The sequence below is a fragment of the Bifidobacterium boum genome, from assembly GCF_000741535.1.
In the GTDB taxonomy this organism is placed as follows: Bacteria; Actinomycetota; Actinomycetes; order Actinomycetales; family Bifidobacteriaceae; genus Bifidobacterium; species Bifidobacterium boum.
The window spans coordinates 57,672-115,342 of the sequence record NZ_JGYQ01000013.1 but is presented as its reverse complement, the minus strand read 5'-3'; the positions used below and the strand labels follow the sequence as shown (position 1 = coordinate 115,342).

General features: G+C 60.7%; 44 protein-coding genes, 2 tRNA genes and 2 pseudogenes (2 of these 48 cut by a window edge). 28 read left to right on the top strand and 20 right to left on the bottom strand.

Translation table 11 applies throughout. From position 1 onward, the window contains the following. The 3 genes in view from topA to BBOU_RS04485 are tightly spaced (each overlapping or abutting the next) and all read left to right on the top strand, a layout consistent with a single transcriptional unit that may run on beyond the window. A protein-coding gene (gene topA / locus BBOU_RS04495; protein ID WP_033490460.1) for a type I DNA topoisomerase crosses the window boundary here: on the top strand, positions 1-1,497 show its 3' portion. The gene continues 1,425 nt to the left of window position 1, outside the view; the window shows 1,497 of its 2,922 coding nt (coding positions 1,426-2,922); its start codon lies beyond the left edge, outside the window; its stop codon occupies positions 1,495-1,497. Next, entirely contained in the window at positions 1,497-2,168 is a 672-nt protein-coding gene (gene tmk, locus BBOU_RS04490) for a dTMP kinase (protein ID WP_051616907.1), read from the top strand. The genes topA and tmk overlap by 1 nt, the downstream gene beginning before the upstream one ends. Then, the gene (locus tag BBOU_RS04485; protein ID WP_026503499.1) at positions 2,165-3,316 is read left to right on the top strand and encodes a DNA polymerase III subunit delta'; all 1,152 of its coding nucleotides are present in this window, start codon (positions 2,165-2,167) and stop codon (positions 3,314-3,316) included. Before tmk ends, BBOU_RS04485 begins: the two co-directional genes overlap by 4 nt. Before the next feature lie 207 nt (positions 3,317-3,523). On the opposite strand, the gene BBOU_RS04480 is transcribed toward BBOU_RS04485, so the two are convergent. Next, a complete protein-coding gene (locus BBOU_RS04480) occupies positions 3,524-4,582 on the bottom strand; it encodes a LacI family DNA-binding transcriptional regulator (RefSeq protein WP_026503500.1) in 1,059 nt (352 codons plus the stop codon). Positions 4,583-4,731: 149 nt separating this feature from the next. Beyond that, the gene (locus tag BBOU_RS04475) at positions 4,732-4,995 is read right to left on the bottom strand and encodes an HPr family phosphocarrier protein (protein WP_026503501.1); all 264 of its coding nucleotides are present in this window, start codon (positions 4,993-4,995) and stop codon (positions 4,732-4,734) included. Between the two features lie 273 nt (positions 4,996-5,268). Between BBOU_RS04475 and ptsP the strand changes: the two genes are divergently transcribed. From ptsP to BBOU_RS04455, 4 genes are all read left to right on the top strand, one after another. Beyond that, entirely contained in the window at positions 5,269-6,918 is a 1,650-nt protein-coding gene (ptsP, locus tag BBOU_RS04470) for a phosphoenolpyruvate--protein phosphotransferase (RefSeq protein WP_026503502.1), read from the top strand. Between the two features lie 476 nt (positions 6,919-7,394). Beyond that, entirely contained in the window at positions 7,395-7,946 is a 552-nt protein-coding gene (locus BBOU_RS04465) for a YbhB/YbcL family Raf kinase inhibitor-like protein (RefSeq protein ID WP_026503503.1), read from the top strand. 174 nt (positions 7,947-8,120) lie between these two features. Beyond that, positions 8,121-9,734, top strand: coding sequence for a C69 family dipeptidase (locus tag BBOU_RS04460; protein WP_026503504.1), 1,614 nt, complete (start codon positions 8,121-8,123; stop codon positions 9,732-9,734). Positions 9,735-10,051: 317 nt separating this feature from the next. Continuing rightward, positions 10,052-11,575 (top strand): formate--tetrahydrofolate ligase, encoded by a 1,524-nt coding sequence (locus tag BBOU_RS04455; RefSeq protein ID WP_026503505.1) that lies wholly within the window; start codon positions 10,052-10,054, stop codon positions 11,573-11,575. Positions 11,576-11,668: 93 nt separating this feature from the next. On the opposite strand, the gene BBOU_RS04450 is transcribed toward BBOU_RS04455, so the two are convergent. Next, the gene (locus BBOU_RS04450) at positions 11,669-12,016 is read right to left on the bottom strand and encodes a phenylpyruvate tautomerase MIF-related protein (protein WP_026503506.1); all 348 of its coding nucleotides are present in this window, start codon (positions 12,014-12,016) and stop codon (positions 11,669-11,671) included. Positions 12,017-12,171: 155 nt separating this feature from the next. On the opposite strand from BBOU_RS04450, the gene BBOU_RS04445 reads away from it, so the two are divergent. Continuing rightward, positions 12,172-12,708, top strand: coding sequence for a GtrA family protein (locus tag BBOU_RS04445; RefSeq protein ID WP_026503507.1), 537 nt, complete (start codon positions 12,172-12,174; stop codon positions 12,706-12,708). A 51-nt stretch (positions 12,709-12,759) separates the two neighbouring features. Here BBOU_RS04445 and BBOU_RS04440 read toward each other — a convergent pair whose 3' ends face one another. After that, the gene (locus BBOU_RS04440) at positions 12,760-14,115 is read right to left on the bottom strand and encodes an MFS transporter (protein WP_026503508.1); all 1,356 of its coding nucleotides are present in this window, start codon (positions 14,113-14,115) and stop codon (positions 12,760-12,762) included. A 298-nt stretch (positions 14,116-14,413) separates the two neighbouring features. Here BBOU_RS04440 and BBOU_RS04435 point away from each other — a divergent pair, with 298 nt between their 5' ends. The 5 genes from BBOU_RS04435 (at position 14,414) to BBOU_RS04415 (ending at position 18,040) form a co-directional block, all read left to right on the top strand. Then, positions 14,414-15,073, top strand: coding sequence for a histidine phosphatase family protein (locus BBOU_RS04435; protein ID WP_026503509.1), 660 nt, complete (start codon positions 14,414-14,416; stop codon positions 15,071-15,073). A 30-nt stretch (positions 15,074-15,103) separates the two neighbouring features. Further along, a complete protein-coding gene (locus BBOU_RS04430; RefSeq protein ID WP_238552033.1) occupies positions 15,104-15,979 on the top strand; it encodes a hypothetical protein in 876 nt (291 codons plus the stop codon). Between the two features lie 130 nt (positions 15,980-16,109). After that, positions 16,110-17,645, top strand: coding sequence for a glutamate--tRNA ligase (gene gltX, locus BBOU_RS04425; RefSeq protein ID WP_026503511.1), 1,536 nt, complete (start codon positions 16,110-16,112; stop codon positions 17,643-17,645). Positions 17,646-17,851: 206 nt separating this feature from the next. Further along, a tRNA-Glu gene (locus tag BBOU_RS04420) sits at positions 17,852-17,924 on the top strand. A 41-nt stretch (positions 17,925-17,965) separates the two neighbouring features. Beyond that, positions 17,966-18,040 (top strand) — tRNA-Gln (locus BBOU_RS04415). 229 nt (positions 18,041-18,269) lie between these two features. Here BBOU_RS04415 and BBOU_RS04410 read toward each other — a convergent pair. Both BBOU_RS04410 and BBOU_RS04405 read right to left on the bottom strand, forming a co-directional pair. Then, positions 18,270-19,550: a metallophosphoesterase gene (locus tag BBOU_RS04410; RefSeq protein WP_026503512.1), complete on the bottom strand. Its 1,281-nt coding sequence runs from the start codon at positions 19,548-19,550 to the stop codon at positions 18,270-18,272. Between the two features lie 401 nt (positions 19,551-19,951). Next, positions 19,952-20,719 (bottom strand): IclR family transcriptional regulator, encoded by a 768-nt coding sequence (locus BBOU_RS04405; protein ID WP_026503513.1) that lies wholly within the window; start codon positions 20,717-20,719, stop codon positions 19,952-19,954. Positions 20,720-20,926: 207 nt separating this feature from the next. On the opposite strand from BBOU_RS04405, the gene leuC reads away from it, so the two are divergent. The 3 genes from leuC (at position 20,927) to BBOU_RS09285 (ending at position 23,961) form a co-directional block, all read left to right on the top strand. Continuing rightward, positions 20,927-22,330: a 3-isopropylmalate dehydratase large subunit gene (leuC, locus tag BBOU_RS04400; protein WP_026503514.1), complete on the top strand. Its 1,404-nt coding sequence runs from the start codon at positions 20,927-20,929 to the stop codon at positions 22,328-22,330. 118 nt (positions 22,331-22,448) lie between these two features. Further along, positions 22,449-23,135, top strand: a complete 687-nt coding sequence (leuD, locus tag BBOU_RS04395) for a 3-isopropylmalate dehydratase small subunit (RefSeq protein WP_026503515.1) — start codon at positions 22,449-22,451, stop codon at positions 23,133-23,135. Positions 23,136-23,565: 430 nt separating this feature from the next. After that, positions 23,566-23,961, top strand: a complete 396-nt coding sequence (locus BBOU_RS09285) for an iron chaperone (protein ID WP_026503365.1) — start codon at positions 23,566-23,568, stop codon at positions 23,959-23,961. A 145-nt stretch (positions 23,962-24,106) separates the two neighbouring features. Here the strand turns inward: BBOU_RS09285 and BBOU_RS04385 are convergent, their stop codons facing one another. Beyond that, a complete protein-coding gene (locus BBOU_RS04385) occupies positions 24,107-25,237 on the bottom strand; it encodes a beta/alpha barrel domain-containing protein (RefSeq protein ID WP_026503366.1) in 1,131 nt (376 codons plus the stop codon). A 165-nt stretch (positions 25,238-25,402) separates the two neighbouring features. Then, positions 25,403-26,533, bottom strand: coding sequence for a GmrSD restriction endonuclease domain-containing protein (locus BBOU_RS04380; protein ID WP_026503367.1), 1,131 nt, complete (start codon positions 26,531-26,533; stop codon positions 25,403-25,405). A 283-nt stretch (positions 26,534-26,816) separates the two neighbouring features. On the opposite strand from BBOU_RS04380, the gene murA reads away from it, so the two are divergent. Continuing rightward, the gene (gene murA, locus BBOU_RS04375; RefSeq protein ID WP_026503368.1) at positions 26,817-28,142 is read left to right on the top strand and encodes a UDP-N-acetylglucosamine 1-carboxyvinyltransferase; all 1,326 of its coding nucleotides are present in this window, start codon (positions 26,817-26,819) and stop codon (positions 28,140-28,142) included. A 460-nt stretch (positions 28,143-28,602) separates the two neighbouring features. Further along, on the top strand, positions 28,603-31,011 hold the full coding sequence (locus BBOU_RS04370; protein WP_026503369.1) for a PASTA domain-containing protein: 2,409 nt from the start codon (positions 28,603-28,605) through the stop codon (positions 31,009-31,011). Positions 31,012-31,564: 553 nt separating this feature from the next. Here BBOU_RS04370 and BBOU_RS04365 read toward each other — a convergent pair. After that, entirely contained in the window at positions 31,565-32,422 is an 858-nt protein-coding gene (locus BBOU_RS04365; RefSeq protein ID WP_026503370.1) for a Cof-type HAD-IIB family hydrolase, read from the bottom strand. 196 nt (positions 32,423-32,618) lie between these two features. On the opposite strand from BBOU_RS04365, the gene BBOU_RS04360 reads away from it, so the two are divergent. From BBOU_RS04360 to BBOU_RS08870, 4 genes are all read left to right on the top strand, one after another. Next, positions 32,619-33,578, top strand: coding sequence for a lysophospholipid acyltransferase family protein (locus BBOU_RS04360; RefSeq protein ID WP_026503371.1), 960 nt, complete (start codon positions 32,619-32,621; stop codon positions 33,576-33,578). A gap of 132 nt (positions 33,579-33,710) precedes the next feature. Then, positions 33,711-34,709 carry an NAD(P)H-dependent glycerol-3-phosphate dehydrogenase gene (locus tag BBOU_RS04355; protein WP_026503372.1) on the top strand — a complete coding sequence of 333 codons (999 nt, stop codon included), beginning with the start codon at positions 33,711-33,713 and terminating at the stop codon, positions 34,707-34,709. A 174-nt stretch (positions 34,710-34,883) separates the two neighbouring features. Further along, positions 34,884-36,026 carry a D-alanine--D-alanine ligase family protein gene (locus BBOU_RS04350; RefSeq protein WP_026503373.1) on the top strand — a complete coding sequence of 381 codons (1,143 nt, stop codon included), beginning with the start codon at positions 34,884-34,886 and terminating at the stop codon, positions 36,024-36,026. Positions 36,027-36,262: 236 nt separating this feature from the next. Continuing rightward, positions 36,263-38,152 carry a CPBP family intramembrane glutamic endopeptidase gene (locus BBOU_RS08870; RefSeq protein ID WP_161788251.1) on the top strand — a complete coding sequence of 630 codons (1,890 nt, stop codon included), beginning with the start codon at positions 36,263-36,265 and terminating at the stop codon, positions 38,150-38,152. A 101-nt stretch (positions 38,153-38,253) separates the two neighbouring features. Here the strand turns inward: BBOU_RS08870 and BBOU_RS04340 are convergent, their stop codons facing one another. Continuing rightward, the gene (locus BBOU_RS04340) at positions 38,254-39,036 is read right to left on the bottom strand and encodes a mechanosensitive ion channel family protein (protein WP_026503374.1); all 783 of its coding nucleotides are present in this window, start codon (positions 39,034-39,036) and stop codon (positions 38,254-38,256) included. A gap of 253 nt (positions 39,037-39,289) precedes the next feature. Here BBOU_RS04340 and BBOU_RS04335 point away from each other — a divergent pair, with 253 nt between their 5' ends. Beyond that, on the top strand, positions 39,290-40,573 hold the full coding sequence (locus tag BBOU_RS04335) for an Mbeg1-like protein (RefSeq protein ID WP_026503375.1): 1,284 nt from the start codon (positions 39,290-39,292) through the stop codon (positions 40,571-40,573). An 82-nt stretch (positions 40,574-40,655) separates the two neighbouring features. Here the strand turns inward: BBOU_RS04335 and BBOU_RS04330 are convergent, their stop codons facing one another. The 5 genes and pseudogenes from BBOU_RS04330 to BBOU_RS04310 form a co-directional block, all read right to left on the bottom strand. Further along, positions 40,656-41,297: a TetR/AcrR family transcriptional regulator gene (locus BBOU_RS04330; protein ID WP_026503376.1), complete on the bottom strand. Its 642-nt coding sequence runs from the start codon at positions 41,295-41,297 to the stop codon at positions 40,656-40,658. Positions 41,298-41,424: 127 nt separating this feature from the next. Further along, positions 41,425-42,225, bottom strand: coding sequence for a putative ABC transporter permease (locus BBOU_RS04325; protein ID WP_026503377.1), 801 nt, complete (start codon positions 42,223-42,225; stop codon positions 41,425-41,427). A 176-nt stretch (positions 42,226-42,401) separates the two neighbouring features. Then, complete coding sequence (locus BBOU_RS04320) at positions 42,402-43,847, bottom strand: aspartate ammonia-lyase (RefSeq protein ID WP_026503378.1); 1,446 nt, start codon at positions 43,845-43,847, stop codon at positions 42,402-42,404. 307 nt (positions 43,848-44,154) lie between these two features. After that, positions 44,155-45,327: an ATP-binding protein gene (locus BBOU_RS04315; protein WP_033490456.1), complete on the bottom strand. Its 1,173-nt coding sequence runs from the start codon at positions 45,325-45,327 to the stop codon at positions 44,155-44,157. Positions 45,328-45,633: 306 nt separating this feature from the next. Continuing rightward, positions 45,634-45,810 (bottom strand): annotated as a pseudogene (locus BBOU_RS04310) (MFS transporter); the annotation flags it as partial. 75 nt (positions 45,811-45,885) lie between these two features. On the opposite strand from BBOU_RS04310, the gene BBOU_RS04305 reads away from it, so the two are divergent. Then, positions 45,886-46,749 carry a tyrosine-type recombinase/integrase gene (locus tag BBOU_RS04305; protein ID WP_081815559.1) on the top strand — a complete coding sequence of 288 codons (864 nt, stop codon included), beginning with the start codon at positions 45,886-45,888 and terminating at the stop codon, positions 46,747-46,749. After that, positions 46,713-47,015, top strand: a pseudogene (locus BBOU_RS04300) (FadR/GntR family transcriptional regulator); the annotation flags it as partial. The gene BBOU_RS04305 and the pseudogene BBOU_RS04300, both read left to right, overlap by 37 nt. Before the next feature lie 43 nt (positions 47,016-47,058). Here BBOU_RS04300 and BBOU_RS04295 read toward each other — a convergent pair. The 3 genes from BBOU_RS04295 to BBOU_RS04285 all read right to left on the bottom strand — a co-directional run bounded on the left by BBOU_RS04295 (position 47,059) and on the right by BBOU_RS04285 (position 51,393). Next, positions 47,059-47,850, bottom strand: coding sequence for a DUF4037 domain-containing protein (locus BBOU_RS04295; protein ID WP_003807643.1), 792 nt, complete (start codon positions 47,848-47,850; stop codon positions 47,059-47,061). 216 nt (positions 47,851-48,066) lie between these two features. After that, complete coding sequence (locus tag BBOU_RS04290; RefSeq protein ID WP_033490476.1) at positions 48,067-49,413, bottom strand: MFS transporter; 1,347 nt, start codon at positions 49,411-49,413, stop codon at positions 48,067-48,069. 909 nt (positions 49,414-50,322) lie between these two features. Next, a complete protein-coding gene (locus BBOU_RS04285) occupies positions 50,323-51,393 on the bottom strand; it encodes a PfkB family carbohydrate kinase (RefSeq protein WP_026503383.1) in 1,071 nt (356 codons plus the stop codon). A gap of 280 nt (positions 51,394-51,673) precedes the next feature. On the opposite strand from BBOU_RS04285, the gene rpmB reads away from it, so the two are divergent. Together rpmB and BBOU_RS04275 are read left to right on the top strand one after the other, a co-directional pair. After that, on the top strand, positions 51,674-51,868 hold the full coding sequence (gene rpmB / locus BBOU_RS04280) for a 50S ribosomal protein L28 (protein ID WP_026503384.1): 195 nt from the start codon (positions 51,674-51,676) through the stop codon (positions 51,866-51,868). Between the two features lie 409 nt (positions 51,869-52,277). After that, positions 52,278-54,782 (top strand): ATP-dependent DNA helicase RecG, encoded by a 2,505-nt coding sequence (locus tag BBOU_RS04275; protein ID WP_033490454.1) that lies wholly within the window; start codon positions 52,278-52,280, stop codon positions 54,780-54,782. Positions 54,783-54,890: 108 nt separating this feature from the next. On the opposite strand, the gene rsmD is transcribed toward BBOU_RS04275, so the two are convergent. Continuing rightward, positions 54,891-55,499, bottom strand: a complete 609-nt coding sequence (rsmD, locus tag BBOU_RS04270; protein WP_026503386.1) for a 16S rRNA (guanine(966)-N(2))-methyltransferase RsmD — start codon at positions 55,497-55,499, stop codon at positions 54,891-54,893. 269 nt (positions 55,500-55,768) lie between these two features. On the opposite strand from rsmD, the gene BBOU_RS04265 reads away from it, so the two are divergent. After that, positions 55,769-56,371, top strand: a complete 603-nt coding sequence (locus BBOU_RS04265) for a nitroreductase family protein (protein WP_026503387.1) — start codon at positions 55,769-55,771, stop codon at positions 56,369-56,371. 388 nt (positions 56,372-56,759) lie between these two features. Here BBOU_RS04265 and trmD read toward each other — a convergent pair whose 3' ends face one another. Continuing rightward, positions 56,760-57,671, bottom strand: the 3' portion of a protein-coding gene (trmD, locus tag BBOU_RS04260; protein ID WP_026503388.1) for a tRNA (guanosine(37)-N1)-methyltransferase TrmD. The gene runs 21 nt beyond the window's last position; only the last 912 of its 933 coding nucleotides appear in the window; its start codon lies beyond the right edge, outside the window; it ends in the stop codon at positions 56,760-56,762.

Below are 57,671 nucleotides of genomic sequence, written 5' to 3'. Positions count from 1 at the left end.
ACAGCCGCCAAGGATGATGAGAACACCTCCTTGCCACCGATGCATCAGGGTGATGTCCTCACCGCTGACGAAGTCAACGCCGATGGCCATGAGACGCAACCGCCGGCACGCTACACTGAAGCATCGCTGGTCAAAACCTTGGAAGCCAAGGAAATCGGCCGCCCGTCAACCTACGCGAGCATTATTTCCACCATCATCGACCGCGGCTACGTGTATGAGCGCGGCAGGGCGCTGATTCCATCGTGGCTGGCGTTCGCCGTGGTCAAACTCCTGGAAACGAACTTCCCGAAGTACGTGGACTACCAGTTCACCGCGGATATGGAGAACGGCCTCGACCGCATCGCACGCGGCAAGGAAACCGGCAAGGATTGGCTGACCCGCTTCTACTTCGGATCCGGTGACGGCGCGGCGACGAATGCGGACGAAGCGCATGAAGGCTTGCAGCAGCAGGTCGCCCAGCTTGGCGACATCGACGCCCGCGCCATCAACACCATTGAAATCGGCGACGGCCTGCACGTGCGTGTGGGACGCTACGGCCCGTATCTTGAGGATATGAACCACTTGGATGCCGAAGGCAACCCCAAGCGCGCCTCCCTGCCGCCCACGCTCGCCCCTGACGAGTTGACGGTCGAACAAGGCCATCAGCTGATTGAAAGCAATGCCGGCGGTCCGCGCGAATTGGGCACCGATCCGGCGACCGGCGGTATCGTGGAAGTACGCAACGGACGATTCGGTCCCTACGTGTCCCTGACCATACCGCAGTCTGAACAGGCTGAGACGGCATCCGGTACGCGCAAGAGCAGCAAAAAAGCCGCCACCCCCAAGCCGAAAATGGCTTCATTGTTCAAATCGATGAAACCGGAAAGCATCACGCTTGAACAGGCCTTGCAACTGTTGAGTCTGCCGCGCACGGTCGGAACGTTCGAAGAAACAGACGCGAAAACCGGTGAAGTCAGCCAAGTGACCATCGCAGCCAACAACGGCAGGTACGGCCCGTATCTGACCAAAACCGCAGCCGACGGCAGCACCGACACCAGGTCACTCGGCAGCGAGGACGAAATCTTCACTGTTGACATCGCCAAAGCCAAGGAACTGTTCGCCCAGCCGAAGTACGGTCGTGGCCGTGGCCGCGGTACAGCCAAGCCGCCGCTACGCGAACTGGGCAATGATCCGGACACCGGCAAGCCAGTGACCATCAAGGACGGCTTCTACGGGGCGTACATCACCGACGGTGAGACGAACCGCACGCTGCCCAAACAGTACACGCCGGAATCCATCGAACCGCAGGAAGCGTTCCGTCTGCTCGCCGAAAAGCGTGCCGCCGGGCCATCCAAGCGTCGCACCCGCAAGAGCACCGCGAAGAAGACCACGGCGAAGCGCACGACAGCCAAGAAAACCACCGCCACGAAGCGCGCGGCGAAGAAAACCGCCGCATCGTCGGCGTCCACCAGAACACGCGCGAAGCGTAGCACGACAACCGCCACCAAGGAGGAGTAATGACCGCACACGCCCCAACAGGCCTGTTCGTCTCCTTCGAAGGCGTTGACGGGGCGGGCAAGACCACACAGGTCGAACGCCTGCGTACATATCTCACCGAACGCGGACGAACCGTGGTGGTGACGCGTGAGCCCGGCGGCACGGAGCTTGGCGTACAGCTTCGCCAGATACTGCTGCATGGCGGCGATATCGCTCCACGCGCCGAAGCCCTGCTGTTCGCGGCCGATCGGGCGCAGCATGTCGCGCAGGTCATCACGCCGGCGCTTGAGCGCGGTGCCGTGGTCATCACGGACCGGTATCTTGACTCCTCGCTCGCCTATCAGGCCGGTGGGCGTGAACTGACGGCAGGCGATGTGCGAGACCTGAGCATGTGGGCGACCGGCGGATTGTTGCCGCGACGCACCTACCTGCTTGATATCGATCCTGTACTCTCCCACGGTCGGCTTGTCCACGGGGAAGACCGTATGGAAGCAGCCGGAATGGATTTCCAACGCCGTACGCGCGAAGAATTCCTGAAACTCGCCCAAGCCGACCCTGAACGGTTCCTGATTGTCGACGCGTCCGCCGGTATTGAGGAGGTCTGGCATACCATCCAGACGGATATCGAGACGCTGCTTGGAGCACCGGCAACCGCATCGACGGCGGGACAGGCGGGGGAGCGCAGGCCATGAGCGTATGGGATTCGATTGTCGGACAGCAACCCGTGGTCAGCCAGTTGAGCGCCATCGCCGCAGGCGACCCCAAAGCCATCGCCCAATCATGGCTGATCTGCGGGCCGCCCGGATCGGGACGCTCGAATGTCGCCAAGGCGTTCGCCGCCGCCTTGGAAAGCCCTGACCACGGGCTGAGCGATGAGCCGACCCGCGCCACGCATCTCGTATTCGCCGGTACGCATCCGGATGTCACCGTCCTGTCAACCGACAAAGTGACCATCGGTATCGACGAAGTACGCGAGCTTATCGGCGTGTCCGAGCAGATGCCGAGCATGTCGCCGTGGCGCATCATCATCATCGAAGATGTCGATCGCATGCTTGAACGCACTACCAATGTGCTGCTCAAAGAGATCGAAGAGCCTTCGGAACACACCATCTGGCTGCTATGCGCCCCGAGTGCGCAGGATGTGCTGCCGACCATCCGCTCGCGTACCCGCATCGTGAACCTAGCCGTGCCATCCAACCGTGCGGTCGCCCAGTTCCTTGAGGAGCATGACGGCGTGGATCCGGCATTGGCGGCACGCTCGGCACGGCTCGCCGAAGGGCATATCGGTATCGCCCGGCTGTATGCCAAAGACGATCAGGTGCTCGCCGACCGTGACGAGCTGGTGGTTGGCGTACTGGGCATGCGCAGGGCTTCGGACGCCGTGCTGCTCGCCGGCAGACTCACCGACAACGCCAAAGCCCAAGCCCAGGCCGACGTCGACCGTCAAGCCGCACGCGACGAGCAGGAATTCAGGCGCGTGAACGGTTTGGGGGAGAAGGATCGCATTCCGCCCAAACTGCGTTCCGCCTACCATGCGATCAGCAAGAAAGATGATCTCAAACGCCGCGCCACCAGACGTTCGCGTGATGTGCTCGACCGTGCGCTGACTACAGTGGCCAGTATTTACCGGGATGTCGCCGTATTGCAGAACAACGCTGATGATGCGGTCGGGCTGGTGAATCTTGAAAACCGGACGGCGATCACCGAATTGTCGGTCAAACTCACGCGACGTGACGCGGTGCGACGGATGGAAGACATCGCGACGGCACGACGCCGGCTTGCCGGCAACGGCAACCCGCTGCTGGTGTTCGAAGCATTGTTCTGCTCGCTGCTCGCCTGATTCGGCTTGTTGCACCGGCATGTCGGCTTCAGCGTCATGCCGCGGCTCGCACGGCGCCATAGTATCCTTTCCATACGATGTGCATCGGGACTCGATACCACAGGCGTGGAGTGGCAAGCGAGGAACAGCGGGGGCGGGACCGCAGGAATGCCAAACCGCACAGGGAGACGCCGTCACGCATACAGAATACGAGCGGTATCCACACCATCATGCGACCGCAGCATGCCGGGTGGACCCCCTAGCCACCACACGCCGTGGGAACGCCACATGACGGCGCAATCTCGCGACCGTCATGGCATCGGATGTCGCGGCACCGGCATTGGCGATCAATCGCAGACTCTCCGCAGCCATCTGCGGTAGGGGAGCCCGCATCGCGGTCAAGGAAGGTACACTGGTCGCGGCCGCCGTGTCATCTCGCAAACTGACGATCTGCACCCGGTTCGGCACATCAATGGCGAGCTGGTTGAGCGCAATCATCGCGCCGATAGCCGTATCGACGGACGCGCAGATGATCGCTTCGGGAATCTCGCGCGAGGCATCGCCGAATATCCGCATGGTGTCAGCAAACCCGCGTTGCGTCGTACCATCGGCGATGGTGATCCAATCGCTGTCGGCGTGCGCGTGAAGCATATTGAGCGAAGATTGAAACGCGAGCAGGGTTTGCGCCCCCTCGCTGGAGCCGACCGCGTCACTGAAATACGCGATGGAATGCGCTCCGCGTTCAACCACATGGGTGACAGCCAGTTCGATGGACGCGCCATTATCGATGCTGATCCAATCGTGTCTCAGCAGGTTGGTGGAGCCGAACAGTTGGATGATGGGCGTATCCGCCGTTGCCAGCCCGCGCGCGGTAGACGTGCCGGAGCGCGGGCAGGGCAGCACAATGATGCCGTCGGCGTTGCGTCTGATGAATGCCTTGATCCGTTGGTGTTGCCCCGCTGAAGTGCTGTCAGTGCCGACCAGCAGTTGCCGGCCGGCGGCGCTTGCGGCATCGCTGATCGCGGCGACAATGCCGGCATGGAGGGGATTCGGCGTTGCCGGCAAGGATAAGGCGATGATATTGCTCGTGTCGCTGCGCAGTGCGCTCGCCGCGCTGTTGACGGCGTAATCGAGTTCGATTGCGGCTTGGCGCACCCGTCGGGCGATATCGTCGTCTTTGGTTCTCCTGCCGGATAGGACGCGTGAAACGGTGGCGATGGAGACGTCGGCGAGGGCTGCGACATTGGTGATGGACGCGTTCGGTCGCTTGCCTCGGGCGGATGTCATGGTGCATCTCCAGTCAACTTGGATTCGACACGAGAATACAACGAACCGCCTCGGTGTATGGCCGTGGCGGTTCGTGATTCGTGTCTGAATGGATACGCAGACGCGTGATACCGGCGAAAACCGGCGATGCGTGCTACGCGATGGCGCAATCAGGCCTTGGTGATCGTGGCCACGAGATTGTCCGCGATGCTGTCCGCGTTCTCGCCGTCCACGGTGATTTCGATGGTGTCGCCCTGCTTGATGCCCAGGCCCATCACCGACAGGATGCTGTTCGCGTTGACCGGTGCGCCGCCCTGCTTGGCGATGGTGACCGCGCAGCCGGAAGCGGTTGCCGCCTGGGCGAACTCTGCTGCCGGGCGTGCGTGGATGCCGACAGGATCGTTGATGGTTGCGGTACGGGTTGCGGTTGCCATGATAGACACTCCTTTGCGTCAGTCTACGTCATTCAATACGCGGTTGCCGGGGCTCCCGCTGCGCGCCATCGCAGCTGCTGCGCAACTGGTGTGACGCCCTACAGCTCAGCATAGCATACTTTTTCCGAAATAGAGAAAACGTTTACCGGCGTTGCGTCGCGGATTTTGTAGTATAAAATGAGATACAACAGAAAAGGCGTACTCGCGATGAAGTGAGTACTTCCCCAGACGGTTTCCGCTGGCGGAACCGGCAACAAGACAAAAGGAGCTCGTATGGTCATCACTGGTGTTGGTATCGGACGTGGTGTCGCAGTCGGTCCTGTCATTCGCATGGCAGCCCCGCTTCCCGAACCCTCCGATGCTCCAAGGAATCCGGGCGTAAGCGTCGAGACGGAAACCGATCGCGCAATCAAGGCGCTCAACACCGTCAACGCCGATCTCAACCGTCGCGCAGAAGAAGCCGCAAACGGCGATGAGGCCACCAAGAAAGCCGCACCGATTCTGCAGGCTATCGCGATGTTCGCTTCCGACCCGTCGCTCGCCGAATCCATCAAGAATCTCATTGCCAACGGCAAGACCGCCGAACGTGCAGTGCTGGAAGGCTTCGGCCAGGTCGAAGAGATGTTCAAGGCCATCGGCGGCTATCAAGCCGAGCGTGCGGCTGATTTGCATGATGTCGGACAGCGCGTTATCGCGGACCTCATGGGTCTGCCCGCCCCGGGTGTTCCGCAAAGCGACACGCCGTTCGTGCTTGTCGCAGAGGACCTTTCTCCGGCGGACACCGCGGCCCTCGACCTGAACAAGACCCTCGCCATCGTCACCAGTCAGGGCGGCCCGACCAGCCACACCGCCATTCTGGCGCGCGCCCGCGGCATCGTGGCTGTGGTGTCCGCGCAAGGGGCGGATGACATCAAGGACGGGCAGACCGTCGTAGTCAACGCCGCGAAGAGCACGGTGATCGTCGATCCGAGTGAAGCGGAAATCGCAGAAGCCCGCGAAGCGAAGGCGAACGCCGCCAAAGCCAAGGAACTGCGCGGCGAGCCCGGCCAGACCAAGGACGGTCATCTCATTCCGCTGCTCGCCAATGTCGGCAAGCCGGAGGACGCCGACCCGGCGCTCGAATACGGTGCCGAAGGCGTGGGCCTGTTCCGCACCGAATTCCTGTTCCTCGGCAACGAGGAGCCGCCGAGCGTCGAAGAGCAGACTGAGGCGTATGCCAAGCTGCTCAGCCGCTTCCCCGGCAAGAAAGTCGTGATCCGTATGCTGGATGCCGGCGCGGACAAGCCGCTGCCGTTCCTGACGCCTGAGGATGAGCCGAACCCGGCGCTCGGCCTGCGTGGCTTGCGAACCCTGCGTGTGCACAAGAAGGTCCTCGAGGACCAGCTTGAGGCAATCGCGCGCGCCGACGCCCAGACCAATGCCGACCTGTGGGTGATGGTCCCGATGGTTGCCGACCAGTGGGAGGCCGACTACTTCGTCAAGCTCGGCAAATCCAAGGGTTTGAAGAAGGTCGGTGTCATGGCCGAAGTCCCGTCAATCGCATTGATGGCGGACAAAGTCGCCCAGGTCGCGGACTTCGTATCAATCGGCACGAACGATTTGACCCAGTACACGCTCGCGGCCGATCGTACGCTCGGCTCCGTGGCCCACTACCAGACCGCATGGCATCCGGCGGTGCTGCGCGCCATCAAACTGATCGCGGACGCGGGCAATGCCAACGGCATGCCGGTGGGCGTGTGCGGTGAGGCTGCGGCTGACCCGGATCTGGCGGTCGTACTCGCCGGTATCGGCGTCAACTCGCTGTCCATGACCCCGGTCGCGTTGGACGATGTACGCGCCCAGCTCGCTTCGGTCACCTTCGAGGAAGCCAAGCAGAAGGCTGCCGCCGCGTTGAACGGCGATTTCTACAAGCCGGCGGAATAACCCAGGCTTGACACGTTGGCAATGCAGCGGGCCGGTTCCTGTACGGGAGCCGGCCCGCTGCATATGGCGACTGGTGGGACGGGTGCGGCCTGCTGGTTCCGCTTCATGCGAATCGACAGCCGAAATCCATCGTATGGAACGTTCGCCGGTGTCTTGAGACACTCCAGTGACGGGTGCTTTCCCGAGAACCGCGGTATTCCGCCATTTCTTATTTCATCGTTTTCCGATTCCGTCTGTCATCCCCTCGGTATCCTTTCCATACGAAGCGAATCGGTACCGATTCCGCTGGCGTGGAGGGCCTGGGGTCCCCATGGTCAGACAGAGTGGGGCAGGTAAAGAGCGGGATCGTGGTATTCCGTCATGCTTTCGCCCCATGGATCCCCAACCCATCCGTCCCTCTTCCATATCCCGCGATTTCGCAAACGCATTCACCGCGCGCTCATCTCCACGTCATCACGATGCGCGATACTGGCATCATGAGAATTTCCGCTGATTTTACGGTCGTCCCCGACGAGTTCGCCAAGCAGGCGCCCGCCGAGAACCGTGTGGACGGCACGCCTATCGTCTCGTTCCCCTTCTACATTGATGACCTCGCCCCGGATGCGATGTTCCTGCACTGGGAGCTTGTCGATCCTGATTCGATTCCGGTGTGCGGATTCGAGTGGATCCACTGGGCGGTCGCCAACGTGCCGGTCGACGCGCTCATGTTTGACTTCAACGATTCGCACGCCTTGCAGATTCCTGTCGACTTCTCCCGCTCCCTGCCCGCGATGATTCCCGAAGCTGTGCAGGGGCGTACGTCGGCGGCCAGCAAGTTCGTCGGTTCGACGAACCCGGCGGTGACCATGCGGTACAACGGTCCGCAGCCGCCGGACAAGGACCATGACTATCTGCTACAGGTGTGGGCGACCCGCGAGGAGCTGCCCGGCTTGAACCAGGGATTCTGGCTCAACGAGATGCTGCACGGTTTGCGCAAGACCGACAGCTTGGTCGATCAAGGCGGCGCCTTCTTCACCGGCCGCGCCTGAACGCTGGAACGCTCGGTATCTGCTGTCGTATGGTCTGCGTGGCACAATGCGCATGGCCGGTTCAATCAATTCGATGACGCAACCGCATGCGTACAGCGCCAGGTCATCGCCCTGGCACTGCACGCCGATGCGGTCGCAAAGGCTTGGAAATTCGGCAAAACTGAAAGGAACACCATGGCCTGCACCACGATTTTGGTAGGTAAGGACGCGAGCTATGACGGCTCGACTATCATCGCCCGCAACGAGGATTCCGCCAACGGCGAATTCAATCCGAAGCGGTTCATTGTTGTCCGCCCGAGCGAACAGCCGCGGCATTATCGCAGCGTATTGAGCCACGTCGAGGTTGACTTGCCGGACAATCCGCTGCAATACACGGCTGTTCCGAACGCTGACACCAAAGAAGGCATTTGGGGCGAAGCCGGTGTCAACGAAGCGAACGTGGCGATGAGCGCCACCGAGACGCTGACCACCAACGAGCGCGTGCTCGGCGCCGATCCGTTCGTCGAACTCGTCCCCGCCACTGGCAAACCCGGCGAAGACGGTTACAAGCCCGAAACCGCCGGCGGCATTGGCGAGGAGGACTTCCTCACCTTGGTACTGCCGTACATCAAGACCGCGCGCGAAGGCGTGGAGCGGCTCGGCTCGCTGCTCGAACAGTACGGCACCTATGAGATGAACGGTGTCGCATTCTCTGATGTGCATGAAATCTGGTGGCTGGAAACGGTCGGCGGGCATCATTGGATCGCCAAGCGCGTGCCGGATGAAGCGTACGTGACCATGCCGAACCAGCTGGGTATCGACGAGTTCGATCTGGATGACGCCCTCGGCGACCAGGAAGAGCATATGTGCTCCGCTGATTTGGCTGAGTTCATCGAACACAATCATCTTGATTTGTCGGTGGAATCAACCTCCCCATTCAATCCGCGTGACGCGTTCGGCTCCCACTCGGATTCCGACCACGTGTACAACACGCCGCGTGCATGGTACATGCAGCGCTTCCTCAACCCGTATGACGAGGTGTGGGACGGCAAGGACGCGGACCATACACCGGAAAGCAACGATATTCCGTGGGCGCGCCAGCCTGAGCGCAAGATCACCATCGAAGACGTGAAATACGTGCTCAGCTCGCATTACCAAGGTACGCCGTTCGACCCGTACGGGCATCTGGGCGACGAACACACCCGGCACATGTACCGCACGATCGGCATCAACCGGCAGAGCCAGCTGTCGGTCATGCAGATCCGCCCGTACCGTCCGCAGTCCAACCGTGCGATCCAGTGGCTCGCCTATGGCTCCAACCCGTTCAACACGCTGGTCCCGTTCTTCCCGAACGTGGATACGACCCCGAAGTATTTCGAGGATACGACCACGCGTGTGACCTCCGAGAACTTCTACTGGGAGAACCGCATCATCGCGGCGCTGTGCGACGCGGCGTTCTCCGACACTGCAAACGCGGTGGAACGCTATCAGGAGAAGACCGGCGGCATGGCCCACCGTCTGATTGCCGCGACCGACGAGCAGGTATCCCGTTTGGGCGGCGAGAACGAGGCGAAAGCCAAGCAGCTGGAGAACGAGTTCGAGGCGGACAATCTGGAAGGCGATGTCGAACCGCTCGAACCTGACCAGATCATCGAAGTCGTGCGCGACCAGGAGGTGCGCGACGTGCTCGCCGCCGCCAACCAGACCATGGCCGACCGGATCAAGGAAGAAACCGACAAGCTGCTCGACACTGTGCTGTACATCACCAGCATGAAGATGAAGAATGGCTTCAATCGTTCCGATAACTGACCGGTCGCAGGCGACCGATATCGCGAGTATCGCCAGTTGAGTGCATGCCAACCCGTGTGCCGGAAACATGGATATCCGTCCATGGATCCGGCACATGCCGTTCGCGGCGCTGTCCGCTGCGGGTGCTGTCTGTTTTCCGGACAATCCGGAGTTGCTGACAGGACCATCGATTATAGTGAAGACGTGCGCAACGCGGGCTTGCGCATGGTTTCTTGCTTGTGGCTGTAGCATGCGCGTCTACAGTGTGGACTTGCCCGACCAGACTTGCCGTCGGCGGCCGCCGACGGTGCAGTATCACCGACAGGTAAGGAGTCCCCATGACCGGTATCGAGGATTACACACGCCAGTACGGACTGGTCCGCAAGATCGACGCGTACGGCTACCTCGACTATCTCAAGACACATCCCGAAGCGCCGCGTAAACATGGCAAAATCGTGCTCGTCACCGCTGATACGCCATTGAAGGCGTCCCGTGGCGAAGGCAAGACCACCACCACCATCGCACTGATCGACGCGTTGCGTGCACGTGGCATCGACGCGACCGCCGTGCTGCGCCAGCCGAGCATGGGCATCACCGCAGCCGGTTCCAAGGGCGGTGCGTCCGGCGGCGGCAAGGCTTCCCTGACCCACCCGGAACTCATCGACTGGGGCCTGTGCGGCGAAATGGCCGCAATCGAGGCCGCGCAAAACCTGCTCGTTTCCTTCGCCGAAAAGGCTGTGGACGAAGGCAAACTCGACACCGTGCTCGTGCCGCGTGTCTCCGAGGTTCCGTCCCGTTCGCTGCGCAAGATCACCGTCGACGCCGGCAAGAACAATGTCGCCGAGCGCGTGGTGCTCACCCCGACCTGCGAACTCATGCAGATTGTCGTGCTTTCCCGTTCCATGGACGAGATCGCCGAGCGTGTCGCCGCGATGATCGCCGGCACGAAGGACGGCAAGCCCGTCAAGTTCGGCGAATTCACCGATCTGTGGCGCATCACCGGCATCCTGGGCGATGCCGTCAAGCCGGCACTCACCGAGACGGTCAACGGCTCTCCAGTGTACGTGCATGGCGGTCCGTTCGCGAACGTGTCCATCGGCATTCCGACGCTCGTATCCGTTGAACTCGCCTGTGCACTGCACGATGTCGTCATTGTCGAAGCCGGCTATGGCGCTGATGCGGGCGCCCAGAAGTGGCTGGACATCGCCTGCCGCGAGTATGGCGCGCAATGGCCGTCCGCCGCGGTCGTGGTCACCCGTGCCACCACGTGGCGTGACGATCCTGCTTTGCAGTGGCGTTACCCGTTCCACGTGCAGCGTCTCGAAGGCCTGAACATTCCGACCTTCCCGCTGATCAACCTGTGGAGTGGCGAGGACGACCAGATTGATTCGCTGCGTGCGACCGCGAAGGATCTGAAGTTCCGCGACCCGATCATCGGCAACCTGTTCCGTGACGGCGGTGAGGCGCTCGCCCCGCAGCTGGACGCGTTCGTCGACGTGCTGGGTATCGGCGACGGCAAGGCTCCGGCCAGCCCGGCCAGCCACAAGGGCATGCCGCTGATCGATGACATCCGCTGGGTTGCCGGCAACGCGTACGGCGTACCCGCCGAGCGTGTCGTCAAGCGCGACGGGTTCGACGAGTCGCTCGCCGAGGCCGAGCAGCTGTGCGCCGACGCCGGATTCAGCCTGAATGATCTTGCGCTGGTCGCCGTGAAGTCCCCGGCCACCATGACCGACAACGATTCCGCCCCGGCCGACGAGCGCACCGTAACCCTGAAGAAAGTCGAAGTGCACGCCGGCGCCGGTCTGGTGCAAGTCAATCTGACTACTTCGCTGACCACGCCGATGCCGAAGATCGTCTGACAGCATCATTCAGCGCATTCGACGTTGAATCGCAGGAGGCCCCGCGTACATCAAGTGCGCGGGGCCTCCTGCTGTCAGCTTGACAGACGGCTGCTAGAAGTTTCCGCCGTTCCAGCCCCAATCCGTGGTGGCCGTGTAACGGATGTACGTGCGGTTCATCGGGATACCGAGCTCGCTGTTGAGCGCTTTCATGATCTGCTCGGTCAGTTGCTCCCACGCGCTACGCGGCACATCATTGCCGAACACGTTGACTTCCACGTACGCGGCGGGCTTGCTGTCAGAACCGCCGAAATAAATCGGCATATCGTCTTCGAACGGGCACATCAGCCAGCCTTCGGACTTGCCGGGGACGGCGGTGATGGCTTTGCCGTACGCGGTTTTCAACGCTTCACGTTGGGCTGGCGTGGTGGGAACGGAAACATGGGTATGAATGACGGGCATGTGACCTCCTTGATGGATTGCGGATTCGTCGTTCTCATTCTAAGCGTGAGACCATGCTGTATCGTGTGCGTAGCGTGCGGAAACCATGCCGCCCGGCAGACGGTCAGATACGGCGTGTTAAATGGAACATTGTGAAAAAACTCATCGAACAGCTTATGGGATTCGGAATCGTCGGCATCATCGCCTTTGTCATTGACTTCGGCCTGCTGAACCTGTTTGTCGGCGTCTTCCACATGCATAATGTGCTGGCGAGCACGCTGTCGTTCCTGATTTCGCTGATGTTCAACTATCTGGCGAGCATGAAATACGTGTTCAAACATCGCGACGATATGGCGCGTTGGATGGAAATCGTGATTTTCTTCGTATCATCCGCGATTGGCCTGCTTATCAATGATGCCATCATCTGGCTGAGCACATACGGCATGAACAAGGATGCGATGATCACCCAGCATGCGGAGTATCTGCTGCGCACGAACGGCGGCAAGTTGGTCGCCACCGTGGTGGTTGCCATATGGAATTTCGTCATCCGCAAGTGGCTGCTTGACAGCACGCATACGGATGCCTTCAACCGTCTGCGCAAGCCCGAGGATCGTCTGACCCCTGAGCAGCTTGAACAGAAGCGCTACAACAGTTTCGCCGGTCGTCTCGGCCGCTGGTCGCTGGAACACACTCCCGAAGGCTGGCCGAAGTAATGATGGCCTGTAGCGGGCGCATCCTCAGCTGGATGCGCCCGCATTGTTGTTTCAGACGGTGATTTCGGTCAGCGTCGGCGTTTCGGTACTGTGCTTGATCTGCCGTAAGCCGACGAATGCGACCGCCAGCGACCCCAACGCCAGTGCGGTGACGACGAGGAAGCCGCCATGCGCACCCATACGGTCGATGGCCTGGCCGGCGATCGCCGATCCGGCGGATGAGCCGATGGAGTTCATCGCGCCCATCCACGCCATACCTTCGGTGAATCGTGCCGGCGGCACCAGATGCAGCATCAGCTGGTTGCCGTTGATCCATGTTGGCGCTTGGCACACACCGATAAGCAGGTAGATGATCATGATCGTCCACAGGTTGTGGGCGAACATGAACGACCCGATACCCAGATTGACGACCGCGAGACAGAAGTAGAAGCGCTTCCACAGCGGGATTTGCCAGTTTTTGGCGCCATAGAACAGTGCGCCGATCAGCGAGCTGAGCGAGAAGCAGGCGAACACGAAGCCCGTGTACTGTTTCAACTGCTGTTCGGTGGCGAACGCGATAATCGAGATGCCGGCCGCCGACTGGAATGCGCCGAGCCCGAACCATGTGACGCACACCGCTACCAGTCCAGCGCTCCAGAACGTTTGGGAATTCGCGGTGTTGCCCGTGCCGGTATCCGGCGTATCTGTTGCACGCAGTCGGGCGGCTTCACGCGCTTCACGTTCACGGTATTGCGCCCGTGTCAGCCCGGCAGCTTTGGCAAGATCGGTTTGCGACGGGGGTTCCGTCGATCGTTCGGTCAGGAACATGAGCGCTCCGACGAGCACGCATACACCGGTGAACGAGAACGCGAGCACGCCTGAAATCACGGCGAGGGTTGACGCGAGCGGATTGCCGATTACCCACATGCATTCGTCCAGCACGCCGGACAGTGACAGCGCCCGGTTCGTGCGCTCCGCATCACCCCGAAGCAGGCGCGTCCACCGGCTGCGGCTCATCGCACCCCACGGCGGGATGGCCGCCATGAACGGTACGATGGCATACAACACCCATTCTGGGGCATGCGCAGTGATGGCTGTCACCAGGGACATCGAGGCGATCATCCATACGATGATGGTCGGCACTGACACCAGACGCTGGCCGAACCGGTCGACAAGTTTGCCGAGGATCGGTGAGACGATGGCGGTCGCAATCGCCTGAATCGCGGTCAATGCGCCGGCGAGCCCATAGTTGCCGTAATAATGCTGCACCGAAATGGTGATGGTCATGCCGACCATGGGGAACGGCATGCATGCGATAACCGAACCGATGGCGAAACGTGCGGTGTGCGGCATGCGCAGCAGCTCGGCGTACCCGCCGAACACCCGGTGCCCGATATCCTTGATTCCTGCGGTGAACGTGTTGCTCATAGATGTCCCGTTTTTCCTCGTACATTCAGCTCATGCACAGTGTGTTATGCCGGTTGGCGTACGTTTCCGACGTTGCTTTGCCATCATCCTGCCGGCCTGTGGTGTTCTGCTTCATTGTGGTCAGCCGCCATACTACCGTCTACTGAACCGGTACATCTCTTGGCGTGTCGGTTTTCGCACACCAATAATGTGCTGTTTCCACCTTCGCCATCTGACGTGCGGGCATGACGCGCGGTACATTGGAATCAAACCGCCTGCCACGCGAATCAGGCGTGGCCCAGTCACAGGAAGGCCAACCATGCCGGCAACCACCATCCATTTCATCCGCCACGGCAAGGTATACAACCCCGATCACCTGCTGTACGAGCGTCTTCCCGGATTCCACCTGTCCACCATTGGCGCCCGCATGGCCCAAGCCACCGCCGATTACATTGCCCGCAGCCCGCAAATGAACACCGTCGCAGCCGTCTACTGCTCCCCGCTCGACCGTACGCGGGAAACCGCAGGCATCATCCTCGAAGCGTTGAACAAGACGCGAGGTGAACGCGGCGAGGAGCCGCTCGAAGCCATCACCGACGACCGCATCATCGAAGCCGGCAATGAATTCCGCGGCACACGCATCGGCCATGGTGAAGGGGCGCTGTGGCGCAACGGCAACTGGAAACTCGTACGCAACCTGTGGACGCCCAGCTGGGGGGAAAGCTACCGGCATATCGCACAGCGTGTCGGTGAATTCGCCCAAGAAAAAGTCCGCCAGTACGCCGGCCGCCAAATCATCGCCGTCAGCCACGAATCCCCGATCTGGTCCTACCGGCACCTGCTGGAAACCGGACATCCCGAACACAACATGCTGCTGCGGCATACCGCCCTCGCATCCATCACCTCCATCACCTACGACAGCGACACCGGCGAGATGCTGTCCATCACCTATGTCGACCCGGCGAAAGATGTACGCTAGGGCGTAGAACGCAGACACCAGCAAAGGAGCATGATGGGCGCAACGGAAAAACCAACACAGGCGACAGCAATATCAACCCGTATCGAGCGCATAACAGCCAGGACTGATGTACGCGAAGCGGCACAGCAGGGGGCGAAACTCGTCTCCCTGTGGCCGTTGACCAAAGCCAGCGAACTTGCCAACGACGCCAAATACGCGGAAAACCTGCAAGTCAGGCAAACTCGCGTCATGGCCGCCGTGCTGACCGGTGAGAACGTCACCATCGCCGACGCGGAATACGTGTACGAAGGCGCCGAAAGCATCCCCGGACGTCCCCAGAACATTGTGGACGCCTTACTCGCCGCGAACGCCGCATGTGACGCAATGGCTGATTATTCGCAAACCCAAGACCCCGGACTGCTCACCCAAGCGGGCATGGAGCTCGGCCTGACATGGGACGAGACTGTGCTCGCACCATGCCGTCAGACGCTCGCCGTCATCCAATCTGAGCGCGACGACACATCCGCAGCCGAGTCGCGCATCGCCCGCAGCCTTGCGGCCGTCATCACGGCAGTCGACGGCATCCTGCGTACCGTACCGGCACCGGCCACACTCGCTGATGTCATCGCAGCCATTCTCGCCGCCGACGAGCTGTGCGAGACGCTGTCCATCCCCAGGATCTTCCTCGCCGCGGATGCCCTGCATTCGGTGTACGCAGTATACGTTGACGGCCTGCAAACCGAGGATGCGACCACAACATGGCAGGCGCTCGCCGACATCATCGTCCCGGCCGCCCGCGACGAATGGGCCAAACATCTCGAGGATGTCCTATGGGATCGAGAAGAAGCCAAACGACAAGCCAAAGAGGCCGACGAACGACGCAACCGTGAAGCGCTCGCCGCGAAATTCTCCAAGCCCGCACAGTGACGACGCGATGATGCTGCGGCGGAATCGGTGCGGCGGAAGCGGTGCCGGCGTCGTATGACGCGGCAGGAGTGCGACGCAGCCGGGCATAGCCGGAGAAGCCACGTCCCTCACGCGCGGCACAATAGAGCGTATGACCGAAGCTGACAACAAAGAAAGCAAGGATATCAAGCCCGAGCTGCCGAAGGACGTGCGTGTGCGGTTCTGCCCGTCGCCGACCGGCACGCCGCATGTGGGCATGGTCCGCACCGCCCTGTTCAACTGGGCGGAGGCCCGCCACACGCACGGCACTTTCGTGTTCCGTATCGAGGACACCGACGCGCAGCGTGATAGCGAGGAAAGCTACAACCAGATTCTCGACGCGCTCAAGTGGCTGCACATCGACTGGGACGAGGGCATCGAGGTCGGCGGCCCGGACGGCCCATACCGTCAGTCCGAGCGCACCCAGATTTACAAGGATGTCGCCGCCAAGCTGCTCGAAGCCGGGTACGCCTACGAATCGTATTCGACGCCTGAAGAGATCGAGGCGCGTAACGTCGCCGCCGGCCGCCCGAAGGCTTTTGGCTATGACGGTTTCGACCGCGATCTGACCGACGAGCAGAAGGCCGCCTTCCGCGCAGAAGGCCGTAAGCCGGCGCTGCGTATCCGCATGCCCGATGAGGACATCGCCTTCGACGACCTGATCCGCGGGCGCATCGAGTTCAAGGCCGGATCCGTGCCGGATTACGTGATCGTCCGCCCGAACGGCGACCCGCTGTACACGCTCACCAACCCGGTGGACGATGCGATGATGCGCATCAATGTCGTGCTGCGTGGCGAAGACCTGCTGAGCTCCACCCCGCGCCAGATTGTGCTGTACCGTTACCTCATCAAGCTTGGCATCGCCAAGGCAGTCCCGCTGTTCGGCCACATGCCGTACGTCATGGGCGAAGGCAAGAAGAAGCTGTCGAAGCGCGACCCGGAATCCAACCTGTTCCTGCACCGTGAGAACGGCTTCATTCCTGAAGGTCTGCTCAACTACCTCGCCCTGCTCGGCTGGTCGATCGCGCCTGACCGTGATGTCTTCTCGATGGACGAGATGATCGAGAAGTTCGACGTGCGAGACGTCAAGGCGAACCCCGCCCACTTCGACCTGGACAAGGCGATCTCGATCAACGCGGAGCATATCCGCATGCTCGAGCCTCAGGACTTCCTCAACCGTTCCGTGCCGTACCTGCACCGCGACGGCGTGGTGTCCGCTGACAGCTGGGACGCCCTGACCGACCGCGAACGGGAAATCCTCACCGCCGCCGCGCCGCTGGTGCAGCCGCGTGTGCGCCTGCTTGGCGAAGTGTCCGGCATGGTCGGCAGCCTGCTGAGCGAGGAGCCCTACATTGAGCCCGCCGCTGATGCGCGCAAGACGCTCAAGGATTCCGCAGGCGACGTGCTCGACAAGGCGATCGCCACGCTTGAGGGTGTGGATGAGGCCGATTGGAAGGCGGAGCCGCTGCATGAGACCCTGAACAAGGCGCTGATCGAGGACGCCGGCTACAAGCCGCGCCTAGCGTTCGGTCCGGTGCGTGTCGCCGTGTCCGGCCGTCGCGTGTCCCCGCCGCTGTTCGAGTCGATGGAAATCATCGGCAAGCCGGTGACGGTGGCTCGTCTCAAGGGGCTGCGCGAGCATCTGTGACACCTGTACGCGGGGCTTGGCACGGCGGCGATCCGAGGCTGACCGCTAAGTCCTTGCGGCAGTAGTGATTGGGCGGCCTGGAACATCATGTTCCAGACCGCTTTCCCTATTGCGACACGCCGATGTTGCCGGCGATTTGCGTGGCGGTGTCATCCGCTGTATATTATTCAACTGTTGCGTCGAGAGACGTAAACAGATAACTAAACGCCCCCGTCGTCTAGCGGTCTAGGACTACGCCCTCTCACGGCGCCAACACCGGTTCAAATCCGGTCGGGGGTACGACCGACGAAGCAGTTCCAAGAGCTGCGGCGCCTGCCAATTGGGGTATGGTGTAATTGGCAACACAGGTGATTCTGGTTCATCCATTCTTGGTTCGAGTCCAGGTACCCCAGCCAACGAGAAGCCACCGCGAGTGCGGTGGCTTTTTTCGTATGCATACAGCTTCCTGCCGTTCACCGATTCGTAACCATAGCCCTCTGCCGACGCTGAGTGTGTTGTCAGCGTCGGTGGAGGCTGACTCACTTCCTTCTGCCGACGCTTACTGTTCTGTCAGTGTCGGCAGAAGGAGGTGGTTCTGTTTCTGCCGACACTGAGGGGTCTGTCAGTTCACGTCCCGAATCCGGTTCAGCGGGAGCGCAGCGCGCGTCGCAAGCGTTCAAGCCACCCGGGGCGTCGCAGCAGGTTCATGGATTCGCCCAGCTGGTCCGCCTCGCTGGAAATCGCGAACGTGTAGGTCTTATGCGAGTTGGGTTTACCGACCAGATCGCCGAATTCGAGCAGCTGCGTACGCGGATGATACGGGTGGCGGATATCAAACTCGAATAATCGCGCAGCGACCCGCGCCGGAGCCGGACCGTATGACCCGAATCCGCAGGTGGGGGATGCGACCAGCAGCATATCATCGACTTCGCCAGCGAAACCGTTACGATGATCATGCCCCGCGGCAACGGCAAAATATCGCCGGTCTTTCGCCAGAATCGCGTATTCGCCGCTGTCCGCATCAGGACAGCTGACGCCCTCACCCAGGTAGCTGCCGGGCAAGGTGTTATCTTCGTTCAAAACGTAATGATGACCGGAAAACACGCGGTATCCCTCCACCGCGTGCGCGGCATTCGGCGGCACTGACTTGAGTAGTCGGTAATACTGGGGGAGCGGGAAATGCTGGAACACCATCATGCGGGTGTGCAGAACGCCGGGCATGAGGTCAAGGAAATGCAGCGCAGCATCCGACGGCGAACCATAGCCGCCGGAACGGGAGTAATCGCCAGAATCCAACACCGCCAGCGCCAGGACCGTACGTTTGCGGTCCACGTCCATAACCGGCAGAGCGAGCGTACCCGCCTCGCACGGGTAGATGCGCTGGTCAGGAAGCCCTGAACTTGGCCGGGTACGCGGCAGGTCGGGGCGCGACGCGGTTGATTCGGCGTTGAGACACCCGGGGAATTCGCGGTAGATGGCATCCATATCCTCGCGGCTCAGCCCGCACTGGCTGTCATGGTTGCCATACGTTGCCACCCACGGGATACCGCGCTCGATGAGCGGCTGCAGGAACTGTCGGATGCTTTCACGCACCATATCACGCGTATGGTCAAGCTGTTCGCGGCTCGCTTCGTTCTGCCGTATGCGCTCGAGTGGGGTGCGCCACGTGCGCTTTCGGAATGTGTCAGCGTATGCACTGTCGTACCCGGCGATCTGGTTACCGGTAAAGATGACGATATCCGGGCGTGCGGCATCCGCTGCGGCGGCAATCAGGCGGATGGTATCGTTTGAGACCTTCGGCCCATCTTGGATATCGGAAAGCTGTAGGATGCGGAATTTGCCGGATTCATGGAATTGCAGGCGTCCCAGACGTGTGGATACGGATAACGGCCGATGTCGGCTGTCGGGGCGTTGCTTGTCAATCATATTGTCAACAGTAGTGCACGATCACGTGGAATGCACAGTCGAGGGGGAGGGGTCGGTGGTGCCGGCAGGGCATTGGCGGCGGTTTCCTGGATTCCGCTGATACTAGAGGATTGCTTGGTATCTGTTCCACACGATGCGAATCTTCCGGATACTTCTCGGGTGTGGAGCGGCGGGGGTGCGATATGCCCGGAATCCTCATCGGGGATATCGCTCAAATCCGCATAATAGAGCCGATTCGTCTTTTCGACGGAGACGCTGTCTCGCCCAATCCCCTTAGTATCCGTTCCACACCAAGCAAATCGGCAACCAATCTGTTTGGTGCGGAACGGCGAAGCCCGTCACACGCCGGCACAACCGGCTTGTGACGGGCGAGAAGTCATCTGAAGTCCAGATGCCGGGTGTCACCGCTCACCGCTGGCGCGCAGCAGAGCGTCGGTGAGGTATTTGCCGGCGGCCATCACGAGCGGCGCGTACCGGCGGCCCGGGGTGGTGCCCATGCGGCCGGTCGGCCCGGAGATGGAAATCGCGGCGATAACCTGACCGGAAGGGTTGCGGATCGGCGCGGAAATCGAGCACACGCCGTCCTCGCGTTCGTTGACGGATTCCGCCCACCCGCGCCGGCGTACGGCGGCAAGCTTGGCGGCGGTGAATTTCGCGTGGCGCAAGCCCTGATGCAGGCGCTCGGAATCCTCCCACGCGAGCAGGATCTGTGCGGCGGACCCGGCTTCCATGCTCAGCAGCGCTCCGACGGGAATGGAATCGCGCAAGCCGCTGGCACGCTCTACGGCGGCGATGCATACGCGCTGGTCGCCTTGACGGCGGTAGATTTGCGCGGATTCGCCGGTGCGGTCGAGCAGGGTCTGCAGAATCGGGCCAGAGGCGGTGAGCAGTCGGTCTTCGCCTGCGGCGGCGGCGAGCTCGGCGAATCGCGATCCCAAGACGAAGCGACCGTGCTGGTCGCGGATTACGAAACGATGACGCTCCAAAGCGATGGCCAGACGATGCGCGGTCGGTCGGGCCAGTCCGGTCTCGTTGACCAACTGGCCGAGAGTGGCGGGCCCGGATTCGAGCGCATCCAATATTTTCACGGTTTTGTCAAGTACCCCAACGCCAGAATGAATGTCGCCGTCGGATTGCTGCGACTGGTTCTGAGCGAGGTTAGGACCCATAAAATCCTTGGTGCCAAAGCGTTCCGATCCTACGGGAACGCGCAATGTGGAAGAAGTCATATTCCGGATTATGCCATCTCACATATCGAAACGCAAAAGCAGGCGCACACCGAAAACCGACATAGTGGAGTACAGAGGGCCATGTGGAAACGCATGGCTGAAGTAATTTTAGGGCGAAAACGTTGAAATTCCGCCAAAGGAGACAGCATGGGAACCACACTGGCAGAAAAGGTATGGGCAGACCATCTCGTACGGCAAGGCGAAAACGGCGCGCCGGATCTGATCTACATCGACCTGATGCTGATGCATGAGGTCACCAGCCCGCAGGCATTCGAAGGACTCCGTCTGGCAGGCCGTAAGCCGCGTCACACCGATCTGCTGATCGCGACGGAAGACCACAACACGCCGACCGTCGACATCGACCGTCCGAACCCTGACAAGACCTCCGCGCTGCAGCTGAGCACGCTGGAGAAGAACTGCAAGGAATTCGGCGTGAGGCTGCACCCGCTCGGCGACGCCGACCAAGGCATCGTGCACGCGTTCGCCCCGATCCTTGGCCTCACCCAGCCGGGTATGACCATCGTGTGCGGCGACTCCCACACCTCCACGCACGGTGCGTTCGGCGCACTCGCCTTCGGCATCGGCACCTCCGAGGTCGAACACGTGATGGCCACGCAGACCCTGTCGCTCAAGCCGTTCAAGACCATGGCCGTGAACATCGAGGGCGAGCTGCCGAAGAGTGCGAGCGCCAAGGACATCATCCTTGCCATCATCGCGAAGATCGGCACCGGCGGCGGCCAGGGCCATGTCATCGAATATCGTGGCGAGGCGATCCGCAAGCTGAGCATGGACGAGCGCATGACCATCTGCAACATGTCCATCGAGGCGGGCGCCCGTGCCGGCATGATCGCCCCAGACGAGACGACCTTCGAATACTTGAAGGGCCGTCCGCACGCGCCTGAAGGCGAGATGTGGGACAAGGCGGTCGCCTATTGGAAGACGCTGAAAACCGATGATGACGCCGTGTTCGATAAGGAAGTGACGCTCAACGCCGCCGATTTGACGCCGTTCGTCACGTGGGGCACCAACCCCGGCCAGGGCGTGCCGATTGACGGCAACGTCCCGGTGCCGGAGGATATTGCCGACGCCGAGCAGCGTGCGGCTGCCCAGTCCGCGATCGAATACATGGGTTTGAAGCCCGGCCAACCGATGAAGAGCATCCCGGTGGATACGGTATTCATCGGTTCGTGCACGAACGGCCGTATTGACGACCTGCGTACCGCGGCGAAAATCATGAAAGGCCATCACAAGGCCGATTCCATCCATCGCGTGCTCGTGGTGCCTGCATCCTCCCGTGTGCGTCTTGAAGCCGAACGTGAAGGGCTTGACAAGATCTTCAAGGATTTCGGTGCGGAATGGCGCAACGCCGGCTGCTCGATGTGCCTGGGCATGAACCCAGACAAGATGGTGCCGGGCGAGCGCTCGATTTCCACCTCGAACCGTAACTTCGAGGGACGCCAGGGCAAGGGTTCGCGTACGCATCTGGCATCGCCGGCCGTTGCCGCCGCCACGGCAATCCGCGGCACGATTTCTAGCCCGGAAGACCTGTGATTCGGTCGGAAACGACACAACAACCAAGACGTACTGAATGTGCAATCCGGCCGCCGACAACACAGGCGACCGGTCTGAAGGCCGACGCACAATCCGCCGGCCGATGAAAGGAATCGTTATGGAAAAGCTGACTGTGGTGACCGGAACCGGCGTTCCGCTCCGCCGCTCGAATGTGGATACCGACCAGATCATCCCCGCCGTGTTCCTCAAGCGGGTCAAGAAAACCGGGTTCGAGGACGCGCTGTTCTACGCGTGGCGTCGTGATCCCGAGTTCGTGCTTAATCGCCCCGAATACAAGCAGGGCAAGATTCTGGTCGCGGGACCGGATTTCGGTATCGGCTCGTCGCGTGAACACGCGGTGTGGGCGTTGCGCGATTACGGTTTCCGTGTGGTCATTTCCTCCCGTTTCGCCGATATCTTCTACGGCAACACCGCAAAGAACGGTGTGCTCGCGGCAATCATGCCGCAGGAAAGCGTCGAGCTACTGTGGAAGCTGCTCGAAGAGGAGCCCGGCCGTGAGATGACCGTCGACTTGGGGGCACGCACCGTGACGTGCGGTGACGTGACTCTGCCGTTCGAAGTGGGCGACTATGTGCGTTGGCGTCTGATGAACGGCTATGACGACATCGATCTGACGCTCCAGCACGAGGATGACATCGCTGCCTACGAGAAGATGCGCGCCGAGAAGTTCCCGTTCAAACCGAAGACGATTCCGGCCAAGCACTGGCCTGATGTGCCGATCCAGTCGGCGCGTGAGCCCGAGGAGACGCAGCCTTGGGCGGGACCGATCGCCAGCCGGGAGTAGCCAGGCATACACTGTTGGCCGCGGGATTCACATGGGTTCCGCGGCCTTTGCGTTGTTGATGCGTGTGCGGGGGGGGGGGCTCGCAGTTGCAGGCTGGTGTATTCGGCCGGCTGCAGGAACCGACAGATACGGTCGCATCTGCGGGTTCCTGTTCCTGACAAGCCGCGGGATCCGCGAATCAGCGTTCTGGTTGCTTCATGATGTGCCATATGGCTTGGTACCATCCATGACCTGCAAGCGTGGCGATACAGGACCCGTGAGAAGCGGGAACAACGAGCGTTCGCCGTCAGCCGGGTGGCGTACCAGGGGGAACGGAGCGGGAAAGGCGATGCCGCCGCTGATGATTCAGCGCGCCCGATACGGTACGCTTGCAAGAGCAGCGTCGCCGGGACGGAACCGGAACGCGCCACTGACCGGATTGGAGCAGCATATGGCGAAATACGCGGACGTCGAGGAATATCTTGACTCAATCGCCAACTCTGACCATCGTGATGAGTTCAACGAGTTGCTCAACTGGGTACACGCCACATGGCCGCAGCTGGTGTGCGAAATCAAATGGAACCAGCCGATGTTCACCGATCACGGCACCTTCATCATCGGGTTCACCGCGCTGACCAACCATGTGACCGTCGGCTCCGAACCGCGGGCATTCGAACACGCTGTGCCGCTCATCGAGCAGCAGCATCTCAAGCGTGGCAAGAAAACCTTCCAGATTCCCTACGGCCGCAGCGACACGTGGGAAGTGCTCGAGCAGATCATCGACTTCACTATCGCCGACAAGCGCGACGTACAGACCTTCTGGGACCAGCGTCGTTCCGGATACTGATATCCGTGGTTTCGCGGGACTAACCGGGTATATGCCGTCTACGTTCTGCTTGTGCCGACGCTGACCAAGCGCTCAGCGTCGGCACAAGCAGAAGACTGACGTGACAGGCATGTCCGTACGGTCTGCCGCAGTCTTGGCACCTGATTCACGCGCCGATGGCGGCTTTAATGCGCTGTGCGAGTGTCGCATCCCACATGGCGCCCGTCGCGCTCATCACCGCGTCTGCACCTGCCTCGCGATACGCGAGATAATGCTCCGGTTCGATAACCCCGCCGACCCCGACAATCGCGAAATCAAGACCAAGACGCTCACGAATCGCCGACAGGCGGCGGACCATGTCCAGTCCAGCCCCACGGATCGCGTTCCCGCACACGCCGCTACGGTCACGTCCCTCGCCGGGAAGCGCCTGGTTGCCGGAAGCGTCCACGAGTTTCGCGGAAATCGTGTTGATAGTGGAGAAACCTTGTGCCGTGCCGTGTCCGACGGTCTCACGCACCATGGTTTCCAGCTCGATATCCGAGGGGAAATAGGCGAGTTTGACGATAAGCGGCCGGTCGCCGATCTCGTTCTTCACCGCTTCGGTGATGCGGCCAACCAGATGCGGATCATGGCATAGCAGCCGATTATGGCCCTCGTTCGGGCAACTCGTGTTCATTTCCATGAGTTGTGCGCCGGTTTCGCATACGAGTCGCGCACAGGCCACATGGTCGGCAATGTATTCGTCGGTGCTCATGCCGGCGACGCGTGAACCTTGGAAACTCGGCACCAGCAGCTGCCCGGGGCCGGCGGCGGCGATGGCGTCACGCATATCCGGCTGCCATACGTCAGGGTCGCGTGACGGCACGCCGAAGGAATTCGAGATGGAAATCGGCAGATTGTAGCGGGTATCAGCCAGAACGCCCTCGTCAAGCTCGGCGCTGCCGGGAGTAAGTGACCCGTCCGCCGCCTTGGGATGAACGGCAAGCACGTTCGGGAACGGGTTGCAGCCCCAAGCGCGTGACCGCACGGTCTTGTACACGGCCAAATCGAATCCCATGCGGAAAGCGGCGGTCGTGAACCGCGAGTTGAGCAGCGGGCCGGCGGGAATGCCAAACGGCAGGTTCACCGGGAAGCCAAGCACGCTGGCAGGCGTGGCAGCGCAAGCCGACGTAGCGTCGGTTTCCGTCGTGGTCCCTCCTGTCAGCGCCTGTGCGAACAGGCCGAACGGCCCCTGCCGATAATTGTCGTCATACGTGCGATTGACATCATAGAACGGCTCGAATTGCTGGTTGGTCATGCTTGCGGACTCCCGTCATGCTGCCTTTTGCGGCTCCCGTGTTTGCTCCCAGTATATGGATTGATTGAAAGTCCCGCGGCGGTCTGCGGCGATGGTGAGACGATTCGCGCGGACGGCTTCAACACGCTGTCCGGAACCGACCACACGGCCGATTCCGGACAGTGATCACTCACAGGCCACGCCGTCGCCGTCACGGTCGAGTTTCCTCGAATATCCTGGTTGCCCTTGATATAGCGGGGCTTTGCCCGCCGCGCGGACGGCAGAGCAGTTCTGGTAGTAAACATCTCCACCGGACTGTTGTGCTGGTGCGGGAGCCGGTGCGGCCTGTGTCTGTGCTGGCGCTGGCGCCGCTTGCGTGGTCTGGGCTGGCTCAGGGGTCTGCGCAGGCTGGCTGTCCGCTTGTGCGGAGGCGACCACGCCACCACCATCGGGCACGGTCTGCCCCGGGCATCCGGACAGCACGCTGGTCATCGCATCCTTCTCCGCTTGCGTCACCCACAGTGCGTACTTGTGTTTCACACCGATCTGTCGTGCAACATACTGGCAGCGGAACGACTTGTTCGACGGCAGCCATGATGCCGCATCGGAATCGGATTTCTGTTGGTTCGCCGGACCGTCTACCGCGAGCAGATTATACGGATCGTTCGCCAGCTGCAGGCGCTGATCGGCACTCAACTGCTGCGCCCCCTTCTGCCACGCATCCGACAAAGCGACGACATGGTCGATTTGCACGGCGGTCGACGTATGCTGTCCGCGCACGAAATTGATGGTCTTGCCGGTGTACGGGTCGTTGAGCGTGCCGGTTTTGACCACACAGTCATGCGTACCGGGTTTGAACGTCACGTTCGTCATATCACGCTTGAGGATGTCGTTGCGCGTATCGCAACCGTTATGGTCGACATCCGACCAAGCTGCACCGAACTGCGTGCGCGCATACCCGGTCTTGGGAGCACGACCCTTGACCGGCAAGGTCGCCAGCATATCAACAGCTGCCCCGGACGCGTTGGAAGACCCTGCATTGCCATCGGACTGGGCGGAAGCGTCATCCGAGGGGCTTGCGCTGGATTGCGGGGTTTCACTCGGCGAAGCGGATTCGGACGGTGTCGCGCTCGTCGACGCGGATTCGCTGGATAGCGCCGAAACGTCCGTATCGGACCCGCCGCAAGCGGACAACGGCAACAGCATCATGCCGGCAAGAATCGCAGCAGTCAGTCTGATTGCGGAACGCTCCCGGGAAAAGACGCCGCGCGTAATGCTTGTATGTCGGCGCACGCTCGCGCCGTTGGAATCCTTCATGTGATGCTCCTCCACATGCTCGTTCTCCCATTGCCGCAACGTCGTTCGGCGGCGGCATATCAGGCAATATTCTATGCCGATGGCGGCATCGCGGCCGATGTTGTCGCCGTTGTGTGGCGATTGCAGCCGCGCCGCGCCAAACGTACGATTCGGCTGGTAGCATGTTCACCGCTTATGCACAGGCGTTGTGGCACCATAGTGATACCGAATCAGTAGCGTGTCAGCGCCGGCCGCCTGTCATGATGGCAAGCGTATCCGGGCAAGGAAATCGAAAGAGGTCGACGTGGTCGAAGAGAAAGACGATGTGCTCCATGTTGAGGGCGGCAAGCCGCTCCACGGCACAATCAAGGTTCGTGGAGCCAAGAATTTCGTAAGCAAAGCCATGGTTGCCGCGTTGCTCGCGCCGGGGAAATCCGTGCTGAAGAACGTGCCGGAAATCCGCGACGTGCACGTCGTATCCGACCTGCTGCGCCTGCATGGCGTGGACGTGGACGTGGACGGCAAGAACGGCATCGTCACCATCGACGCCACTCACGTCAAACTCGCTGACGTGGCCGATGTGGACACCCTGTCCGGCTCTTCACGCATTCCGATCCTGTTCTCCGGCCCGCTCGTGCATCGCCTCGGCGAGGCGTTCATTCCGGCGCTCGGCGGATGCAATATCGGCGGACGCCCCATCAACTTCCACCTCGACACTCTGCGTAAGCTCGGTGCCGACGTTGACAAAGAACACAAGGACGGCATCCATATCACCGCTCCGAACGGACTGCACGGCGCGAAAATCCACCTGCCGTACCCGTCAGTGGGCGCCACCGAGCAGACCCTGCTTGCCGCAGTGCTTGCGGAAGGCAAGACAGAACTGTCCGGCGCCGCCATCGAACCGGAAATCATGGACCTGGTCGCTGTCCTGCAGAAGATGGGCGCCATCATCTCCGTGGACGTGGACCGCACCTTCCGCATCGAAGGCGTGGAAAAGCTCCAAGGCTTCACCCACACCGCGCTCACCGACCGTATTGAAGCCGCATCATGGGCTTCCGCGGCGCTCGCCACTCATGGCGACGTGTTCATTAAAGGCGCCACGCAGGCTGACATGATGACCTTCCTCAACGTGTTCCGCAAGGTCGGCGGCAAATTCGACATTACTGACGAAGGCATCCGCTTCTGGCATCCGGGCGGGGACCTGCACCCGGTGGCTATTGAAACCGACGTACACCCCGGCTTCATGACCGACTGGCAGCAGCCGCTCGTGGTGGCGCTGACCCAGGCGAAAGGCCTGTCAATCGTGCATGAAACCGTGTATGAGAACCGTTTCGGCTTCACCAAACCGCTGGTCCAGATGGGCGCGACCATCCAGTTGTACCGCGAATGCCTCGGCTCTCTGCCCTGCCGTTTCCAGCAGCGCAACTACAAGCATTCCGCGGTGATTTTCGGACCGACCCCGCTGACCGGACGCGATATCGACGTTCCGGATTTGCGCGGCGGGTTCAGCCATCTGATTGCAGCGCTCGCGGCGTCCGGCCCGTCCGACGTGCATGGGATTTCGCTGATTGACCGCGGGTACGCGGACTTCCGTGGCAAGCTGCTCGCGCTCGGGGCTGATATCGACTGACGCCCTATCGCCAGTTCAAACGAGCTGACGCATCTGATGGTGCCGTCCTCCGATTGTGGAGGGCGGCATTGTGTGTTTGCGGGGCGTGCGAGTGAATATCTGGGAGCTTGTGTGACCGATCAGTCACACAACGACGTGATAGCAGCGGTTGCGGAGGTGTACGGCTGTTTATCGGGGAGGGGTGTGACTGGATGGTCGCACGGCGGTGAGCATGAGCTGATCCCACATGATGACTGGACGATATCTGGACGCGGTGTCATCGAATAGTCGCATAGCAACAAGATTGGGCCGGTCTCAGGGTGGCAGTGGGGTGGTATCGCAGAGCGGTGTGATCAGCGCGTCGCAGGACACGGATGATTCCCGGCCAATGCATGCCGCGATGCTATGATGGCGCTGAACAGAGAAGTGTAGTGCCAAGAAGGGCGAGCGTTGATGCTCGTCAGGATTCAAGGCAACAGGAATGAAGGGATTCGCCATGTTCTGTGGACACTGCGGACAGAAGAACGCCGATGACGCACAATTCTGCGGGGCATGCGGCAGTCCCTTGCATCAGTCTGCCGAAGTGCAGGGCAATTCCGCCAAGCCGACGGATCGTGCAACAACCCCGATGCCTGCTCCCGTATTGCCGCCACGCCCTGAATCAGCGGCATCGACATCATCGACGCCCGGCGCTGGCACTACGCCGACCACTACGATTCCGGCGCCAGCGTCCGCCTCGCCGGCCGTGCCCACGCCAGACACGCCCAACACCGCGGCCGTACACCGTTCCAAAGCCGTCATCGCGGCGATTGTCGCGACAGCTCTTGTCGTTGTGGCCGGTATCACAGCGGGTCTGACCTACCACGCCGAACTTTGGGGTGGTAAAACGCTGCCCGATATCGCCGCGGAAACCCCGAAAACCAGCAAACAGTCAGGAAACGCAAAAGCCGCGGTCACTGCGGATTCGGTGGTCGTGAAACTCAGAGCCAGCGGCATCACCGCAATCAAAAAGCCGGAATTCTCCGGTGCTGCCAAGGGTGCGTTCCTTGGGTATGGCAATGCGAAAGCGGGCCAGCGTGTCAGCACGACAACTCAAATCACCGTGCGTGAATCCGCGGGCCCAGGCGTCCCGGCCAACATCGAACATGCGAAAGCCAGCACGGCGTTGACCACGCTCAAGACCATGGGCGTGCCGGTCCACACCAAGCAGATCGCAGTGGGTTCCTCCTCGAAGCTCGCCGGCGGAACGGTTGTCGCGACCTACCCGCTGGCCGGTCAAGCAGTCACTGATGCCACAACCGGCATCTACATCGGCATCGCCGAAAAAACCGACGGTAAGACCCCGGCTGTCCCCTATGACGCCGTCGGCACGGATATCAACAGTGTCAAAGATACGCTCGCCAAAGCGGGCGTGAGAGTTACCGTCAAACCGCATTTCTCATCCAAGAAGAACGTCGGCAAACTGGTTACTTCGATTCCGGCGCCCGGTACCGTGCTGTCCTCGGGCGAAAACGTGACGCTCTACTACGGCGTCGGTGCCGACAAGGTGCAGGATGCGACCGTAGGACAGAGCAATCTGCCGTATTTCTATGCTTCAGAACTCAATGATGCGGTGATCGGCACGTATTGCAAGAGCACCGTGAACGACGCTACGAAGGATTGCATCACGCTCGCGCAGGACGACAACGGCTCGGTGTACCGCGTCACGGCGAAAGACATCGGTACCAGCAGCGAAGGGCATACTGATCATCTGCTCGCCATGTGTTTCCCCTTCGCGGACGGCAATGCCGGAGACATCGGCACCTGCTCGTACGGCGGTTCACAGATGCCGGCAGGGGAGGGCGGCATGGCGAAACGCCTGATCGCCAAGAAGTGGGGCGCTTTCGATTTCGGTGAGCTCGGCGGCTCACCAAGCTGCGGCACCGCCACGTCGTTCTACTTCGATGAAGGCTGCAATGCCAGTAAACAGGTCGTGCAAGACTCCCGAGACATGTCCGGAGCGACCTTCGACATGCATGACTTCTACGTGTTCTTCGCTTCCAGAGCCAATCTGGATGCCATCGAGAAGAGCGGGTATTTCGATGACAGTGCGCTCGCCGCAGCCAAGAAGGGCTCGAAACCGGACATGTCCCGTCCGTTCATCCTCGCCCGTGACGCCTCACAATACGACACCACAAGCGTCCCCTACAGCAAGGCACCGGTGCCGTCCGGACAGACGCTTGTACAGGATCCCTTCGTCCCTGGGGTAGGTGAATTCTCCGCATCCGTGAAGTTCAAGCCGGCACCGACCGACGCAAACGCCTACTATCTCGTCGAATCCGGCCAGCCCGACTGGCAGAGCCTGCCTGACTGCGACGCCAACGGCAAAGTCTCCGAAGCGGCCGCCCAAGAGCAAGGGTTCTGGCGGCAAGTGAAGGGGAAGTATATATTCTCCGCTGGCGCCGGAGCATGGTCAACCATTATGACGGTTAACGCAGATGGCTCATTTTCCGCAGATTATCACGATTCCGACCTTGGGGTAACCGGCGACGGATACCCGAATGGATCCAGGGCAATCGCATCCGGCACAGGCAAATTCACATACACCAAGCGGAACAATGACGGCTCATTCAGCATCACTTGCGATACCAAAGCGTTCCATCAAGACGGCACCATCGGCGACGTGACCATCAAGGACGGTGTCCGCATAGAGACCGTCGACGGCATTTACGGGCTGACCCCATGCGGCACATTCACCGTATACCCGGCCGGATACGCGACCAGCGCATTGAGCGATGACGTGAAAGGCTGGATGTACGGCGTGGTTGGCGGTTCGCTGCCGGCGACATTGACCGGCCCGCTCATCGTCAATGACAGCGGTATGTTCGCCTTCGTCTACGACCAGAACTGATGACGAAGTGGCTATCTTCTGGCAGTATATTGAAATCTTTTTTGCACTGATTGGTTCAGAATAATGATTCAAGGATCGGCCAGATTTTTCGTTAGCCCATCGGAACTGGTGAAGCGTTTGTCGATACGAGCATCCGCCTGTTGTGTGGCTTCGACGCTTGTCAGACTTTTCCGTCTGATTTGAACGGCATACCGTTCTCACGGATGGATTGCCGCGGAAATACGCTGAAAGGCAGGTGATATTCCGGGTAGGCCATTCTGCGCGTATTGCGATTCGCTCCCGGGAGATCTCGCGCGAATCGGTCGAGAACGGGGTAAACTCCCGGATTCTTGCGGGAGTTTACGGCAGATATGCGAATACGGTGCTGTTCTCCCAAAATCGGCTTTTGGACCGTTTTTCAGAACCGCGGAATTCCAACGTTCCTGTTGGGAGATTATCTGCCAGAGCACCGGATTGCGCCAAACTCCCACGTCCCGTGCGGGAGTTTAGCCGCGAAACGCATGATTCGCCGAGTTCTCCCGCAGGAACGTCCCTTTCGGTGGCGGCAGGGCAATCAGATCAAACCAAGCCGGCTGAACGCGTGCGCGAAACCATCATCCTCCACGCTGTCGGTGACCATGTCCGCCGCCTGTTTGATCTCCTCAATCCCGTTGCCCATCGCGACGCTGGTGCCGGCCGCGAGAATCATCGCCATATCGTTGCCGCCGTCGCCGAGCGCGATGGTGTCGCTGATACTGTAGCCGAGCGTGCGCGCGACCTGTGCCACAGCAGTACCCTTATCGACGCCGGGAATCAGCAGTTCGCCATGATTGTCGGAGATTTTGCCGTACGTGCCCGACACGGTGGTGAACCACGGGCTGAGCGCTTTGCACGTGTCCTCGAACGGTGTCGGATTGCCGCGATCGGCGAAATACGAGCCTTTACTCGCCCTGATGGAAGCACCGAGGCTCTGCCCGTGCGTATCGAGATCCTCGATGACATGCCAGCGGGACGCGAATTGCGGATCCTTCCATGCGGAACCTTTGGCTTGCAGATACTGCATGTACCCGCGTGACACGTACATGCCGTCCGGCCCCTGCCACTGGTAGTTGCGGATGTCGTGCGCGAGGAAGTACGCGGTCGCCGCATCGATGGCCTCGGGGCTGATCAGATGCTCGAACAGGGTGCGGCCGTTGATGTCCGACCGCGCCCCGGCCACCGAGACCACGCCGTCGAAACCGAGGTCGAGGATGCCTTGCTCGATTTTCATGAGCGACCTGCCAGTGCAAATGAACAGCAGATGCCCGTTGCGTTGCGCCTGCCGACATGCGTCGATGGCCGATTGCGGGACATGATGGTGATCGTCGGCGAGTGTGCCGTCGATGTCAATAAACACGAGCTTGCCGCCCGCAGACGCATGATTGCCTGGCATGTCATCGCCGTTGTTTGCAGGCAGAGAATCCACTGGTTTGGTATCGCTCATATCACTCATACCGCCACCGTACCGCCCGCTGCGGTCAGAGCGAGACAATCCCACGCTTGGAATCCGCGCGTGCAGATCTCTGTGCGCGTGCAGATTCCGTCGTCCCGCCCATCGCCTTGGCCGGCGGTTGCGGCACAATGGAGATATGACTTCGAAAGGCAAACCATCGCCGCGCAGCGCGGTCAAGCCGCTGAGCGACGAACAGGTCGCGAAACTCGCGCAGCGCCATCATCTGGTCAACCCGACCAAGGAATACCCGACAGGCCCGCGCATCCCGAATGAGGCGGAAATCAACGCGCAGAATCCGAAAGCCACCGCACGCCTGCTCAAAGGCGTCTCCGTGGTCCTCAGCCAGCGCAGCAAAGTGTACGCGTGGGGTCTGGAGCACGTTCCGGAAACCGGCCCGTTCATCACCGCCGCCACGCATGTGACCATGTACGACGTCTTCGTCCCGATGATGAGCCTGTTCCACATGGGCCGCCGCCCGCGGTTCATGGCCAAAGCGGAGATGGCGCATTGGCCGGTCATCGGCAAATGGTTCCAGACCGTTGGCATGCAACCGGTTCCCCGACGTTCAGGCCAAGCGAAAGCCATCGAAACAGAATCCATCAACATCCTCACCTCCGGCCGACCGCTGACCATCTGGCCGGAAGGCACCCTCACCCGCGACCCGCAGAAATGGCCGATGAGCATGAAATCCGGCGTCGGCTATATCGCGCTCGAAGCCTCACGCCGGCTCGGCTACCAGATTCCGCTGTACTGTTCGGTCACGTGGGGGGCGGCAAGCATCAACCAATGGTGGCCGTGGCCGCGCAAGAACGTCGTCATGTGCTATGACGACCGGCTTGACTATGCCGACCTGCTCGCCACACAGGATTCGTGGGGCGACGAACCTCCCGCAGAACTCGCCCAAGCCCTCGCCGACCGCGTACGCGCCCGGATGGAGGAAATCATGGCTGAAATCCGCGGCGAGCAACCGCCAGCGGCGGGATACTGGGATTACCGCACGATGAGCCGCAAGCCGCGACCTGACATATCCTTCCACCGCGAGGACGGCGAGCAGCCGTACATCACGACCATCCCGCCCGCCGGCACACGCGCATAGACGATAGCGAGTACCATAAAGCCCAGCAATACGGAACCTGCCACACGCAGGCAGACGCCGGCGGCAAGCATCCAGCAGCCAACCGTCGCAACCACAAATCAGGCGCCACACTACGCCTGCAAGGAGATTGACATGACAAACATCACCGTCCTGGGGGCAGGAGCCTGGGGAACCGCGTTCGGCCAGGTCCTCGCCGACGCGGGCAACATCGTGACCATGTGGGCGATCGAGCCGGAAATCGTCACGGACATCCACGAGCATCACCGCAACTCGTATCGTCTACCCAGCGTCGAACAACTCCCGGCGAATATGGACGCCACCGGCGATCGCGCGCAGGCGGTGGCGAACGCGGATATCATCGTCGTTGCGATCGCGGCACAGTTCGCCCGTCTCGCACTTACTGAATTCAAGGATCTGATTCCGTCCACAGCGCTCGTCGTCTCCCTGATGAAAGGCATTGAACGCACCACCGGCAAACGTATGGACGAAGTGGTGCGTGAATCCCTGAACCTTCCCGCGGAGCGGTTCGTCGCGATTTCCGGACCGAACCTGAGCAAACAGGTCGCCGACCGTCAGCCTGCGGCCACGGTTGTCGGCTGCGCTGACATCGCCAATGCGCGAACCGTCGCGAAAGCCTGCGAAACCAAGTATTTCAAGCCCTTCGTCACCACTGATGTCATCGGCTTGGAAATGTGCGGATCATTGAAAAACGTGGTTGCGCTCGCCGTCGGCATGGCGCGTGGGGCCGGATACGGGGAGAACACCGCCGCGATGATCGAGACGCGTGGCTTGGCGGAATTGACGGCGCTCGGCAAGGCGGCTGGCGCCGACCCGAAGACCTTCGCCGGGCTCGCCGGTGTGGGTGATCTGGTCGCCACGTGTGGGTCCCCGCTGAGCCGCAATTACACGTTCGGCGCGAATCTAGGCAAGGGGCTGAGTGTGGAGGAAGCTACGAAGGCGAGTAACGGCGTCGCCGAAGGCGTCCCGACCACGGGCGCGGTGGTGGCGCTTGGACGTCAGCTTGGCGTGCCGACGCCGCTCGCCAGTGCCATGAGTGACGTGTTGGATAAGGGCATCTCCTGCGCCGACATGCTCGCTGAATTGTTCGGCGGAGCCATTACCGAGGAGTAAACCGGCGAGGCGGACCGTCGAAAGCACAGGCTGAGCCATGGCTCGCGCTATGGTTGCGGCTGGAGAACACGGAGCAATCCGATGTCCGAGGTCAATTTGAAGTCAAGGTGGGAAATGGGCTGTCTGCCGCCCGCATGACGGCGGACAATCACCCAAGCAAGGTAAAGGATGATCATGACGAAGCAACGCATTATGGTGCTGTACGGCGGCAAGGCCGACGAGCATTCGATTTCGTGCATTTCAACGGCTGGCATGCTCAATGCACTTGATACCAAGCGTTTTGAGCCGATTCCGGTGGGTATCACCAAGGATGGCAAGTGGCTGGTCGGTGGAACCGACCCGCGTACTTTCTCGCTGGACGACGGCACGCTGCCGGTTGTTGAGGCCGGAGCCGACACGCGTGAGGTTGTTCTTGACCCGGCGCTCGGTTCGAATGGGTTCTTCGCCCGCGAGCAGGACGGGTCGTTGACTTCTCTCGGCACGATTGACGCGGTATTCCCGGTATTGCATGGCCCGTACGGTGAGGATGGCACGGTTCAGGGGCTGCTTGAAATGATGGGCGTGCCGTACGTGGGTTGTGGCGTGTTCGCGTCCGCCGCCTGCATGGATAAGCATTTCACCAAGGTGCTGCTCAACGCCGCCGGCATCGCCACGGCTCCGGGGATCACCCTCGACACCCGCGATTTCGACGTCGCCGACGGGTTCGCCGCCCAAGGCGAGACGTTGATCAGCCAGGTGCGTGAAGCGGGGCTCGCTTACCCGCTGTTCGTCAAGCCGTCGCGTGCAGGTTCGAGTTTCGGCGTGACGAAGGTCGAGCATGAGGGTGATGCCGCCGAACTGGCTGCCGCGGTCTTCGAAGCTTCCCACCATGATTGGAAGGTGCTTATCGAGCAGGGGATCGACGCGCGTGAGATCGAGTGCGCGGTGTTCGCCCCCAAGCCGGGCGAGCAGCCACGCGCCAGCTGGCCGGGCGAGATCGTGCTGGATCGCCGCGACGACGGCGAGGACCAGTTCTACGATTTCGACAGCAAGTACATGGATGCGCAGGCCTCCCACGTCGAGGTGCCGGCCAAGTTGCCGGCTGAAACGCTGGAACTGGTTCGCAGCACCGCAATCAAAGCGTTCAAAGCGGTTGATGGTGCCGGCTTGAGCCGCGTGGACACCTTCGTGACGAAGGACGGTTCGGTGATGGTCAACGAAATTAACACCATGCCTGGCTTCACGCCGATCTCCATGTACCCCAAAGCGTGGGCGACGACCGGCTTGCCGTACGGCGAGCTGATTTCCCAGCTGATTGACGGCGTGCTCCAGCACTGACGTTACTGGCGTATCGCGTCGATTCGCTTACAGGCCGGTGGATGTCCGACATTTCGGAGGTCCGCCGGCCTGCCGTGTTTCGCAGGGCTTTCGTTTGGCCGGGAAAGTTATCCACAATTGCGATGCGCTGCTTGCTTGAAAACGGTGTCTTGCTACGATGAACATGTTGTAGTGCTTCCGAAGACGGTGAGTATTGCGCATGAGCTGATGAATGCCAACGAATGCAAGGGGTGCCGATGACGTGGTTTGATGACGAACATATTCAGGACGATCAGGGTCGTCATAACAGCGGGATGCCGATGGCTTCCGAACCGTCCGGTCAAGGCGATCGGCAGAACAATGACAATACCCGGCTTTCCGGGCGATCGACCATTGCTGACGTCCCGATTGAGTCGGATACGGCGGCACCGCAGCCGGATCCGTCGCAGCAGCACGATGAGAACACACTCCACCAAGACGTGCCGCAGCCGGATGCTCCGGCGCCGCACGACGGGAATATGCTTCAGCAACAGACAGCCGGGCAATCCTCGGCGCCGCAGTCGATGCAATCGCAGCCCGTGGATTCGATGAACCCGTACGTCTTGCCGCAGCAGACTATACAGTATTCCTCGCCACAACAGCCGCTGTACGCCGCACAGCCGCAGCCGGCATTCCCCGAGCCTGCAGGCAACATGCCTGCCGGTGTGATTCCGCCAGTGCCGCAGATGCCGGTTTCGCGGTATCCGCAAGCATTCCAAGCCCAACCTCAGCCGGCGATCGCGCCGACATCCTTTGTGCCACAGCAGCCGCCGTATCCAACGATGCCGCCGCAGCCGTTCCAGCAGCCGGCGATGCCACAGCAGCAAGTGCCAGTGCCTCCGCAGCCGGCGCAAGCATACCCGGCATACCAGCCGCAGCCTATCGCCCAACTGCCCCTTGCCGGGTATGGTCAGCCGCAGGTACCGCAACAGCCAGCCTATCCGCCGTATCTGCCACAGGTGTTCCCGCCGGCGCAGTTCATCCAGACACTGCCAGAGCAATGGCAGGCGGCGTGGGAGCAGAAGCGTCGTATCCAAGCCGCGAAACACGACTATTCGATGACCGGCTGGGCGCTGATCCTCATGATCGCCATCTGGCTGGTCGGTGCATCGGCGGTCACCGTCGGTGTCCTGCTTGCCTTCTCCAAGAGCGAGAGCATCCCCACGGGCCTGCTTCTGCTACTGAGCAACCTGCCGTTGTATGCGGTCGGCATGCCGGTGTCCCTGCTGGTGTTCCGCAATGTGCCAAGACTGGCGACCAAGCAATTCGACATGTCTGCCCTCACGTTCATCAAGCTGCTGATCGCCACCGTCCCGGTGATGGTGATTGGCTCGATTATCGGCAATCTCATCGCTGCTCCCTTCTCCGAAGACGGTTCGGACACGTTGGAATCCGTATTGGAGAACATGGATTACTTCTCCTTGTTCGTGCTGACCTGCGTGTGCGCCCCGATTTTCGAGGAATGGATTTTCCGCAAGGAAATCATCAGCAGAACCCGCAAATACGGTGAGAAAACCGCGATTGTGGTGTCTGCCCTGTGCTTCGGCCTGTTCCACGGCAATATCCGCCAGTTCGTGTACGCGTTCGGTTTGGGTCTGATTCTCGGCTATATCTACGTGCGTACGTCGAAACTGTGGTACACGGTGCTGATGCACGCACTGGTGAATTTCAGTGGCGGTGTCGTCTCCTTGTGGATGGCTTCGAGGGTTGATGCCAAAGCGTTCCAGCGTGCTCTGGACAAGGGCGGGTCCGATGCTCTGCTGCGTGCGGTCGAAGCGCAGCTTGGCGGTGTGATCATCTACGCCTGCTATGCGCTGGTTATGCTGGGACTGTTCATCGCCGGTATCGTGATTTTAGTGAAGGAACGCCGCAATTTCGTATTCTTCGAAGCTCCCGAGGAACTGCCGGCGGGTATGGGTGCGAAAACTGCGTTCGGCAATTCAGGCATGATTGTATTCATCATTTTCGGCGTGCTGATGACGCTCGGCTCCCTGCTGACAAGCAATATTCCCGCTGATGGTTCGTTCAATGTCGGTGACAGCGGAACCGCCACGATGCTGACGACGGCATGGCAGGCATTGCGTCTGCTGAGTACCGTCGCCGTTTGAATCGGACAGGCGGGCGTTCTGAATCGCGTTCGGCCGGTGTACAACGAATTCGTTGTACACCGGCCGAACGTCATATCATGGCTCGCCTGAACTGTAGCCGATTATTCTCCGGTTGCGGCCCGCTGCTCAAAGAAGTCCATGCCAGCCAAAGAGCGGACGGCGGCATCGCGGATGGTGGACGCGAACACGCCCGGTTTGGCGAACACCATGATCTGGCCTTCGACACCGTATGGCGAGAAACCGGTGAATTTCACGATCGGCGGGTTGCCATCCGTCGTATACTGTGCGGTTGCTTCGCCCGCGGTCGCGATCATACGCATCGACGCGGCATCTAGGTCGGTTCCGGATTTCAACGTGAACGGCACGGTGACACAGCCTTCACTTGTTGTGGTGACCCGTTCAAGCGACGACGTGTTGAGCACGGAATTGGGGATGACAATCTCGTCACCGCTACGAGCCTTAACCACAGTATGACGCCACGTGATGTCCTTGACCACGCCCGTCGTGCCGGCGACCGTCACCAGATCGCCAGGCTGGACCACTTTGCCCAGCATCAGCCCAAACCCGCCGATAATATTCGCGATAGTGTCTTTCATGCCGAGCGAGATGGCGACACCTCCGACACCAAGCGCAGTGACCAGTGTGGTCGGATTGATGCCGAACACCGGTTGCAGCACCATCGCCACGGCGATTGTCCAAATCAGGACGCGTGCCAGGTTGATGAAAATCGAGGCGCTCGGCACTTGCGAGCGGTCCAGCAGCGTGCGCAACGCACGGCTGACCAGTTTTGAAATGACGACCGCCGCGACGAATACGGCGGCCAGCCAGATCAGCTTGCCCGCGTTATCCCTAAGCCACGCGAGCGTGTATTCGACAACACTCATGATTCCTCCGATTCTTCCGGATTGACGCCTTGCGACGTTCCGCCACGTCCAATACGGATAAGCCGTGCATACGTGTTCCCGCCGGCGCTGCCGATACGTCCCCGGCCCGTTCAGTATCATGCGCCATGATTCCATGGGCATCCGCATGATTGCCTGCGATTCGCACAGAATCGTCGTATTGCGGGCCGCATGATGGCTGTGAATCGCCGGGAAGCGTGCCGGAACTCGAGCAAGATTCGATTACGATGATGGTATGGGCAACATCGTTGATTATGTGCGCACTGATTTCCGGTCGTTCGCCGAGCACCCGTTCACCGCGGTTGACTCGCTGGTGCTCAGCGAATTGTCGTATATCCGGTTCCCGCTGGTCGTTCCGGTGTTCGGGGTGGCGAAGTCAGTGGATACGGTGCCGGTGGGGGCGTTGCTGCGTGCCGAGGATTTCCCTTCGATGTTCTCCTCGGACTCCCAGCAGGTCAACAGCGCCCGGCTTGATCTGCTGGTCGCGGTCGCTGAAAGCCCACGGTTCCGCGGCATGCGGGTGGGGGAGTATGCGCAGCGTGATGACCAGGCACGCGAACAACAGTTCGCCGCAGTGACCTTCGACATGGGTGATTGCACGGGAATCCGCTCCACGTATGGTTCCGGCGGCCTACTGTACGTCGCGTTCCGCGGTACCGACGGGACGCTGCTCGGCTGGAAAGAGGATTTCAACATGGCGTTCCGCTGCCCGGTACCATCCCAGGATGCGGCGGCGGACTATGTAACTTCGATACTGGACCGTTCCGCGGGCGTACCCGGCGGTGAAGCTCCCGGCATCATGATCGGCGGGCACTCCAAGGGCGGCAATATGGCGGTGTATGCGGCAGTCCATGCGGCGGACCGCGACCTTCGCCTTATGCAACGCCGGGCGGACGAATCCGGTGACACGCAGCTTCCGGCAGTCACCGCCACGGCGAACGATTCCAGCCGTGACGAGCATACTGCCAGCAGGTATGCGGTGCGGATTCGCCACGTCTTTTCCCATGACGGTCCGGGATTCCCTCGACGCTTGCAGACCGCGGCGTTCGACGCGATGGCGTCGCGTGTTTCAAAAACCGTTCCGGAATCATCCGTGGTGGGCATGCTCATGGACGATCATTTGCCGTATCACGTGGTCAAAGCCGACGCTGTGGGCATCATGCAGCATTTGGGCGTGTCATGGCAAATCCAGGATGGTGAATTCGTGACGGCTCCCGGCCTGTCCGCGACGGCGCGGTTCGTCGGCAGCACGGTGAACGCGTGGATGCTTGGCATCGATCCGGCTGACCGCAAACGGGTCCTCGATCAGCTGTACGTGATTTTCTCGGCACCGGGATACCGCAGTTTCGGTGAGCTTGCCGACAACTGGACCACCGCAGTGCCGAGTATCGTCGCGGCGACACGACAAACCGATCGGGACACCAGGCGTCTGGTCGCCGGCGTGCTTGCCGCACTCCCCGCGACCGCTTGGCACAACCTGCCGCAAGTGCCGCAACTGGTGATCGACTCGCTCCGGTAACCGGCCGGAGCGCAAACCGGTCATGGGCCGTGGGCCCATATTCGCGGATCCCGCGGTCTTATCTCCGGCCGGCATCCGTCGGTTATTGGATTCGCGGTGCCACAGACGGGTTGAATACGCGTCGCCAATAGCCGAGCATGTCGGTTTTCGACAGGCTTAAATACATGCTCATCGCCAATGCGGCGGCATCATCGTTCAACAGGTCTTCCGTCTCAATATGATCGGACAATTCCGGCCACCGTCGCAAAATGGCGAGCATCCCGCCGATCGCAAACTCCAGCATGAGATCAGTCTGCAGATCAAGATGCTCCGCGTCAATCTGCAGAATACTCATCAGGTTCATACGCGAAAAATCGCGGAGCGAAGCCAGCAATTCAGCCGAACCATGGGCGCCGGTGACCAGGGCGAGCCGGTCAAGACGCTCCCGCTGTCCCGGCGTTTGCAACAGTTTGGCGATGTTGGTGCGCCAAGCGGTCTCCGGATTGGTGTTCGGTCGTGGCAACGACACCGGCGTGTTTTCCACCATGTGCAGAATCGCCGCATCGGCAAGCTCAGACAGGCTGCTGAAATGATAGTAGAACGAATTACGATTGACGTCGGCTTCCCGCACGATATCGGTAACCGTGATTTTGTGATAGTCGCGAGAGGCCAGCAGCTCCCAGAACGCGTTTTCCATGCGTTCCTTGGCGGGAAGGATTTCCGAGTCTCGACGTGGTCGTGGCATGCGTGCCTTCCTTTCATGGATGTGCGGCGTGCGGCCGCGAACATGTGCATCATTCTTGCATCATTGATTGACGTTGGCAACGTCGGCAACGGATGCAACGCTCAGCGCCAGACACCCCGGCGAACCATCATCGGGCGTCCTGCCCGTCAGCATGGTCGCGTCGCGAACGCCGGGCCTCCATACGCTCGCGCAACTGGTCGACGATGGTGTTGTCGCGCACCGAACGCATACCGGGGAAGGCCTGCATCAGGCGACGCTGCTGCCAGTTGAGCGTGTGGGCGATATGCGTGTCAAGCATGGTTTGCCGGCGCTCTTCGAAATGTTCGTTCGCCGCCACGACGCGATGGTCAAGATTCGCAACCTGCTCGGCATGAAGCTTGTTGACATCCTCACTGATGCGCTTGAGCCGGGTATCAAAACTCCACGAGGATGCGGCCGTCAGCGAGGCGTCAACCGCCAGCAGCACCGCAATGCACCCTGATATCACGTTGAGCACGGTCGGCGACCATTGGCTGATCATCCCCATGAACCATGGTTGAACGAACAGTTTGACCAATGTCGCTCCCGCCCCGAAGGCGATGAACCCGTTAAGATATACGCGACCGTTGATATTGAACGGCTTGTTCGTATAATCCCAAAGCCTGACATGATGGAGCCGCTCAATGACGTACGAGGAAACATATTCCAATGTGCACGCCACAACACCACTGCTGAGGAACAAGGCGACCGGATTGTTCACATCATGCAACAGCACCAACACCAGCAACGCGCCAAAACCGTAAATCGGGCACAACGGGCCGATCAGCACACCACGATCAACAAACCGGCGTCGGACGACAATCGACAGACCCGTCTCCCAAATCCAACCGATACAGCTGTACAACGCCCACGTGAGGAACACAAGCTCCACGAACTTCAACATTGGCATGTCGCGTCTCCTTCCATCACCGTCCGCGCGGCAAACCGCGCATCATGCGTGCGGCAAACGTAACCCAGTCTAACCGTCGGCAGATGAAAAGGCTCCCGCCCACGGAAATCCCTCCGGACGGGAGCCTCATTATTCGCGAGGAATACGCGAAAGCAAACAGTTGGAAACGACGGCGATCAGGCCGGATCGCCACTCTGCTCGCGGCACGTCTGACCCAAACGGCGAGACAGCGTGATCGGGTCAAGCAGCTGGTCGAGCCGCCCGTCCGGCATGTCCGTGCGCTCGCCAGCTACTTCGCGCACGGTACGCTTGGTGCGCAACGCTTCCTTGGCGATGGCAGCGGCGCGCTCGTACCCGATTTCACTGTTGAGCGAAGCGGAGATGGATGGCGATTCAGCCGCAAACTGGCGCCCCTGCTCGAGGTTGACGGTGATGCCGTCCACACAGTTGAGGCGGAATGTGCGCATCGCATTGCCCAGTAGGCGGATGCCTTCCAGCAGCGTGTGCACGGCGACCGGTTCGAAGGCGTTGAGCTGCAGCTGACCTTCGGCGCACGCCCAGTTGACGGTCGTGTCCATGCCGAACACGGTGAAGCAGCACTGGTCGACGCACTCGGGGATGACCGGATTCACCTTGCCCGGCATAATGCTCGAACCGGCTTGACGCGGGGGAACATTGATGTCGTTGAACCCGCAGCGTGGGCCGGAGTTGAGCAGACGCAAATCGTCCGCCGCCTTCTTCAGATGCACGGCGAGGTTCTTCAGTGCCGATGACGTGTTCACGAACGCGCTCATATCGCTGGTTGCGGCGATCGGGTCGGGGGCGGCGGTCACCGGGTATCCGGTGATTTCGCCGAGATGCTCGATGGCGGATTTGCGGAAGCGGATATCCGCACAAATGCCGGTGCCGATGGCGGTGCCGCCCAGGTTCATCACCGCAAGTTCAGGCTCCAGCTTGTCGAGGGATGCCTTGTCGGCTTTGAAATATGAGGCGAACGCGTGGAATTCCTGACCGTATGTCATCGGGACCGCATCTTGGAGCTGTGTGCGGCCGATAGTCACGTCGTTGATGTGCTTGTCGGCGAGCTTGTGGAAGGCACGGGCGAGCAGGCGGCATTCCTCGATCATCGGCTTGAGTGCGGTGATCAGGGCGAGACGGCATGCCGCCGGGTACGTGTCGTTGGTGGACTGCGACTTGTTCACATGGTCATTCGGGTGGATGTACCCGTAGTCGCCGCGCTGGTGACCGGCGAGTTCGAGCGCACGGTTGGCGATGACCTCGTTCATGTTCATGTTCGTCGAAGTGCCGGCGCCGCCTTGACGCACATCCACGGGGAATTGGTCGGCGAGTTCGCCGGCTTCGATGTCGCGGCAGGCCTGTCGGATGAGCTCAGCGCGCATCGGGTCGATCAGTCCGAGCTCCTCATTGGCGTCCACGCATGCGCGCTTGACCTGCGCGTATCCGGCGATGAGTTCCGGATGCCTGCTGATGGGCGTGTCGGAAACGGGGAAGTTCTGGATGGCGCGTTGCACGTTGATGCCCCAGTACACGTTCGCTGGAACCGGCATTTCGCCGAGGGAATCGTGTTCGATGCGCGCCGGGCCGCTGAACGGCAACGGCATATGGGATACGGTTGCGTCCCGAGGGTCGCGGAGTTGTTCTGTCGCGTCTTCGCTGACTGCCGCTGCGGCGGCTTTTGCGTCGGCGTCGTGCCCGCTGTTGGCCGGCGTCGTTGTGATGCCGCTGATGGCGGTGTCCGCGACATCCGCGGTGTCAATGGTGTCGTTGCTGGTAGCTGCTGTATCCATGGTTTCACCCTAGGCTTTCTTCGTTACCTATGATGCCGCATCGTAACACGACACGCCTGAAGCTGAAACTGCGCGGAAACGTGTCCGGGTGCAGGTGGCCGGTGGGGTGATGTTGGGCGGGTCATCGCACGTCGGAAGAGTATCGCAGGTACTGTGACGCCGGCTGGAACATCGCCGATTGCGCCGCGAACCCTTCGTCGCCTCGATAAATGACGAACCGATGTTCGGCTGGGATGTCCAGCATCGTTCCGACGGTTGACAGATGACGGGCGAAGGTGAGTCGGGCCGTTTGTCCGGATTTGATTTCGATGAGTTTCGGCGATGATTGATCCGTCAGATCCATGAGATCGACTTCGACCTGGTTGGAATCACGGTAGAAGCACAGTTGCGGTGTTTGCGCGTGGTTGTAGTAGTGCTTGAGTGTTTCTTCGATGATGAGGTTTTCGAATACGTCCCCGCGTTTATCGCTCGTGTTGTATTGTTCTGTTGTCGTGATTCCGAGAAGATGGCAGAGCAGGCCGGTGTCGTAGAAATACAGTTTCGGTGTTTTGATTAGCCGTTTGCGCGCGTTTGATGCGTATGGCGGCAGACGGAACACGATATAGCTGGATTCGAGCAGCGACAGCCAGGCGCGCGCGGTTTTGAACGAGATGTCGGCTTCCGCGGCGAGATGCGTGATGTTGAGCAATTGGCCGGTGCTGTTGGCGCACAGTTTCAGGAATGTGCGGAAAGTCGTGAGATTGTCCGGGCTGACGATGCCTGAGACGTCACGCTCGATATAGGTCGCGATATAGCTTTGGAAATAGATGTTGAGCGGGACATCCACCTCGTACAGATGCGGGTAACCGCCGCGCACGGTGAAATCGTCGACCGTGAGTTGGCTGGATGTCTGGGATGCTTCAACGAAGCTCAAAGGAAGCAGTTGCAGCAGCCCGACGCGTCCGGCGAGGGATTCGTCGATATTGTGCAGCAGCAGGAAATTCTGTGAGCCGGAAAGCACGTATTGGCCCATGTCATGCCGTTCATCGCCGGCTGCTTGTATTTCCGCGAAAATGTCCGGCGCGTATTGGGCTTCGTCGATGAACAGATGGCTCGGGCGGGAATGGATGAAGCCGACGGGGTCTGTTTCGGCGCTGATTCTGAGATTACGGGTCTCAAGGTTGAGATAGGTGAAATCCGGGAAGGCATGCCTGAGCAGGGTCGATTTGCCGCTTTGCCGGGGGCCGGTGACTGAGACGACGGGGAACCAAGTCGCCATGCGTTGGGCCATCGTGGACAGTGTGCGGGGAATCATGATGCATGCTCCTTCCTTGGCGAAGCGAACCGTGCACATGCGATCGCGATTATGCAGATTCGGTAGTGGAAGTCATGATAATCCGGTAGTCAACCTTATGCAAATCTGGTAGTGAGAGTTATGCAGATTCGGTAGTGATGGCACAGGAACGTTGTAATATAGCCGATTTCAGATGCGAACGAATCGTTGGAAAAGGTGCTGTAATTATGGGAATCCGGCTGTCTCATCGAAGCATTCGGGCACCGAAGAGACAGCCGGTCAGGCAGCAGAATCCGTGAATCCGCCAAACGGTGGTATGGACTCGCGTCATGCCGCGGTTTCGCTTGCGGCAGCCGGGTCGTGCTGCAAGACGAGGAACACCAGCGCCACCACAAGCAGCACGCCGATGGACAGCACGCCGAGCGACGCATTGCCGGTGACCGATGTGGTCGCCGCGACGATGAAGGTGCCGAGAATGCTCGCGGTCTTGATTAAACTATCATAAGAATAGCTAGAATCGTTGAAATACAAGGCTTCTGCTGTGTTATTCTGGCTGTGTTACACATTCATGTTACACAGATGGCGGTTGGTATGGCACGGAAAAGCATCAAAATCCTGAACGGCAGAGCGAGCGCGTTGCCGCCTACCGAGAAATTCCCGAGATGGCGCGTGATATGGACTGACCCGGTTACCGGCAAGCGTCGGCAGACCAGTGGCGGAGACAGCCTCGACAGCGCCAAGGCCAAGGCCGCCGAGATACTGGGCGACTACGTTCCGGATTCGGAGTCCGGCGTGCGCCCTCCGACTTTCGATGAGTGCTTCCATTCGTGGATGGACGCCAAGAAGCCCCAGATCGCCGAGCAGACGGCCGCCAACTACGTCTACGTCTACCAGCGCTTCATCAAGCCGGAAATCGGCGAACAGTCCATCACCGCCATCGGGCAAAGATCCATCCGCGCCATCCAAGTCAGCGGCGTCGAGTTCCCAATACTCGTCAAGCGCATCATCAAGGGCGTCTTCGAACAGGCCGAAAACTGGACCCATCGTCCGGCCGACCATTACGCCGACTGCATCGTCATCAGATCCAGCCGCAACGAAAAACGCAGGGACTACGTCGCCAGAGGCGACATCCCGTCCTCCAAACTCGTCGCCTCGTTCATCATCACCGCCTACGGCACGCTCCAGCAGAATCCGCTGGACGACCCGACCGTGACCGTCTGGAATCCCGAATCCGCCACCCACAAACGGTCCGCGCGCCGCATGTCCTTCGCCCCGGGCCTTGGCCTCACCCAGCCGGACGACACCTGCTTCAGGAACGGAGTCCCGTTCGAGACCATCTACCCGGATTATCAAAAACCGGAGGAAATCAAGGATGACGCCAATCGCCACGCCACCCGATTGGCCTTATCGCCGAATCAAACGAAGAGGGGGCTGCCGGCCTGACCAAATTCCACGATCTGGACGTGGAATTCCATACTTTGATACTGCGCGAAAGCGGCAACGAACTGTTCGCCGCGCTTGCCGACACCATCGCCACCGTGCTGCGCGGCCGTGTGGAACTCGGCAAATACCCGATGAAGCCGAAGCCGGCCGCGCTCGACGCGCACGATGCGGTCGCCGACGCGATAGCGAAGGGCGATCCGGAACGTGCGCGCAAGGCCATGTTCGACATCGTCGACGAAGTGGCCCGCGCGCTCAACTTCTTCTAAAACCAATCGCTACCGGCGTCGAACCGCCGGATTCGCGGTCAAATCACAGGTTCGCGTCGACCGTCTGACGCAGGTCGTCAACGATTTCGCCCAAAGTCTCGCTGAACACCGCCTGATCGGCGTACATCGAATCGAACAGCGTATCGATGTTTTTGCGGAAATCCTTCGGCAGAATGGCGCAGTCGCGTTCGGCGAGCTTGTCGAGACGCTTCTCGCCGGGATGCGTGCGGCGGTTCAGCGCGAATAGCACATCGAAATACGATTCCATGAACGCGGCCATGCGATGGTTGACCGCGATTTTGTCGCCTCGGCTCGCGGCCTTGCGGATCTGTGCGTCGTACGACGGCAGGTTGCCGGTAAGCAGGCGCATGTTGCGATTGATGATGTTGCGGCGCAGTTCCTCGGGGAACGGCACGTCGAACCGCTGTCGGGTCGCGGCGTACTGGCCGTCGCGGTCGAACAGCACCTTGCTGGTGAGCATGTTGTGCCACATGCACGTCGTATAGCCGTTGCTGGCCTGGAACCGTTCCACCACGTCGGCGACATTGGCTGCGAACTGGTCCAGATCGCGGTACAGCACGTCGATATTGGTGCCGTCGTTCAGCGTGCAGTCGTCTTCGGTCTCCCAAAAATCGTTGTCAATTTCCATATGGCTGCAATAGTTGCGCAGCAGCCTGCGGCGGCGTTCGGCTGATACGGGCGCGGTGACGTACACGTAGACGTCGTAATCGGATTTTTCATCGTTATCGCCGGTGGCGCGTGACCCACCCAACGTGATGGCCTCGACTTCCGGCCATGCGGACACTGCTTCGACTAGTTCATTTGCCAATGACATCGTTTACCTCTTTCTGCGTCATTGCTGGAGCGGCGCTACGTTGCGCCACGGTGTGCAAACGATGCCAGTTTACCATACCAGATGGTAACTGTCGAAGTTGTGCCGGCCTACGCGGTTTCCCGCAGGCCGGCACGGCGCATTCCGCCGAACGACGATTGTCAGGCGGAATGCTATCGAGCGATCGCTGTCGAGCGGAACGCTGTCGGACGGCAGCTGTCAGTCGACGGTTGCGGCTTCCGTCGAACCCTTGGTCGGATCCTTCTGCAGAAGCAGGAAGACGAGCGCGACGGCCAGCAGAATGGCTATCGACAGCACGCCGATCGACGCGTTGCCAGTCAGCGACGTCGTGGTAGCGACGAGGAACGTGCCGATAATCGATGCCGTCTTGCCGAAGATGTCGTAGAAACCGTAGTATTCGTTGGCGTGCGACTTGGGGATGATTTTGCCGTAATATGAGCGGCTGAGCGCCTGAATACCGCCTTGGAACATGCCGACCAGAATCGCGAGAATCCAGAATTCGGTGGCGGAACGCAGGAAGAACGCCGCGAAACATACGATGTCAAGATACGCGATGATCGCGGCCATGATCATCGGTTTGCATCCGAATCGCCTGGCAAGCCGCCCGTAGGCGATTGCGCACGGGAAGGCAACGAACTGGGTCGCCAGCAGGGCAAGCACCAGCTGCGTGGAGTCGATGCCAAGCTGCGTGCCGTATGACGTGCTCATCGAAATCACCGTGTTCACGGCATCGATATAGAAGAAGAACGCGACCATGAACATCCACAGCGGTTTGTTGCGGGAAATCTCGCGGAAGGTGTACCCCAGCTCGGCGAATGTGCCGTGTACGGCATCGCGCATATGGTCTGCGGTTTCACGATAATGCGTCTGGCGGTAGCTGCTGATCAGCGGGATGGTGAATGCCGCCCACCACAAGGCGGTGATGATGAAGCTCGCGCGAGTGCAGGCCGCGGTGCTCCACCCGAATGCCGAAGGGCCGGCGAAAATCAACGCTATGCAGGCGATGAACGGGATGGTTGAACCGACGTACCCCCATCCGTAGCCGTGTGAGGAGACTTGATCCATGCGGTCATTGGTGGTGGTGTCGATGAGCATCGAATCATAGAAGGTCAGTGAGCCGTTCAAACCGATGGTGGCAAGCATGCACACCGCGAGGAATGCGACCCAACCCAAGGGGAGCGCCATCGCGCAGCAGGCGAGGACGCCGGTGCCGAAGAAACCGATGAAGAACTTGATTTTCATGCCTTGTACGTCGGCGATGGAGCCGAGGATCGGCATCAGCAGCGCGATGATGAGGGATGCGATGGTCTGCATGTAGCCCCAGGTTGACACGATATTGGATTCTCCGGCGGCTTCGAGCAGGGAGTTCGCGTAGATGGGGACGACTGCCGTGGATAGCAGGACGAATGCGGAATTGCCGACATCGTACAGGATCCACTGCTTTTCACGGCGGTTGAGATGATTGGCGCTGGTCTTGGCGGTGCGGGCGGTTACCGGGGCGTTAGCTGCCGGGGTATCATCGGCCGGGGAAATGCTGTCTGACAAGGTGCTGTTCGTTGCGCCGACCGATGGTGATGGGTCGATGCGTTGACTGCCGGGGATCGCTGCATCCAATCTGGTGAGATGCTGTGTTCGGCTTTGCAGCGTTATGCCAGTGATTGTTGTGTTGGCTTGTCGCTGCACTGTGTCAAGGATATCGGTCATGGCAACTCCCATCTGTCACCAAGAAGGGTATGTTTGTGCAAACAACGGATGGGGTGCAACGGGTGAACTGACCGTGAATAATGCGTGATTTTTGGGTGCGCCGCTCCCCGGCAATTCGTCCCGCGCTATCGTCTTCTCATCCTTCCAAACTGGTTACGCTGGGAGGTTTGTTTGCGTGGCTGGTTTGTGAGGGTTGGTGTTTCGGCGTGCCGCGTGCTGCACGGATGTGGGAGATTGTCTCGGGGTCGGCAGGCGGGTGGTGAAGTCCCGGATCCCAGTGGGAAATTGTCTCGACATCGGCGAACGTGTAATGAAGTCCCGAATTTCTGCGGGAGATTATCGCAGAGATGCTGATTTGGCGATGTTTTCCCGATTTCGGCTACAGGGGTGATTTTTCAGAATCGCAGATTTCCAACGATTCTGCTGGGAGATTATCCGCAGGGCGGCCGATTTTCCGCAATCTCCCACGTCCAATGTGGGAGAACGGACGCGCATCAGGCGAATCCGACACTTCTCCCGGAATCACCGCGCTCGAGAAAATCCGTCATCCAAGCGTAACCACGCCAACAGACTGCGGCATACACCCGCAACGTCCGGAATCGTAGAATCAGCAGCGCACCGGGCTGAGGCATGCACGGGCATGCAGGAAGGGGATACACGCGAGGCATACGCGTGCCGTAAAGCAGTCGTCGCGGCGGGCGGAACACTCGCCGCGACGAATCGGCGCATTTGGACTCTTCAGTTGTGCCGCTACGCCTGTACCTCCGCGGATTCGTCCGCGTGTTCTTCGTGCCGCTTGATCAGTGCGATCGCATCCTCGACAGGCGGGCAGTCGGGCACGCCGGCCTTGTTGTTGCTGATTGCGATGGAAGCCGCGGCGTTGGCGATCCGTACCGCGTCGAACAGCGACCAGCCTTGGGCGAGCATCGCGCACATCACGCCCGTATGGCATGATCCCGCGGAACGGGAGTGCGTCGACTTGACCGGGAAACCTTCCACATGCACCACATCGCTGCCCGGTACACGGACCCATGCTCCTCGTGCGCCGGCTCGCAATACCAGCGGAGCACGCAGCGTCGAGCCGAGCGCGTCGCACAGACCGGTCATCGCGTCGTCGAAACCGCCGCCGATTGTCAGTTTGGAATCATCCATAGGAGGGATTCCGAGCCGCTCGGCAAGCGTATTGGCTTCCTGACGGTTGCACGACCATGTCGGCCGGCATAGCACCGTGTCTTCAATGAGACGATCGCTGACCAGATGCAAGGAATTGGTAGGATTCAGCACAATCGTGTACGGGCGTTTGCCGGGGTTCGCGCCGGCGCGATGCAGGAACCCGTCGATTCCGGCTGCGGAATGATCCATCAACGTGTTGCCACTGATGTGAACGACATCGCCATCCTGCGGTTCGATCGCATCGAAGGTACGTTCGTCGCCCTGCGCTTCCGCTCCGTATGTCGCGATGAAGGTTTTGTCCGACCCGTCGTTGAGCACCAGACGGAATCCGGAATCAGCGTCGAGCCGATCGCCGCCGATATGCTGGATGCCGTTCGCGTCGAATTCGTCACGGATAACCGATGACCATAATCCCGTGCCGACGATGCCGGCGTGCTTTGCCGGCGATCCTGATCGTGCCGCGGCTTGCAGTACGCGGAAACTGCCCCCTACCGACGGGTTGACTGAATCGGTGACGGCGAATCCGCCCGGTTTCGGCAGTTCGCCCAGACCCAACATGATGTCGACCCAGACCTGACCTAGCGAAATCACGGATGCCGTTGCTGGTGTGCGTTCTGGCTTGTGCGCGTTGAGGATATCGTGAAGCATACAACCTCCTGATTCACTCGTGTGATTCGTGTGCGAGGCAACGTCGTTGCCGCCGGTTGCTTTCATATTGTATCGGTGTTTTCGCGGATGTTGCGGAGGTTGAAGCTAGACATGTTGCATGAAAATGCTGGGATTCCGCCCTCGTCGAGCGTGTCCGGCACGCAGGTTTGCGCTTGGTCCGGTTTAGTTGTATCCTAGTGTAGTTGTGTGTTCGGCGGACGCATATGCGGCGGTCGGGCAGACACGACTTGCAAGTCAAAGAATGTATAGGGAGTCCATCATGGCAGCTCGTTGCGCAGTGTGCGGCAAGGGACCGCAAACCGGTTTCACCGTGTCGCATTCGCATATCCGCAATAAGCGCACCTTCCGCCCGAACCTGCAGCCGGTCCGCACTACGATTGACGGTCAGAATGTCCGTCTGCGCGTGTGCGTGAAGTGCCTTAAGGCTGGCAAGGTTCAGCGTGTGGCCGCGTGAATCGCGAATGAAGAAACAAGACCCCGGAGCTTCAAGCTTCCGGGGTCTTTGCTTTTGCCGTCGGAGTGGAGAAGGCGGGCAGGGTGCGTGCTGCCGGCGGTATCAGCCTGCGGTGTGACCGGATGGTCGCACAACGTCAGGGTTATACCGGATTCTGCTGGGGGAGCGGGGGTTATCAGCCTGCGGTGTGACCGGATGGTCGCACGGCGGCGGGATTGTGTGGGGTTCGGCTGGTGGGCTGGAGGTATCTGCTTGTTGTGCGACTAGTGGATGACATGGAGGCGGGGTGACAGCGGTATTGTCTTGGATTCCGGTGGTATCTGCCTGCTGTGCGACCCCGTCATCGCACGACAGGCGGGATTCATCGCTCTCCCCGCCGCACAGCACCGGATGTGGGACAATAAGAGGTATGACCGTTTCACTGACCACCCCGCTAGCCAAGCTGCTGACCAACCGTCGACGGATCAGCGCGCTGAAAGGCCTCGGCGTGGTTACGTGTGCCGACGCCCTCACGTATTACCCGTTCCGGGTTACCGATCCCGTGCCCCTGCGGGCGGTGCGGGAAGGTCGGATCGGCGAGCCGATGGCTTTCGCCGGTGTCGTGCGCGATGTGCGCGTGATGCCGATGAACGCCCGTCGCGGCTACCGGTTGCAAGCCATGGTCGATGATTCCGCGTTCGCCGCCGAACGCCGCGTGGCCGGCACTGTCACCGCGCTCGTGTTTTTCTCCTACAAACAGCAGTACGTCAATTGGCTCAGCGCCCGACTGCACACCGGTGCGTCGGTGGTCGTGTGCGGCACGCCCAGCGAATACGACGGCATGCCGCAGTTCACCCATCCCGAAGTCCTGACCGTCCCGGCATCCCCCTCCGCAACACAAGAACCCGGCCATGGCCAGCGGTTCGATGCCGACAGCATCGATGACGCGTTGCGGCGCGTCTGCCGTCCGCGCCCGGTTTACCACGCCAACTCCCGTATTTCCAGCGAGCATATCCACGATTCCATCGTCACCGTGTTGCGCGCGCTTGCTGCCGGAGACGATGACAATGTCGAGCCATCTGCCGCGCAATCCGGAAAAGCCGCGCAATCCACGCAATCCGGATCACGCGGAACGACCAGCACAGCCGCAACATCCCCGGAACCCGCGGAACTCCAAGAGTCCGCACCATCACCATCCCGCGCCTCTTGCCTCTCGCCAGCCCCCGACGGCATCGAGACATCCCCGAAAATTCCTACTGCCGCCTTGCGACGCGCCATTCCTGACATCCTCCCTGAAAGCGTGCGTGAAGCATGCGGCCTGATGCATAGGGCCGAAGCCTTCCTTGCCATACATGAACCTGATTCGGTGGACTCGTTCCGGCAAGCCCTTCACACCTTGCGATATGAGGAAGCATTCATCTCGCAGACCGCCGTGCTGCAGGAACGTGAACAGGCGCGCAAAGCCGAGACCTTCCCCTGCACTGACGGCGGTATGCGCGAGACCTTCATTGATTCGCTCCCCTTCACCCTGACCGGCGGGCAGGCCAGCGTCATTGACGATATCGTCCAGGATATGGGTCGCGACTACCCGATGCAGCGCCTGCTGCAAGGCGAAGTCGGTTCTGGAAAGACCGTGGTCGCGCTCGCCGCGATGCTGCAAGCCGTCGGATCGGGCTATCAGGCGGTGCTTGTGGCGCCTACGCAGGTGCTTGCCGAGCAACACGCTGAAACCGTCGGAGGCATGGTCTCCAAGGCGGGACTTGCTATTCCGGTCACGCTGATCACGGGCGGCATGAAGCTTGCGGCACGTCGCAAGGCGCTTGCGGTGGCGGCGAGCGGCGTGCCTGGCATCATCATCGCCACGCATGCCGCATTTTCGCGGACCTTCCAAGCGCCGAACCTTGCCCTTGCGGTCATCGACGAGCAGCACCGATTCGGCGTCGAACAGCGCGAAACCTTGCTTCAACGCGGTGAGAAGATCCCGCATCTGCTGGTCATGACGGCCACGCCGATTCCCCGCACGGCCGCGATGACATGGTTCGGCAGCCTTGATCTGTCGTGGCTGACGGAGCTGCCGGGCGGGCGCAAACCGATCCGCACCTTCGTGATTCCCGAGGCAGACGGCCCGACTATGGCGAATATGTTCCGGCACATTCGCCGCAGGATTGACGCGGGGGAGCGCGCGTACATCGTCTGTGCACGCATCGACGAGGATGAGAGCGACGACCAGGCCGGTCAGGATGCCGAACTGTTCGAAGAGCCGGACGATGCTTCCGGCTCGGGGGATGGCTCCGGCGGGTCGTCGTCCGTCCAACCCAAGCCCCCGCTGCATGCAGTCAGCGAGATCGCCGCAAGGCTTGAGGCGCTCCCGCAATTTCAAGGGGTGCGGTTCGCGACCTTGACCGGGCGCGATGATGATGCGACCAAGCAACAGGTGATGGCTGGTTTCGCCGCCGGCATCACGCCGATTCTTGTGGCGACCACGGTAATTGAGGTGGGTGTGGACGTTCCGCAGGCCAGTTGCATCGTGATTTTCGATGCGGACCGATTCGGCTTGTCACAGTTGCATCAGCTTCGCGGGCGTGTCGGGCGCGGTGGCACGGATTCGTGGGCCTTCCTTGTGTCCCGGGCGGAACCGGGCAGTATCGCCGAACAGCGGCTGGCTGTGATCCAAGGGTCGCTTGATGGCGCCGAAATCGCGCAGGCGGATTTGGAGTTGCGCGGGGCCGGCGATGTGCTGGGCGACGCACAATCCGGCGGAAAATCAGGGCTCAAACTACTGCGTGTGGTCAAGGACGCGAAGATGATCGCGGACGCCCGAGCTCGAGCCGAACAGGTGCTTGCAGCCGATCCGGGGTTGGAACATGAGGTCCAGCTCGCCGGAGCGGTCCTCGATTTCACCCGAGGCAACGAATCCCACCTCATCAGCAGCTGACGCCCCAGTTTCTGCCGACGCTGGGTGGTGTGTGGGCGTCGGCGGAGGGTCGTGGTGCTGCTTCTGCCGACGCTGGCAGGCCCATGAGCGTCGGTAGAAGCAGAGGCGTCAGCGTGGTGACGCGGCGTTGGTATCGGCGTCCTGAGCGTCGGGTTCGAGATAGATGACCGCGGTTTCGCCGTATTTGCGCGCATCCGCCTCGTGCCAACCTGCTGGCGGAGTGAGCGCATCCGATCGGGCGGAACGCTCGACCACAATCATGGTGTCCGGCCCGGTCGCTTCACCTTGGGCGAGCGCTTCCAACAGCGCGTTGCACTCTTCGGTCGCATATGCGTACGGCGGGTCGATGAACACCAAGTCAAAAGACGCACCATGATACGAGTCAACGAACACTTCGGCACGCCGGCGCATCACCCGCGCGGACAATTCCGGCCGCCACGCCTTGGAACGCTTGAGCTGGGTGAGCGTACCGTTGATGAGCGCCGCGGCGGGGCCGGCGGACTCCACAGCCACCAGCGATTGTGCCCCACGAGACAACGCTTCGATGCCGAGCGCTCCCGTTCCTGCGAACAGGTCTAGCACGCTGGCTCCGCGCACCAGACCCCAAGAGTCGAGATGAGAGAACACCGCCTCTTTGGTGCGGTCGGTAGTGGGCCGGGTCCCCGGTTTCGGCGTGGCCAACGCCATGCCCTTGAATCGTCCTGCAATCACGCGCATACCGACCACTCTAACCCGCGCCCCGGTCGCGGCCGTCACTGTGACTTCGCCCACAGTATTCCAGCAGAGAAACTGCGGGTGTCGAACCGGTCCGACATGTAGCCTGAAAGCAGCAGGAGAGATGGTCATTGCGCCATTACGTGTTCCACCGTAACGCGGAACGGAGCTGAAGCGCCGCATCTATCCTCGACAGCGGGGTATCGAACCGTGTCAACCCGCACAGCCGGAGCATTCCGCAAGCCAATCAGTCCGCCACGTTTGGAGGTATCATGTCCACGTTCGTTTCCGCGATTTCCGCTCGCCGCTCGCAGTATGCGCTGACTGACGCGGCTGCGCTGTCCGATTCGGAGATTGTCGATCTCATCCGTTCGGTCGCAGGCGAAGTCCCCAGCGCATTCAATGCTCAGCCGCAACGTGCCGTCGTCCTGTTCGGCGAGGACCATCACCGTCTGTGGGCGATCGTGCATGATGCTTTGCGCGCAGTCGTCAAGGACGATACCGCGTTCGCTGCGACCGAACAGAAAATCGCCGGTTTTGACGCTGCGCACGGCACGATCCTGTATTTCGATGACACTACGGTTACCAAGAATCTCCAGGAACGCTTCCCCTCCTACGCGGCGAACTTCCCCGTGTGGGCGCAGCAGGCGAATGGCATGCTTCAGTTCGCTGTATGGTCGGCGCTTGCCGAAGCCGGTATCGGCGCGAACGTGCAGCATTACAACCCGCTGATTGATGATGCGGTCCGTGATGCTTTCGGTATTCCCGCGGATTGGAAGCTGATTGCGCAGATGCCGTTCGGTGAGGTCACTGCGCCTGCCGGCGAGCGTGAGCATATGCCGTTGGATGAGCAGGTTCAGGTGCGCGGCCTGTGACGCGCGTTCGTGCGATTGAAAACCTGAGGTCTGCCGGGAGCGATTCTGGCAGACCTTTGTTGTTGTGACGCTAATTCGGTGTTCCCGCGATAGGTCGGTTGCGGAAAGTACGGATTGTAGCGGTATTTCGTGGCGGTTGTGCGAGATGGGGTTCTAGTGTCGGTTTGCTGTTGCGCTGATGTTCCGGGAACCCTCAGATACACAGCCATCTGGCGGTTGCTGATCCGCGGTGCCCGCAGGATGACGAGTATGCCTTGGCATCTGCGTCATGGTGTGCAAGAAGGCCGTGTATCTCGCGGGATTGTACGGTGGGTGGCCCGGCACGTCGTAGATGTCGGATTATTCGCCGGTACCTGTGCGAGGGTGCAAGGGGCGCCCACAACACAATTCATCCCCGCTTCAATCGCCGCGGATGTTCGGCGGACACCTCCCAGCCGAGCGCCATCAGCGTCTTGCGGTCGGCCTTGCTCAGCCGAGCACAATCCAACTGTTCAATGAGATCCGGACGAATCGCGTCAGTCCGGGCAAGCGCCTCATCGCGGCGGAACCGGTCGACTTTCCCGTGGTCACCCGAAAGCAGCACATCGGGCACACCCATGCCGCGCCATACGGCCGGCCGCGTGTACTGTCGGTGCTCGAGCAGCGCTTCGGAGCCGGTATACGATTCCTCCACGATGGATTCCGGATTGCCCATGAACCCTGGCAGCAGGCGCGTAATCGCCTCCAACATCACCGATACCGCGACTTCGCCGCCGTTGAGCACATAATCGCCGATCGAATACTCGCGCACATCCACGCCTTGTGCCCGATAGTATGCCGGAATACGCGCATCATAGCCCTCATAGCGCCCACATCCGAACACCAGCCGTTTGGCGTGGCTGAGCTCGGTCGCGTCACGCTGCGTAAACAGGGGTGCGGAAGGATTGGGAAAGATGAGCACGGAATCGGGGGTGTGGACGGGAGTCCGCAAATCATTACCGGACTGCGCATCCTGCAAAGCATCACTGGCAGCGGTCTCCTGTGCCGCTCCATCGGTTTCGGCGGGCGCGGCGGTACTGTCGGCGTCATCGTTCGCACTCATATCCTGCGGCTCCAAGCCGAGCAAATCATCAAGGCACTCCGCCCAGACCTCAGGCTTCATGACCATGCCGGCGCCTCCGCCGACCGGGGTATCGTCCACGGAATGATGCACGTCATGCGTCCAGTCGCGCAGATTATGGGCGTGGACGCTGACAAGCCCCTTGCTTTGCGCCTTGCCGAACAGGCTCAGGTTCAGCACGTCGAAGTATTCGGGGAACAC

Excerpts from the sequence above, each read along its gene's own strand:
- leuD (WP_026503515.1), top strand. The coding sequence starts at position 22,449 with ATGGAAAAGCTGACTGTGGTGACCGGAACCGGCGTTCCGCTCCGCCGC.
- BBOU_RS04360 (WP_026503371.1), top strand. The coding sequence starts at position 32,619 with ATGACTTCGAAAGGCAAACCATCGCCGCGCAGCGCGGTCAAGCCGCTG.
- BBOU_RS04285 (WP_026503383.1), bottom strand. The coding sequence starts at position 51,393 with ATGCTTCACGATATCCTCAACGCGCACAAGCCAGAACGCACACCAGCA.
- BBOU_RS04380 (WP_026503367.1), bottom strand. The coding sequence starts at position 26,533 with ATGAAGGATTCCAACGGCGCGAGCGTGCGCCGACATACAAGCATTACG.
- BBOU_RS04305 (WP_081815559.1), top strand. The coding sequence starts at position 45,886 with ATGGCGGTTGGTATGGCACGGAAAAGCATCAAAATCCTGAACGGCAGA.
- BBOU_RS09285 (WP_026503365.1), top strand. The coding sequence starts at position 23,566 with ATGGCGAAATACGCGGACGTCGAGGAATATCTTGACTCAATCGCCAAC.
- BBOU_RS04265 (WP_026503387.1), top strand. The coding sequence starts at position 55,769 with ATGTCCACGTTCGTTTCCGCGATTTCCGCTCGCCGCTCGCAGTATGCG.
- BBOU_RS04450 (WP_026503506.1), bottom strand. The coding sequence starts at position 12,016 with ATGCCCGTCATTCATACCCATGTTTCCGTTCCCACCACGCCAGCCCAA.
- BBOU_RS04475 (WP_026503501.1), bottom strand. The coding sequence starts at position 4,995 with ATGGCAACCGCAACCCGTACCGCAACCATCAACGATCCTGTCGGCATC.
- BBOU_RS04335 (WP_026503375.1), top strand. The coding sequence starts at position 39,290 with ATGGGCAACATCGTTGATTATGTGCGCACTGATTTCCGGTCGTTCGCC.
- BBOU_RS04455 (WP_026503505.1), top strand. The coding sequence starts at position 10,052 with ATGACCGGTATCGAGGATTACACACGCCAGTACGGACTGGTCCGCAAG.
- rsmD (WP_026503386.1), bottom strand. The coding sequence starts at position 55,499 with ATGCGCGTGATTGCAGGACGATTCAAGGGCATGGCGTTGGCCACGCCG.
- rpmB (WP_026503384.1), top strand. The coding sequence starts at position 51,674 with ATGGCAGCTCGTTGCGCAGTGTGCGGCAAGGGACCGCAAACCGGTTTC.
- BBOU_RS04465 (WP_026503503.1), top strand. The coding sequence starts at position 7,395 with ATGAGAATTTCCGCTGATTTTACGGTCGTCCCCGACGAGTTCGCCAAG.
- BBOU_RS04330 (WP_026503376.1), bottom strand. The coding sequence starts at position 41,297 with ATGCCACGACCACGTCGAGACTCGGAAATCCTTCCCGCCAAGGAACGC.
- BBOU_RS04435 (WP_026503509.1), top strand. The coding sequence starts at position 14,414 with ATGCCGGCAACCACCATCCATTTCATCCGCCACGGCAAGGTATACAAC.
- BBOU_RS04315 (WP_033490456.1), bottom strand. The coding sequence starts at position 45,327 with ATGATTCCCCGCACACTGTCCACGATGGCCCAACGCATGGCGACTTGG.
- BBOU_RS04410 (WP_026503512.1), bottom strand. The coding sequence starts at position 19,550 with ATGATTGACAAGCAACGCCCCGACAGCCGACATCGGCCGTTATCCGTA.
- BBOU_RS04350 (WP_026503373.1), top strand. The coding sequence starts at position 34,884 with ATGACGAAGCAACGCATTATGGTGCTGTACGGCGGCAAGGCCGACGAG.
- BBOU_RS04440 (WP_026503508.1), bottom strand. The coding sequence starts at position 14,115 with ATGAGCAACACGTTCACCGCAGGAATCAAGGATATCGGGCACCGGGTG.
- BBOU_RS04355 (WP_026503372.1), top strand. The coding sequence starts at position 33,711 with ATGACAAACATCACCGTCCTGGGGGCAGGAGCCTGGGGAACCGCGTTC.
- tmk (WP_051616907.1), top strand. The coding sequence starts at position 1,497 with ATGACCGCACACGCCCCAACAGGCCTGTTCGTCTCCTTCGAAGGCGTT.
- BBOU_RS04295 (WP_003807643.1), bottom strand. The coding sequence starts at position 47,850 with ATGTCATTGGCAAATGAACTAGTCGAAGCAGTGTCCGCATGGCCGGAA.
- BBOU_RS04320 (WP_026503378.1), bottom strand. The coding sequence starts at position 43,847 with ATGCCGTTGCCGTTCAGCGGCCCGGCGCGCATCGAACACGATTCCCTC.
- ptsP (WP_026503502.1), top strand. The coding sequence starts at position 5,269 with ATGGTCATCACTGGTGTTGGTATCGGACGTGGTGTCGCAGTCGGTCCT.
- BBOU_RS04430 (WP_238552033.1), top strand. The coding sequence starts at position 15,104 with ATGATGGGCGCAACGGAAAAACCAACACAGGCGACAGCAATATCAACC.
- BBOU_RS04480 (WP_026503500.1), bottom strand. The coding sequence starts at position 4,582 with ATGACATCCGCCCGAGGCAAGCGACCGAACGCGTCCATCACCAATGTC.
- gltX (WP_026503511.1), top strand. The coding sequence starts at position 16,110 with ATGACCGAAGCTGACAACAAAGAAAGCAAGGATATCAAGCCCGAGCTG.
- BBOU_RS04365 (WP_026503370.1), bottom strand. The coding sequence starts at position 32,422 with ATGCCAGGCAATCATGCGTCTGCGGGCGGCAAGCTCGTGTTTATTGAC.
- BBOU_RS04275 (WP_033490454.1), top strand. The coding sequence starts at position 52,278 with ATGACCGTTTCACTGACCACCCCGCTAGCCAAGCTGCTGACCAACCGT.
- BBOU_RS04325 (WP_026503377.1), bottom strand. The coding sequence starts at position 42,225 with ATGCCAATGTTGAAGTTCGTGGAGCTTGTGTTCCTCACGTGGGCGTTG.
- BBOU_RS08870 (WP_161788251.1), top strand. The coding sequence starts at position 36,263 with ATGACGTGGTTTGATGACGAACATATTCAGGACGATCAGGGTCGTCAT.
- BBOU_RS04460 (WP_026503504.1), top strand. The coding sequence starts at position 8,121 with ATGGCCTGCACCACGATTTTGGTAGGTAAGGACGCGAGCTATGACGGC.
- BBOU_RS04385 (WP_026503366.1), bottom strand. The coding sequence starts at position 25,237 with ATGACCAACCAGCAATTCGAGCCGTTCTATGATGTCAATCGCACGTAT.
- BBOU_RS04370 (WP_026503369.1), top strand. The coding sequence starts at position 28,603 with ATGAAGGGATTCGCCATGTTCTGTGGACACTGCGGACAGAAGAACGCC.
- BBOU_RS04445 (WP_026503507.1), top strand. The coding sequence starts at position 12,172 with ATGGGATTCGGAATCGTCGGCATCATCGCCTTTGTCATTGACTTCGGC.
- BBOU_RS04340 (WP_026503374.1), bottom strand. The coding sequence starts at position 39,036 with ATGAGTGTTGTCGAATACACGCTCGCGTGGCTTAGGGATAACGCGGGC.
- BBOU_RS04405 (WP_026503513.1), bottom strand. The coding sequence starts at position 20,719 with ATGGGTCCTAACCTCGCTCAGAACCAGTCGCAGCAATCCGACGGCGAC.
- leuC (WP_026503514.1), top strand. The coding sequence starts at position 20,927 with ATGGGAACCACACTGGCAGAAAAGGTATGGGCAGACCATCTCGTACGG.
- BBOU_RS04485 (WP_026503499.1), top strand. The coding sequence starts at position 2,165 with ATGAGCGTATGGGATTCGATTGTCGGACAGCAACCCGTGGTCAGCCAG.